The sequence below is a fragment of the Streptomyces sp. NPDC002742 genome, from assembly GCF_042888885.1.
Classification (GTDB): Bacteria; Actinomycetota; Actinomycetes; order Streptomycetales; family Streptomycetaceae; genus Streptomyces.
In genome coordinates this window covers 1-56682 of record NZ_JBIAQF010000013.1, presented here as the reverse complement: position 1 = coordinate 56682, position 56682 = coordinate 1, and the positions used below count along the sequence as shown (strand labels likewise).

The window sequence follows — 56682 nt, the reverse complement described above, 5'->3', positions numbered from 1 at the left end:
GTGCTATGTCCGCGAAGTTGTAGACGCCGGTCTGCAGGCCGGAGACGACGGTGGACGCGTCGGGGGCGGAGCTCAGCTCGACGTTGTCGATGTGGATGTTCTCGGCGTCCCAGTAGTCCGGGTTCTTCTTCAGGACGGCCTTGGTGCCGGGGACGAGCTGGGTGACGACGAACGGGCCGGCGCCGACCGGGTTCTGGTCCAGTTTCTCGGGGGAGGCGGCCGCCTTGGGGCTGGCGATCTGCAGGACGCGCTCACCGAGGAGTTGGGGGATCTGGTAGTCGACCTGGCTGAGGTGGACCACCGCGTCCAGGCCCTGGGCGTCCACCGACTTGATGGAGGTCAGGTCGCCGAACAGAGCCGAGTTCTTCTGCTTCTGCGCCCGTTCGACGGCTGCCTTGACGGCGGTGGCGTCGACCGGCGCTCCGTCGCTGAACTTCAGGTGGGGGCGCAGGTGAAAGGTGATGACATCACCCTTGGCGTTGTACTCCCAGCTCTTGGCCAGGTCCGGAACGGCCTTTCCGTTCTTGTCCGTGCGTGTCAAAGAGGCGTACACCAGGGCGAGTTCACGGAACTGGGCGCCGCTGCCCCCGACCACCGGGTCCCAGTGGGCGGGGAAGTAGGAGGAGGTCCACTTCAGCGCGGCGCCGCCGGTGGACGACGCCGTCTGGCCGCCGCAGGCGCTGAGCGCGGGGACCAGCACGGTGGCGAGCGCGGTCCCGAGGGCGGCGGCGCGCAGTCGGCCCGACCGGCGGTCGGAACGGAGGGTGGCTGCGGAATGACGGAGCGTGAGGCGTCCGGGCATCGGTTTTTCTTTCTGCGAAGGCTCCCGCCCGCATCGGGGCAGCGGAGGGGGCAAGGGCGGCACGCCCCGCCGACGGACGCCGCGCAGCCAGGGAACACGCATGCCTGCGTGGGCTTTTGTGTGCACGTGGGCATGCCGCGCTCAGGGCAGGAGGCGTCGGCGGATCGCGGGGAGAGCCGGGAGGCTGAGGGGGTGGAGGCGACGAAACGCTGAGAGGGCGGCGCGCGATGACGGGGGACCGGCGGCGGAGCGGCGCGTGGCCGGTGCCGGCGGGACGGGCGTCAGGCGCCTGGGGGCCGCTGTGGGCGGGCGGTCAGCGACAGAGAGCGCTGCAGGTGCGCCGCAGGTCCACGTAGCGGCACTCCACGCCGGGGTGCGTCGTGAGCATGGTGCACATCCTGGGGCCGGTTCTCAGTGGCTGTCAATGGACACCAATTGGTGTCTCATTGGGCGGGACGGACCTGACCACCGATCAGAGCACCGACAGGGAAAGGCAGGGACCGTCCGCGCCGCCGCGTCCGTCCTGCGCCGATCGTGAGCCTCAAGGCAGGGCGCGAGCGTCACGGCCACGCGCCGGAACCCCGGAACCCCGGAACCTCAAAATCCTGACCACTGGTCAGAAATCCTTCAGGGAAAGGCGGGAGAGCCTCCGCCGCGGGCAGGGTGCACCGCAGCCTCCTCCGGATGCAGCCACACAGGGCCGTTGCCGGTCTCGACGCGCACGGCGTCCGCGGGAGGCCAGGGCCCATGTGCCAGCAAGTCGCGTTCCGGATCGGTCAGACTCCGGTACCGCGCGAGGGCCTCCGCGGGAGCCGTCCTCACGGACTCGCTCAGCAGCCCGGTGCCCAACTCCTCGATCGCCGACGCGTACTCCTCGTACGGCCGCCAACCGGGCACGACGCGAGACCGCGCGGGAGTGCGGACCAGCAGGGTCGGCAGCGCATAGCAGTACCCGCCGTCGGCGGTCTCCTTGGCTGTGCCGGGATGCGGCGGCCCGCCGCGCACCGACAGCACCTCGCGGACCGGCCGGCGCGCCTCGGCACGGTCCGCGCGCACCGCCTCCAGCACGGCCGCCGACGCCGCGTCGGCGGCCAGCCGCACACGGTCCAGGCCGGCCACGCCCCGTACCGCGGACTCCGCCAGCGCGAGGGTGTCCGCCGGTTCGCCGAGCACGAAGACGCTCTCCCGCAGCCGCCGCAGCACCCGCCCCGCCACCTCGTCGCCCTGCCGCTCGGCCGCCTTCGCGACGAGCGAGGACGGCCATGAACTCGCCGCGACCCGGCTCAGCCGTCGTGCCCGGGGCGCCCGCGTGTGGGCGCAGATGTCCTCGACGTAGCGGGCGTACCAGGCGGTCTCCGCCGCCGGGTCGGGCGGCGGGTCGTCGTCGTGGTCGAAGAGGACGCAGTACACGCGGCGCCAGGAGACCCGGTCCGCCAGCGCGGCGCGAAGGCGTCGGAACACCGGCTCCGATCCCCAGGCCCAGGGGCACAGCGGGTCGGTGTACTCCACCACCTCCATCCTGGGCCGGTCCGGCGGACCGCTCACGCGGCTCCCTTCCGGTGCAACCGCGCGGCCTCCTCGGCGGGCAGCAGCGTGGCCAGGGTCGCCGCGCCCAGTACCGCCGCGGCGTCCGCCTCGATACGGCGCCACACCCCCGGCAGTCCGGAGGCGGGGCCCGGGTACTCGAGCCCGGCCAGCGGCTCGCCCCGCAGGGTGATCAACTCACCGTCCACGGCACGTACGACGTCCAGCAGAGTGATCTCTTCGGCGGGCCGGCCGAGCCAGTACCCGCCCTCGCAGCCCCGCTGGCTGCGGACCAGGCCGGCCCTGCGCAACTCGCCCACCACGGACTTCAGGAACCGGAACGGGACGTGCTGCGAGGAGGCCATTGCTTCGCACGTGAGGGGGCGGGCGGGTTCGCGGGCGAGCTCCAACAGGGCCCGCGTGGCGTAGTCCGCCTTCGCGGAGATATGCATGCGCCCATGATGCCCGACACGGCGTGCGCCGACAGGGCTTCCACCGGTTCCTCACTTACATTGCGGGAACATTGCCGCAGGTGAAGCGCAATGGACACCTCTTGACATCCTTTTCCGGACCGCTCTAGCGTCCCCGTCCATGAGCGAGCCGTTGACGACCCCCGGCGAAGGTTTCCACCCCCATCTCCCGGACGCCGCAGGGCAGTCCGTACGACCCCTGCGCAGCCGCCTGCACCACGTCCGCGCCGACGCCCTCGACGGCGACACGGCGCAGACCGGAGGCATGCGCAGGTTCGCCGCCGTCAGCGGCACCACCGTCGGCTCCGAGAAGCTGTGGATGGGCCAGACCCACGTCGCCCCCTCAACCGCCTCCTCGGACCACCATCACGGAGCGTCCGAGACGGCCATCTACGTGGTGAGCGGACACCCCGAGTTCGTCTTCCTGGACGACTCGGGGGCGCAGCCCGAGGAAGTGCGCCTGCGCACCTCACCCGGTGACTACATCTTCGTACCCCCGTTCGTGCCGCACCGCGAGGAGAACCCGGACCCCGCCGACGAGGCCGTCGTCGTGATCGCCCGCAGCACCCAGGAGGCGATCGTGGTCAACCTGCCGCGGCTGTACGTGCTGCGGCCAGGGGAGGAGGGGCCAGGAGAGGAAGCCTGACGGGCCAGGCCGTTCGGCCGCGCGTCACGGCGAAGCGGCTCACCACCGACCCGGGGTACCCGGTGGCGTACCGCACTCCGCACCCGCACGGGGGCCACGGTCCTCGGTGAGTACGGTGTCGGGAAGATCGTCGTGACCGGCGAATCCGAACGACCCCGGAAGGAACGGACGAGATCATGCGCGTCATCGTGGCCCGCGGCCTGACGGAGGCCCTCGGATGACCGGCGGCGAGGCACCCGGCGCCGAGGAATCCGTCCTGCTGCACACCGACGGACGGGCCGCCCACCTCACTCTGAACCGGCCGAGGGCGCTGAACGCCCTGAACCACGCGATGGTGCGCCGGATCGACCAGGCCCTCACCGCCTGGGAACACGACCCGGCCGTCGAGACCGTCGTCATCACCGGCGCCGGCGAGCGCGGACTGTGCGCGGGCGGCGACATCCGTGTCGTCCACGACGACGCGCGCGACGGGGACGGAACCGCGTCCGCCGCGTTCTGGCGCGACGAGTACCACCTCAACGCCCGCATCGCCCGCTACCCCAAGCCGTACGTGGCGGTCATGGACGGCATCGTCATGGGAGGCGGCGTCGGCGTCTCCGCGCACGGCAGCGTCCGGGTCGTCACCGAACGTTCCCGCATCGCCATGCCCGAGACCGGCATCGGCTTCGTCCCAGACGTGGGCGGCACCCATCTGCTCGCCCTGGCACCCGGCGAGCTGGGCACCCATCTCGCCCTGACGGGTGCCTCGATCGGCGCGGGCGACGCCCTGCTGTGCGGCCTCGCCGACCACTACCTGCAGTCCGCGTCGCTCAGGCAGTTCGTGTCCGACCTCGCGGACCTTCCCGTGCGCGAGGCTCTGGCCCGCCATGCGCGGCCGGCGCCCCGGGGTGAGCTGGCGGAGCGGAGGGAGTGGATCGACGCCTGCTACACGGCCGACACGGTCGAGGAGATCGTCCGACGACTGCTCGCGGTAGGCGACCCGGAGGCGAAGGAGACCGCGGAGATCCTCCTCGGCAACTCGCCCACCGCTCTGAAGGTCACGCTGGCCGCCCTGCGCCGCGTGCGACGGCTCGGTTCACTGGAGCGCGTTCTGGACCAGGAGTACCGCGTGTCCTGCGCCACCCTGTCCGCCCCCGACCTGGTGGAGGGTGTCAGGGCCCAGATCATCGACAAGGACCGCGACCCGCACTGGTCTCCGGCGACCCTCGCCGAGGTCACCGACGTCGATGTCGAGCGCTTCTTCGCCTCCCTGGGTGAGCGTGAACTCGGGCTCGCCGACCCGGGAACGGCGCGGCTCGCCGACCCGGGAACGGCGACGCTGAGCGACTGAAGTCGGCGCGGGGGCGGCCTTGCGTCCACCGGACCCGGCAGCCGTCCGGAAGCCGCCCCTCCGGCCGAGTGCGTGCCGAACTCCGCCGGCGGGAAGTCGAGTTGTGCGTCACGGACGTCGAACCTCCTACGTCCCCCGCGGCCGAACCCGGCGGAGGCACCGGGCACTTCTTCGCGTGTCGTCCGGATCGGAACCGGTGACCCGCCGTTCACAACGGACCCCGCCACCTGGGACGAGAGGAAGATCACCCCAGGTGGCGCGGTCTTGGCCAGGTACTCACCACGCGGTACGGTCGGTCCGATATTGATGACGTCAAGACGGAAGCCGGTGGAAATCCGGCACGGTCGCGCCACTGTGAGCGAGACGCCCAGCCACGCCGGGCGCCGCGTGAGTCAGACCCGTAGGCGTCATCCTGTGCACCACCGAGATGGGACGCGAACTCCCGAGGAGGTCCTGCCATGGCGCAGACCGTCGCCCAGCCGACAGCCACCACCCCCGCACTTCCCGCCAAGCTGCCGCTGACCGCGATAGCTCCCTGGGCGGTCTTCTTCGGCATCCTGATGCTGGTCCTGCTGTACTTCGTCGGCGCCGAACAGGGCGCCACCTCCGTCGTCTCCGGCGAGGACGTCCACGAGTGGGTGCACGACGCCCGCCACCTGCTCGGTTTCCCCTGCCACTGACGCGAGGGACGGCACACACTCATGAACTCCGCAACGGTAAGAAACCTGCTCGTGCGAGGCATGCTCGCCGGCCTCGCGGCGGGTGTACTCGCCCTGGTCGTCGCCTACTTGCTCGGTGAACCGACAGTCGACAGCGCGATCGGCTTCGAGGAGGCCCACGCGCCCGCGCACGGGCACGAGGTCGAACTCGTCTCCCGCAGCCTCCAGTCCACCGCCGGCCTCGCCACCGGTGTCCTGGTCTACGGCATCTCCTTCGGCGGCATCGCCGCGCTCGCCTACTGCTTCGCACTCGGCCGCGTGGGCCGCTTCAGCGCCCGCGCGACCGCGCTCCTGCTGTCCGGGACCGCGCTCCTCGCCGTGTACGTCGTGCCGTTCATGAAGTACCCGGCCAATCCGCCGTCGGTCGGTGACCCCGACACGATCGGCAAGCGGACCACCCTGTACTTCCTGATGATGGTCCTCAGCGTGCTCCTGGCCGTCGGCGCCACCATCCTCGGCAAGCGCCTCGCGCCCAGCCTGGGCACCTGGTACGCCACCGTCGCCGCGGTGGCCGCCTTCGCCGTCCTGATCGGCCTGGCCTACGAGTTCCTGCCCGTGATCAACGAGGTTCCGGGGGACTTCCCGGCCACCCTGCTGTGGCGGTTCCGGCTCTCGGCCCTGGCCATCCAGGCCACCCTGTGGGGCGGATTCGGCCTCGTCTTCGGCGAGTTGGCCGAGCGCATGCTCAACCCCAGGCCCGCGGTGGTCCCGTCCGGGCGGCGATCGGTTCCGGCCGCGAACTGAATCCGTCGGGACACGAGAAAGCCCCCGGACGCTTCCGGGGGCTTTCCGGACGACCATGGTGGCGAGCCGCTCGCGGTCGGCCGGCAGGTGCCCGTTGCTGTCCTCGGTGGTGAAGTCGATACTGCGCTCGATGGCGTCGAGCAGGGCGAGCTGACCGCCGACCACGTTCTCCCAGGTCGGCGCCGTGGCGTCCTAGAAGTCCGCCATCCACACCCGGGTACCGGAGTTGAGGGCGTCGTTCCGCGCCAGGCACTGTCAGTGGTCCCGCATACGGTTGCCCAATGGATCATCAGCGGTCGTTGCCTCGCCAAGAGGACAACTTCACAGTCCGGGAGACCGGCCAACGCCCCCTGCGAGCCTGCGATATGGGTGGGCTTGTTCCACGGAGGTGCGCATCCTGCCTGGGTGGAGATCACACGTGAGCGAAACCCCGATGCACGAGGCGGGAGACGTACGAGAGGCGTGGGGCCGGGTGACCGCCTGGCTTGAACGGAACGACCCTGAAGCCCTCGCTGCGCTCGGCGGCCCGGGAAGCCATGCGGCCATCGGCGAAGCCGAACTGAACATGGGCCTGAAGCTGCCGGGGGACATGTGGCAGTGGCTGCTGGCGAACGACACCGATGCCGGCAGGCAGCCCGATGGCCGATCGTGTCTGGTGGCGCTGGGGTGCGAGGTAGCGGCAATCCCCGTCGGCCATCTCCTTCTTGGTCTGACGGATATCCAGCGGGTCTACCTCAGCCGGATGGGCCTGGAGGAGATGCAGCCGTCCGCGGACCTCGACCATCCGTTCTGGCGTCGTGAGTGGGTGCCGATCGCCGCGGAGCGTGACGGTCTCTACGGGACGTTTCTGGACACGCTCAACGGAACCATCGGAACGTGGGCTGATGCACACGATCCCGAGCAGGGCGTATACGCCTCGTTGTCCGCTTTCTTCCAAGAGGCGGCGGACCGGCTGGAAGGGGTGTCCTCGGGAGACTGGAGAGGCCCCGGCAAGTCTGCTGCAACCCGTAAGCTCGATCCCCGTCCGGAGGACGAACCGATACGCCTCTGGGCACGCACCAACGGCTATCTGGTAAATGATCGTGGACGTATCCCCGCGTCCATCCGCGAGGCTTACGAGGCAGCACAGAGGTGAGCACAGGATCCGGCCTGCGCCGGGTCCGGCCGCGAACGCGAACACGGGCGGTGACCGGGCTCAGCCCGGTCACCGCCCGTGCGGTTCAACTGCCTTCGCCCTGCCACCGTCCCAGCGGCCGGCTCAGTGACCTTAGCCGCCGAACACCTTCAGAATGCGCTCCGCCGCTAGCGTGGCGGTCAACCCGCCCTCCCGCACCTGCCGTTCGAGGTCGGGGGTGACGGCCCGTACGGCCTGGTCGTTGTGCAGGCGGCCGAGGAGTTCGTCGCGGACCATCGTCCAGGTCCAGTCGACCTGCTGGTCGCGGCGCTTGTCGGCGAGACGGCCGGTCGAGTCGAGCAGGGTGCGGTGCTGTTCCAGGCGGTCCCAGACGGTGTCCAGACCGGCCGATTCGCGGGCGCTGCAACTCAGCACCGGAGGCGTCCAGGCCGCGTCCCTGCCGTGCATCAGCCGCAGGGCGCCAGCCAGTTCACGCGCGGCGGACTGGGCGTCGCGCGCGTGCGGGCCGTCCGCCTTGTTGACGGCGATCACGTCGGCCAGCTCCAGGACGCCCTTCTTGATGCCCTGCAACTGGTCCCCGGTGCGCGCCAGCGTCAACAGCAGGAAGGAGTCGACCATGTTGGCCACCGCGGTCTCGGACTGGCCGACCCCGACCGTCTCCACCAGCACCACGTCGTAGCCGGCCGCTTCCATCACCACGATCGACTCGCGGGTCGCCTTGGCCACCCCGCCGAGCGTTCCGGCGGTGGGGGAGGGGCGGATGAAGGCGGCCGGGTCCACGGCCAGGCGCTCCATACGGGTCTTGTCGCCGAGGATCGAGCCACCCGTACGGCTGGAGGACGGGTCGACGGCGAGCACCGCGACCCGGTACCCCAGCGAGGTCAGCATCGTGCCGAACGCGTCGATGAACGTCGACTTGCCCACGCCGGGCACCCCGCTGATGCCGATCCGCCGTGCCTTCCCGCTGTGCGGGAGCAGCTCGGTCAGCAATTCCTGTGCCAGCGCCCGGTGCTGGGGCCGGGTGGACTCGACGAGGGTGATGGCGCGGGCGACGAGCGCCCGCTTCCCGTCGAGTACACCCTTGACATAGGTGTCGAGTTCGATCACAGGTCGTGCCCGAGGTCGGCAGAGAGCCGCTGGACGAGGTCGTAGGCCGCGTCCGGGATCACCGTCCCCGGCGGGAAGACGGCGGCCGCGCCCATCTCCAGCAGGGTCGGCACGTCCTGCGGCGGGATCACCCCGCCGACCACGATCATGATGTCCTCGCGGCCCTCGGCCGCCAGCTCCTCGCGCAGTGCCGGGACGAGGGTGAGGTGTCCCGCGGCCAGCGACGAGACGCCCACGATGTGCACGTCCGCCTCCACCGCCTGACGGGCCACCTCACCCGGCGTCTGGAACAGCGGGCCGACGTCGACGTCGAAGCCGAGGTCGGCGAAGGCGGTCGCGATCACCTTCTGGCCGCGGTCGTGACCGTCCTGGCCCATCTTGGCGACCAGGATGCGCGGGCGACGGCCCTCGGCCTCCTCGAACGCGTCCACCAGCGTACGGGTGCGGTCCACGGACGGGGACTCCCCTGCCTCGTTGCGGTACACCCCGGAGATCGTACGGATCTGGCCCGAGTGGCGCCCGTACACCTTCTCCAGGGCGTCGGAGATCTCCCCGACGGTGGCCATGGCGCGGGCCGCGCGCACCGCCAGCTCCAGCAGGTTGCCCTCACCGCCCGCGGCACGCGTCAGGTCGTCCAGCGCGTCCTGGCACGCCCGCTCGTCACGCTCGGCCCGCAGCCGGCGCAGCTTCTCGATCTGCTGCGTGCGTACGGAGGAGTTGTCGACCTTGAGGACGTCGATCTTCTCGTCGGTCTCGACCCGGTACTTGTTGACGCCGATGACCGGCTGGCGGCCGGAGTCGATGCGGGCCTGGGTGCGCGCCGCGGCCTCCTCGATCCGGAGCTTGGGGATGCCGGCGTCGATGGCCTGCGCCATGCCGCCCGCCGCCTCGACCTCCTCGATGTGCTGCCAGGCCCGGCGGGCGAGGTCGTACGTCAGCTTCTCGATGTACGCACTGCCGCCCCACGGGTCGATGACCCGGGTCGTACCCGACTCCTGCTGGAGCAGCAACTGCGTGTTGCGGGCGATCCGCGCGGAGAAGTCGGTGGGCAGCGCGAGCGCCTCGTCCAGGGCGTTGGTGTGCAGCGACTGGGTGTGGCCCTGGGTGGCGGCCATGGCCTCCACACACGTACGCGTCACGTTGTTGAACACGTCCTGCGCGGTCAGCGACCAGCCGGAGGTCTGCGAATGGGTGCGCAGGGAAAGGGACTTGGCGTTCTGCGGGTCGAACTGCCTCACCAGCTTCGCCCACAGCAGGCGCGCCGCCCGCAGCTTGGCGACCTCCATGAAGAAGTTCATGCCGATCGCCCAGAAGAACGAGAGCCGCGGCGCGAACGCGTCCACGTCCAGGCCCGCCTCGCGGCCCGCCCGGATGTACTCGACGCCGTCCGCGAGCGTGTACGCCAGCTCCAGGTCGGCCGTCGCGCCCGCCTCCTGGATGTGGTACCCGGAGATCGAGATGGAGTTGTAGCGCGGCATCCGCTGCGAGGTGTACGCGAAGATGTCGGAGATGATCCGCATCGACGGCTTCGGCGGATAGATGTAGGTGTTGCGGACCATGAACTCTTTGAGGATGTCGTTCTGGATGGTCCCGGCCAGCTTCTCGGGCGGCACGCCCTGTTCCTCGGCTGCCACGATGTACAGCGCGAGGACGGGCAGCACGGCGCCGTTCATCGTCATCGACACGGTCATCTTGTCCAGCGGGATGCCGTCGAAGAGCTGGCGCATGTCGTAGATGGAGTCGATGGCCACGCCCGCCATACCGACATCGCCCGTCACGCGCGGGTGGTCGCTGTCGTAACCCCGGTGCGTGGGCAGGTCGAAGGCGATCGACAGGCCCTTCTGCCCGGCCGCGAGGTTGCGGCGGTAGAAGGCGTTGGACTCCTCTGCGGTGGAGAAGCCCGCGTACTGGCGGATCGTCCAGGGCTGGTTGACGTACATCGTCGGGTACGGGCCGCGCAGATACGGTGCCACGCCGGGGTACGTGTCGAGGAAGTCCAGGCCTTCCGTGTCACGGCCGGTGTACAGCGGCTTGACCGCGATGCCCTCCGGGGTCTCCCAGACGGCCTCGCTCGCGCCCGTGGCCTTCTCGGCGGCGGCACTCCACTCGTCGGCGCTGCCTTCGGAGGTGGGCGTCCCCAGCTCGATTCCGGAGAAGTCGGGGATTCCCATCAGGACACTCCCATGCGGTCGAGGGTGGCGGAAAGGACGGCGACGGCGTCGCAGCCCGCGAAGACATAGGCGTCCACACCGGGGTACTGCCCGGGACGGCCGGCCAGGAACACATGCCGGGCACCCGCGGCCGTGAGGGCCTCGGCCGTGCTCGCGGCCTGCTCCTCGTACAAGGCGTCACTGGAGCACAGGCACGCCTCGGTGGCGCCGCTTTCCTCGAACGTGCCGGCCGTGACCGGCTCGATGCCGCCGGCCTGGAACAGGTTCGCGACGAACGTCGACCGCGCGGTGTGCGCGGCGGCGGGGCCGATCGTGGCCAGGTAGATCCGCGGACGGGACCCGGTGGCGGCGAGGTGCGCGTCGGAGCGGGCCCGCAGCGCCTCGTACGCCTCGTCGCGCCGTACGCGCGGCAGGCCGCCGGACGGCGCCTCGGGCGCGGGTTCACGCTCCACCGGGCGCTCGGCCAGGTTCGGGAACTCGCTGACGCCGGTGATCGGTTCGCGCCGCTTGGCGAGCTTCGCCGAGCGCGCCGCCCAGGTCTTCGCCAGATCCTGGCCAAGACGCCCCGAGCGAAGTGCGGCGGCCTGGCCACCGCTCTGCTCGATCCCCTGGAAGAACTCCCAGCCCGCGTGGGCGAGTTCGTCGGTGAGCTGCTCCACGTACCAGGAACCGCCCGCCGGGTCGATCACCCGGGACAGGTGCGACTCCTCGATGAGGATCGTCGAGGTGTTGCGGGCGATGCGCCGCGCGAAGGCGTCCGGCAGGCCGAGCTCGTGGTCGAAGGGCAGGACGGTGACGGAGTCGGCGCCGCCGACCCCGGCCGCGAGCGTCGCGATGGTCGTGCGCAGCATGTTCACCCACGGGTCGCGGCGCGACATCATCACCGGCGAGGTCACGGCGTGCTGCACCTGCGCACCCGCGCCCGGCGCCCCGCACACCTCGGCGACCCGGGCCCACAGCCTGCGCGCCGCCCGCAGCTTGGCGATCGTCAGGAACTGGTCGGCGGTCGCGGCGTACCGGAACTCCAGCTGGGCGCAGGCCTGTTCGACGGACAGCCCCGCTTCGGTCAGCTCCCGCAGATAGGCGACACCGGTCGCCAGCGAGGCGCCCAGTTCCTGCGCGGCCGAGCCGCCGGCCTCGTGGTACGGCAGAGCGTCCACGGTCAGGGCCCGCAGCCCGGGGTACTCGTCCACGCACCGGAGGGCGAGCGAGGCGGCCGGAGCGAAGTCCATCGCGGATCCCGAACGGGCCTCATGGCCCAGGGGGTCGGCGCCGAGGTTGCCGCGCACCTCACTCGGCACGACGCCGCGTTCCTCGTACAGCCGGAACAGTTCCTGGGCCGCCGGGGCGACATCGGGTCCCGCGTCGAGGACTACGGGCGCCAGATCGAGGAAGACGCCTGCGAGGACTCCTTCGAGCGAGGGGACCGGAATGCCGCCCTCGCCGACGGCGAGCCACAGCGAGGTGACGCCGTTCTCCAGGTCACCGAGCACCAGGGCGTTGTCGGCCGCCGTGTGCCGCTGCCGTACGTCCCAGCCGCCGGAGGTGTTGCCCTCGGGCCGGCTCCCTCGGACGAAGGGGGCGAATCCGGGGAAACCGGCATCGGTGGTCGTGTCACGCGCGGTGTACAACGGGCGGGTGGCGAGCCCGTCCTCGAGCGAGGAGGACAGCGCGGCTTCGGCTGTCGCGCTCGAGACCTCCTTGCCCGATTTGCGCAGCACGCCTTCTACCAGGAGCTGCCACTGGTCATGGGTCGCGGAAGGGAACTCGGCGGCCAGCGCGAGCCCGTCATTGGGCAGGACTGTCATGCTCGGATGCTAGGTCAGAGTTCTGGAGCGGCAGCAGAGGCCAGGCCTGTGACCTTGGCCTCTTGGCTCCGGTGACCCAGATCTCAGGCACCTGATCGACACCCCCGGGGCGCTCTGGCAGGGTGAACCGATGCGGATACCCAGGCAGGCAGCCCGAGTCGCGATACTGGATCCGGCGGGGGCTGTCTTCATGTTCCGGTACGACAACGACGAAGTCGGCGTCCACTGGGCGCTGCCCGGCGGCGGAATGGATCCGGGTGAGACGCCGCTCCAGGCGGCCGAGCGCGAACTGCGCGAGGAGACCGGGTGGACGGACGTCGAGCTCGGCGGCACGGTGCTGTGTCTGTGGGAGCACGACTTCACCCGGGCCGGTGTGCCCGTGCGGCAGCACGAACACATCTTCCTCGCCTACGGGCCTCGCCGGGAACTGCTTGGCGAGCTGGGCGCGGCGCACACGGCCGACGGGATCCTCCGGGGGAGATGGTGGTCGCCGGACGATCTCTCGAACCCGGCCGAGGCGCTCTGGCCGCCGCAGCTTCCGGACCTGCTGGCCGCCGTACGACGGGACGGCCCACCGGGGACACCGGTCGACCTCGGTCTCGTGCCGATCGGGCCCGGCGGCACCTCGCCCTGACCGTGGGGAGGGCGGCCTGGCAGGGAAGGAATCCGGCCCCCTGCCTCGGCGAACCGCCGGCCCGCGGCCGATCAGTACACGTCGCGGACGTACCGCCTCTCGGCGGCGAGCTGCTTGACGTACGCGGCGGCCCCGTCCGCGCTGTGGCCGCCGTGGGAGACGGCGATGTCCCGCAGGGCCTGGTCGACGTCCTTGGCCATGCGCGAGGCGTCGCCGCACACGTAGAAGTGCGCTCCCTCCTGGAGCCAGGACCACAGCTGGGGGCCGTGCTCGCGCATCCGGTCCTGGACGTAGACCTTGGCACGCTGGTCGCGGGAGAAGGCGGTGTCGAGGCGGGTGAGCGTGCCGTCGGCGAGGAGGGCGGTCAGCTCGTCCTCGTAGTAGAAGTCGGTGGCCCGGTGCTGCTCGCCGAAGAAGAGCCAGTTGGGCGCGCGGTGGCCCAGGACGCGGCGCTCGTCCAGGAAGCCGATGAAGGGGGCGATCCCGGTGCCGGGGCCCACCATGACCATGGGGGTGGCGGGGTCGGCCGGCGGCCGGAACTTCGGGGAGGGCTGGACGAAGACCGGTACGGGCGTGCCGGGGTCCGCGTCGGCGAGAAAGGGCGAGCAGACGCCCTGGCGCGGTCGTCCGTCCGGGTTCTCGTAGCGGACGACGGAGACCGTGAGAGAGACGAGGTGGGGGTCGGTCAGCGGGCTGGACGAAATGGAGTACAGCCGGGGCTGGAGGGGCTTGAGCACCTCGGCCCACTCCTGGGCACCGGCGCGGACGGGGTGTTCGGCGATGACGTCGACTGCCTGGCGGCCCCAGGACCACTTGGCCAGCTCGTCCTTGTTGTCGGGGCGCAGCAGCTTCTTCAGTACCCGGTCACGGGTGCGTTCGGCGACGAAGCGCAGCAGGCCGGGGGTGATCCGGGTGATGTCCAGGTGCCGGTGCAGGGCCTCGTGGAAGGGGATCGCCCCGATGCCCCCGCTTCCGTTCAGGTTCACCGCGCTGTCCGGGGCGAGCCCGGTGGTGGCCAGCCATTCGGTGACGAGGTCCGCCGAGTTGGCGGGGCGTACGCCGAGAGCGTCGCCCGCCCGGTAGACGAGCGGGGTCCCGCTGTCGCGGGTGTCGAAGGTGAAGCGCCGGACCTCCTTGCCCGCTCCGGGCAGGCTGAGCAGTCGGTTGCCGGCCAGGCGGGTGGTGACGGGGGCCGCCTTCCTCGCCGGGGGAGCGGACGGCGGCGTCAGGGGAACGGACGGTTGCCCCGGGGCGGCCGTCGAGGGGGCGGGACCGGGCAGCGAGGCCGTTTCCGAGCCGTCCGTCAGTGAGGTGAGGACCTGGTCGAGCCAGGCCGTGGCCGAGGGCTCGTAGTCGGGCTCGCAGTCCGTACGCGGGGCCAGCCGTACGGCACCCAGTTCGTCGAGGCGCTGGTCGAGGCGGCGGCCGTGGCCGCAGAAGTCGTCGTACGAGGAGTCGCCGAACGCGAGGACCGCGTAGCGGACGCCCTCCAGGCGGGGTGTGTCGGGTGCCGTCAGGGAGTCCCAGAACCCGGAGCCGTTGTCGGGGGCTTCACCGTCGCCGAAGGTGCTGGTGATCAGGAGGATGTCGGCACCGGTGGGCAGTCTCCCCGGGTGGGCGTCGTCCATGCCGACCAGGGTCGCCCTGTGCCCGGTGGTGGTGAGCCGGTCGGCGGCGGCCGTGGCGAACTCCTCCGCGTTGCCGGTCTGCGAGGCCCACAGCACGACGACCTCCCGGACCGGGGTGGCAGGCGCCCCGGCCGGCGGCGGCGTTCCCGGAGCGGCCCGGGAGTACAGGCCGGCCAGCACACCGTTCACCCACAGCGCGTGCTCGGGGCTGAAGGGTGCGCCCGGCGGCAGCACCGGCACGCCCGGAGCGCCCGACGCGAGGCCGGCGAGGAAACCGATCAGGTACTGGCGTTCGTGCTCGGCCAGGACAGGCGGTGGGGCGGGCTCGAGTCCGAAGACGCCCGCGGGACCCGGGGGAAGGGCGCCCGCCGTGCTCGGCCCACCGGACGCGGCGGCCGTCACCTCGCCGGGACGGGCACCGGTCCTCGTCCCGGCCGTGGGCGGTGCCGCCACCGCCACCGGCGTCGCCACCTTCGTCAGGGACACCGCGCAGGCCTTGAACTCCGGCTGGAAGGACAGCGGATCGACGGCGTCGCTGGTCACGGCGTTGATGCTCAGGTATTCGCCGTACACGTCGTTCCAGTGGAAGGGCGCGAAACAGCAGCCGGGCCGGACCCGGTCGCTCACCGCGGCGGGCAGCACCGCCCGGCCACGCCGCGATGCGACCTCCACCGAATCGCCGTCGACGACACCCAGGGCGGCGGCGTCGTCCGGGTGCAGCTCCACGAAGGGCCCTGGGTTGAGCTTGTTCAGCTTGGCGACCCGGCCCGTCTTGGTGAGGGTGTGCCACTGGTGCTGCAGCCGGCCGGTGTTCAGGACGTACGGATAGTCGTCGTCCGGCATCTCGGCGGGTGCGATGTGCGGGCGGGCGTGGAACACGGCCCGGCCGCTCGCCGTGGGGAAGACCGGACCGCCGCCGTCCTGATCCACATAGCGGATCGGGTTGCGGTCGGGACCGTCCTCACGCGCGGAGGGCCACTGCACCGGGGTGGACCGCAGCCGGTCATAGGTGACACCTCGCAGGTCGTAGCCGGTCCTCGGGTTGTGGGCGCGCCTGATCTCCTCGAAGACCTCTTCCGCGCTGTCGTACGAGAAACCCCGCTCGTATCCCATCGCGCGGGCGACAGCGGCGATGATCCGCCAGTCCGCCGTCGCCTCCCCTGGCGGGTCCACCGCGGGCCGGGCCAGCGTGACATTGCGCTCGCTGTTGACGAGGACGCCCTCCGTCTCGGTCCACAGCGCTCCCGGCAGGACGACATCGGCGTAAGCGTTGGTCTCGGTCTCGGCGAACACATCCTGGGTGACGACGAACTCGGCCCGCTCCAGGCCCTCGATGACGATCCTGCGGTTGGCCACGGACGCGACCGGGTTGGTGCAGATGATCCAGCACGCCTTGATGTCCCCGTCGGCCATCTTCCGGAACATCTCGATCGTGCCCCGGCCGACCCCGTCCTCGCGGACGGTGCCGGGGGGCAGCTCCCACAACTCCTCGATGAAGGCGCGCTCCGCGTCGACCAGCACCGACCGCTGGCCGGGCAGACCCGGACCCATGTACCCCATCTCCCGGCCGCCCATCGCGTTGGGCTGACCCGTCAGCGAGAACGGACCGCTGCCGGGCCGGCAGATCGCGCCCGTCGCGAGATGCAGATTGACCAGCGCGTTGGTGTTCCAGGTGCCGTGCGTGGACTGGTTGAGCCCCATGGTCCAGCAGCTCATCCATTCCCCGGCCTCGCCGATGAGCCGGGCCGCCGCCCGGATGTCGTCCTCCGGGACGCCGGTGATGTCGGCGACCGTGGCGGGCGGGTAGCCGGCCAGGAACTCCGGCATCTCCTCCCACCCCTCGGTGTGCGCGGCGATGAACCCGGGGTCGGTGTGCCCGTTCTCGTACAGCAGGTGCAGCAGGCCGTTGAGCAGCGCCAGGTCCGTTCCGGGCCGGACGGGCAGGAAGAGGTCCGCCTTGTCGGCGGTCGCGCTGCGGCGCGGGTCGACGACGATCAGTTTGGCGCCGCCCGACTTGACCCGGTCCATCATCCTGAGGAAGAGGACGGGGTGGCAGTCGGCCATGTTGGAGCCGATCACGAAGAAGACGTCGGCGCGCTCGAAGTCCTGGTACGAGCCGGGCGGGCCGTCCGCGCCCAGCGACAGCTTGTAACCGGTGGCCGCGCCGGCCATGCACAGCCGGGAGTTCGACTCGATCTGGTTCGTCCGTACGAAGCCCTTGGCCAGCTTGTTCGCCAGGTACTGGGCCTCCAGGCTCATCTGCCCGGAGACGTAGAACGCGAAGGCGTCCGGGCCGTGCTCGTCGATCACCGCCCGAAGGCGGCGCGCGGTCTCGGCGATCGCGGCGTCCACCGGGGTGGGCTCGGGCTCCTCCCCCCGTTCCGCGCGCACGAGGGCGGAGGTCAGCCGCCCGGGGGCGGCGAGCATGTCCGCCGTGGTCGCGCCCTTGGTGCACAGGCGGCCGAAGTTCGCGGGGTGGGCCTTGTCGCCGGACGCCTTCAGGACCGTACGCCGCCCGTCGGGGCCCGTCCCGATGTCGAGGACCATCCCGCAGCCGACACCGCAGTACGAGCAGACCGTCCGTACCTGCTGGGTGGTGGTGGTCACGAGCGGCCCTCCGTGTGATCGGTGCCTTCCTCCACCGACGCTACGAAGTGCCCATTACGTGGTTGTCACACCGTCCGATCGCGAGGGGTTACGCGCTCCACACAGCGGTGCTCCTGTGCTTGTGAGGCCCGAGGCCGGACGACGGGCCGCCGCGCCGCACGGACAAGGCAGGCCGGCGGCCGCCGCCCAGGCCTGCCGCCCGGCCGTCGCCTCAGTAGCCGAGGCTCGTCGTGTACGCGCACTCGGTGTAGACGTAGCCGGGCGACAGTTTGGCGGTGTCCGAGGCGGGGGACTTTCCGGTGCCGCTCCGGGACTTGTGCACGAAGTAGGTGGTGCCGACGGGCAGCCGGACGGTCCGCTGGGGGTAGTGCTTGGCGCTGTCACTGCACGGCTTGAAGCCGATCCCCAGCGTGCTGCCGAGGCTGTACGTGCTGCAGCTCCCACAGGCCTTGAGGTCGAAGCTTCCGGTCACCGGTCCCGTGTACAGGACCGTGATGTCGTCGGGGCTGTCGTTCTTGACCGTGACGGCGATGCTGCCGCCCGATGCCGTGGTCGGCAGACGCTTCCCGGCCGCCGGCACCGTCTGCGCGACCTCCGCGGCGATGGCTATCTTCTGGGCGCGCGCCCGGTTCTTGTGGTGCGGGTTGTTCTTGGCGAAGTCGTTCATGGTGGTGACGGCGTCACTGAAGTTCCCGTCCTTGTACTGGTGCACACCGCAGGCGTACGCGCCCGAACGCGCGCTCTGCGAGGCCCGGTCGGCGTCCTTGCCGAGGGCGTCGGACAGGCCTGCCTGCTCCCCGGGCAGTCCGCGGACCTGGGTGTCGAGGCCGTTCAGTTGCTGGACGGCGGCACAGGGGTCGTCGCCGCTCACGGACTTGACCGCCTTGTCGACCGCGGTCCTCACGGCGGGTTCCACCTTCGCGGCCTCTGCGGACTTGGGGAAGGTCGACAGGAGTTCGCCGAACCGCGCGGTCCAGTCCGCGTCGTCGCCGCCGAGAGAGGCGGCCGCGCACTCGTAGAGCGACGTGGCCAGCCGGTCGTCGGGCCAGGTGGCCAGGTCTCCGAGTTTCCCTCTGTCCATCGTGCGCGGGACCGTACGGAGGTACTTCAACGGGGATACGGCGGAGCAGTAGTTCTTCTGCGCGTACGGGGCCCCGACAGTGGCGTAGAAGGTCTTGAGCCGGTCGGGGACACGCTGGGCCGCGCGTGAGGCCGGGTGGTCCTCGCCGAGCGCGCTGTACGCGGCCAGGGCGCGGCGGTAGCCGGCCTCGGCCGTTTCGAACGTCTGCTTCCCGGACTGCTCGACCAGCTTGTCCGCCCGGTCGAGCCGGTCCAGGAGCATCTGCTCCGTGGCTTCGTCGCGCGCCCCGTCGTACAGGACGACTCCACCGGCGGGTACGGCCAGCAGCACGACGGCGAGCGCCGCCGCGATCAAGGCGCTCGGCAGCAACGCCAACCGGGTCCGCAGGCCCACGGACGCCCCGTGTGCCGCAGCGAGCGCCAGGAAGACCAGGTAGAGCACGACCGTCGTGCCGGGGACCCCGTCCGGGTCCGCGGGCAGGGCCACCAGAAGCAGGATCGCCGTCGCGACCAAGCACGCGGCCATCAGCCCCCAGCGGCGCACGACGGCGTAACCGAGCCCGAGCCCGCTGAGGTTCAGCAGGGCCACCGCGAGGGCTCGCCCCGGATCGGCGGGAGCGGGCGGCGGCGCGGTCGGCATCGGTGGAACGACGAAGTCGTCGCGAGCGCCTTGTTGATCCCAGGACATGACGGTTCCCCCCGTCAATCACGCCTGAAGTTCTATGACTTGTCAGCGTACGGTCAGTAGGTGAGCGGCGACAGAGCCCCGAGGCGGACGTCTGCGACCCGCCTGTCCCGCTGGATAACAGACGCCCCGCGCGTATCGCGCAGGCCGACGCCACCAGGGCAACGTTCCCCTGAACAACCATCTCTGGCAAGTGACTTGTTCTTGCAAGTAATATGCAACAAGCTGTGCGGGTCCTTACCGACCGCCGTGTGACATGGAGTCCTGTCGTGCCTCAGCCAATGCCGGATGCCGGACCGCAGCGGGTCCTCGCGGCCTCGAACTTCGTCTACACCGTCGGCAGCGGCCTCTATCTGACCGCAGGGGTCCTGTACTTCACCCAGGCCGTTCGTCTTCCGGCGGAAGAGGTGGGCATCGGGCTCGCCGTCGCGGGCCTTGTCGCGCTGGCCCTCGGAGTGGCGGTCGGGCACCTCGCCGACCGGGCCGGAGCACGCGGTGTCTACGCGGCCACCCTCGTGATCCAGGCCCTGACCACAGCCTCGTTCGTGTTCGCCGACAGTTTCTGGCCGTTCGTGCTCGCCGTCTGCGCCGCCACCGGGGCGAAGGCGGCCGGAACGGCCGCCCGCTCCCCGCTCATCAGGCACTACGGAGGGGAGCGGCCCCAGGAGTTCCGGGCCCGTCTCCGCGCGGTGACCAACCTCGGCATCTCCCTCGGCGCCCTGGGGGCGGGTTGGGTGGTCCAGGTCGGCACGCTGACGGCCTATCAACTCATGCTCATCGGCAACGCGATCGCCTTCCTGGTCTCCGCGGCGCTGCTGGTCCTTCTCCCGCCCGTCGCGCCCGTGCCCGTCACCGGCGGCCCTCGCTGGACGGCGCTCCGAGACCGCCCTTACCTGCTGCTCACCGCGCTGGACGGCGTCATGGCCATCCAGTTCAAGGTGCTCACCGTGGCCATCCCGCTCTGGCTGGTCGGTGCCACCGCCGCCCCCCACTGGCTCATCTCGGCCATCATGATCACGGGCACCGTCATGGTCGTCGTGTTCCAGGTGCGGGTCAGTCGTGGCGTCGCTTCGCCCGCGGCCGGTGGCCACGCCTATCGCCGGGCAGGCATGGCCTTTCTCGTCTCGTGCTCGGTGGTGTCACTGTCCGCGGGGGTCCCGGCGTGGGCAGCCGCGGTCCTGCTCATCACCGCGGTCGTGATCCACACGGTCGGCGAGCTGTGGCACTCCGCCGCGGGCTTCGAGGTGTCCTTCACGCTCGCCCCACCGCACGCGACAGGCCAGTACCTCGGTGTGTTCGGCCTGGGCGCCGGACTGGCCGAGGCCATGGGGCCAGGTCTCCTCATCGCGCTCTGCGTCACCTGGGGCCGCCCCGGCTGGTACGTCCTCGGGGCGCTGTTCGCGCTCACGGGGATGGCGGCCCCCTTCGCGGTCCGCTGGGCGCAGGACCATCGCCAAGGGCGGCAACCACACCTCACCACCCCGCGAACACCGAAGACGAACCGGAAGCACACAACTGCGGCCGACTTCGCCGGCGGGACTCGCCATCAACCGTCGGAACCGGCGGGACGGCTCCGCTCCCGGTCGTTCGGCGAGGCCTGAGCGCGGCATGATCGCCTTCTTGGTCCCGTTTGATGCCATCTTGGCGGGCGGTTTGTGACGGTGAGCCATACGCGGCCCGCTCGTCGACGCCGGTCGGCGGCCGGGTGCGCGCGGGGCGGCGGAGTCGTCACGACACGCATGTGGCGGCGGTACCGGTCCACCTGACGGCCCTTGCTCTCTGGTGAGTGGCGCTCTCGCCGTGTAACGTCGCTGGCAGATGTCGTGGTTCGCAGTACCTGCCCGCGCCGTGGTGCGGGCGTTTTGCTGTGCAGTGCCCGAGGACCAGGACGACTACCTCCGGGTCCGCGCGGTGCGGATCCGTCATCGAGTGAGAGGCACTGGCATGGCCAGCGGAACTGTCAAGTGGTTCAACGCCGAAAAGGGCTTCGGTTTCATCGCGCAGGACGGCGGCGGCCCCGACGTCTTCGCGCACTACTCCAACATCAACGCCAGTGGCTTCCGTGAGCTCCAGGAAGGCCAGGCCGTGACCTTCGACATCACTCAGGGTCAGAAGGGCCCCCAGGCGGAGAACATCACCCCCGCCTGACCTTTGTGTCACGCAGGCACGGTGCCCCAAGGAACACCCACGTTGGGGCACCGTGCACCGCGGCAGATCAGAAGGCTCCGCCGCTTTTCCCCCCCCGGGGTGGCCTGGCCGCGTACCGACGCGGCGGTGATGTGCCACTCGTCCGCGGGGCGGATGCGAACCTCCTTTCCGGCGCCACCGGCGCCGAGGTTCTGACGGCCCAAGTGTGGCCGTCGTCCCTCCTTCACGCCCGACAGCCCCCGCGCAGGGCCTTGGTGAGGCGTGCGCGTTCTTGTGGACTCCGGCCGTCATCGTCTCCAGGCTGTCGGTGTTTCCCGGCTGTCCGTGTCTCCCGGCTGTCAGTGGCCGCCGACGGATGTCGCTCCCTGCGATGCCGAACGGCCCCACATCGATTCCGTGGCCTGCGGCCGTGTTGATGATGTGTGTGATTCCTGACATCGCCCAATACCCCCAACGGTTCGTCGGCTCACCAGCCGCGTAAGCGGCGGTGCCGTGCGACGCGTACGGCGTCGTGGGCCGAAGGCCGTACGCGTCATGGGCCAAGCGGGCGCCGATCACCCGTCCGGCCCGTGCGGCCTCCTGGATCGAGGCGGTGACTGCGGCACCCTGGCCGCGTGGGGCCGCGTCGCAACCCGATGTCCGGCCGCACCGCCACCGGCTGACGGACTGCCAGGAACATGCCGCCGGGGCGCCGCCCATCGGACCGGGACCTCTCACGGTGGCGCGATCGGCGGGGTGACGGTCCCCGCAGGCCTCGGCGGACCGTCGGATCGGAGCGGAGGGACGTTACTCACTTTCGGGTGACGGAAGGGTGCGGCGCGACGATGTGACGGATGCCCGAATATGGACTGGATGCTGTAGGAGTACGGGAGTTGGCGATGACAGGGCATCACTCTTCGGCTTTCAGCAGTTAAAGGACCGATACAGACGTCTGTAACCGACATGTTCGTAATTGGTAACAGGGGTCGGGTGTTGCCCGTCCCGGGCGGCGACGTGGAGCAACTTATGAGTCCTCGGCCACCGGGCCGGGACTCGCACAGGGTCGCACCGTGCGGTTCCCCGTAGTGGGGTGCTCGCACGGGGTGTGCCGGCTCTCGAACCTTGAGGAGCATTCATGTCCGTTTCCACGTCTGTCACGGCCCGCCGTATGGTGGCCGCGGCTCTCGCGGCCGGCGCGATGGTCGGCTCGACCGCCGTTTCCGCCTCCGCCGCGGAGCCGCGCTTCGAGCGCACCCACGTCGCCATCAGCCGGGTTCAGGCCGACGCGCCGGGCTTCAATGACCGCTCCAGCCGTTCGCTGAACGCTGAGTGGGTGGAAATCACCAACACCGCCCGCCGTGACGTGAATCTGAACGGCTGGACGCTGTCGGACAAGGACGGCAACCGCTACACCTTCCGGCACTACACCCTGGCCGGCCGTTCCACCGTCCGGATCCACACGGGCTACGGCCGCGACACCAGCCGTGACCTCTACCAGGACCGCCGCAACGAGGTGTGGGACAACCACTCCGACGTCGCCACGCTGAAGAACGACCGCGGCCGTTTCGTCGACAGTGCTTCCTGGGGCCGGCACCACGATCGTGACCACGGCCGCGATGACAACCGCGGTCACGGCGACAACCGCGGTCACGGCGACAACCGTGGTCACGGCGACAACCGTGGTCACGGCGACAACCGCGGTCACGGTGACGAGCACGGCGGCGGTCACCGCGGCCGCTGAACGGCCCTTGGTGGCAAGCCCGTTCCGGGGCCGGACGGCGAGGTGGCCGGCTGAAGGCCGGGCGCTGTCGGGCCCCGTGATCGCCTGGCCTGCTCGACGGCCTCGCTGAGGAAGACCCGCACCGGACGGTGCGGGTCTTCTGCGTCCGGCGCACGCGGGCCGCACCGGTCGATGGTCCGCTCGGCCGCGGCGATCACCGAAGGCTTCGCAGGGGATCGGCAACTGCGGCCCTTTGACTGCGTGTTCGGCTGTTCTGGCGTGCGCGGTTGCAGGCGTCGCTGCTGGGAGCGGCCGGCGGGGGAGGGGAAGGCGTCCTCGCGCGGTCGGGCGGGCTCAGCGCGGCCCCGCCCCGATCCCGATGCCGTCGAGCAGGAGGATCACATCCACCGCTGCCACGACGATCGCCGTCGCGAACGCCAGCCGTTCCCGGCGGCGTCCCAGTACCGTCCCCGTCACCGCCACCAGGAAGACCACCGACAGGGCCACCACCTCGCGGCCGCCGGGCGGACCCGCGGGCCCCAGCGCCAGCAGCGCGGACGCGATCACCAGGGGCACCGGAAGCAGCAGCCGCGCACGATCGGGGCCCAGCCGCTGCGGCCACCCCCGTACACCTGTCGCCAGATCCCCGCGGATGTCCGGCAGGACATCGCCCAGATGCGCCCCGATCCCCAGGAGCGCCCCGGCGCCGACGACCCACCAGGCCGGCCACGGACGGCCGGGCAGCCCGAGCGCCACGAACGCCGGGAGCGCGGCGAACGCCAGGGCGTAAGGCACCCAGGACCAACGGGTGGCCTTGAGCCGGACGTTGTACGCCCAACCCGCCCCGACCGCGGCCAGGTGAACGGCGCCGGCCCAGAGGCCGCAGAAGAGGGAGAGCGGCACACACAGGGCCAGCGCGGTGTACGCGGCGGCCCAGACCTGTGTCACCGCGATCACGCCGTCCGCGACCGGCTTGCCACGGCGGCCTGACGCCGTGTCCCGCCCCGCGTCGAACGCGTCGTTGCACCAGCCGACCGACAACTGCCCGGTCATGACGGCGGCCCCGACCAGGACACAGCCCCCGGTCCCGCGGCCGGCGATCACGGCCAGCGCCGCCGCCAGCGCGGTGACGGCCACGACGGGCCCCGGGTGGCACGCCCGGCCCAGACCGCCCACCGGCCCGGTCCCGTTCCCCGCGGTGTCACCGGTCGTCGAGTGCTCGGGAGTACCCACCCGGCGATCGTAAGAGCATCCGACCGCCCTGCTCGGGCGCGCCACGGGAGGAACCGCCGGACGGGCGATCCCTGGTGGCGAAGCGCCGGTCCGGGGAAGGCCTGCAGAGCAGCCCAACCCAGTCGGTTTCGGACGGGAGCCCTATGACGCGGATCGCCGCCGTTCACGGTGCCCTCGCGACGCACCGCCATGCCCAGTCCGAGATCACGGACATGGTGGCCCGCACGTGTCTGCCCGAGGGCGCCGACCGCAGTGTGCTGGACCGGCTGCACCGCGGTGCGAAGGTCCGCACCCGCCACACGACGCTGCCACTCGAACAGTACGAGGCACTGGACGGCTTCGGTGCCGCGAACGACGTCTTCATCGCAGCCGCCACGGACATGGGGGCCAAGGCCGTCTGGGAAGCCCTGCGCCTGGCCGGTCTGTCCGCGGCCGACGTGGACCTGCTGGTCTTCACCTCCGTCACGGGCATCGCGGCGCCCTCCATCGACGCCCGGCTCGCGGGGCGCCTCGGACTGCGGCCGGACGTCAGGAGACTGCCGATGTTCGGCCTGGGCTGTGCCGGGGGCGCCGCGGGCCTGTCCCGGATGCACGACTATCTGCTGGGCCGGCCCGACCAGGTGGCGGTGCTGCTGTCGGTCGAGCTGTGTTCGCTCACGTTCCAGCGCGGCGACGCCTCCCTGGCCAACCTGGTCGCCACCGGTCTGTTCGGCGACGGCGCCGCCGCGGTGGTGGCCTGTGGCGGGCGTCGTACGGGCGAAGCCGTCGGCCCCACGATCGTGGACACGCGCAGCCGGCTGTACCCCGACAGCGGCGGCATCATGGGCTGGAAGATCAGGAGTTCGGGCTTCCAGGTCGTCCTGGACCCGGCGATCCCCGACGTGGTGCGCCGACACCTCGCCGCTGACGTCGAGGGGTTCCTGGGCGACCACGGTCTGAAACCGAAGGACGTGAGCGCCTGGGTGTGCCACCCCGGAGGACCGAGGGTCCTGGAAGCCGTCGGCGAAGCCCTCGACCTGCCCGACGGGGCCCTCGACGTGACCTGGCGTCATCTTGCCGAGGTGGGCAACCTCTCCTCGTCGTCCGTGCTCCACGTGCTGCGCGACACACTGGCCACGCGCCGCCCGCCCACCGGGACGCCGGGTGTGCTTCTGGCGATGGGACCCGGCTTCGCCTGCGAACTGGTGCTGCTGCGCTGGTAGGCCGCCCGGCGCACGACATGGAACGGTGGGACACGGACACATGATCTGGTACGGAATGCTGATGGCCGCCGTCGCCGCCGAACGGGTCGGCGAACTCGTCGTGGCCCGCCGCAACGAGCGGTGGAGCCATGCTCGCGGCGCGATCGAGGCGGGCCAGGGCCACTATCCGGCGATGGTCGCCCTGCACACTGCCCTGCTGCTCGGCTGCCCGGTCGAGGTGTGGCTGGCCGACCGGCCCTTCCTCCCGGTCCTCGCCTGGCCGATGGCGGCCGTGCTGGCGGGCGCCCAGGCATTGCGCTGGTGGTGCATCGCCACGCTGGGATCCCGATGGAACACCCGGGTGATCGTCGTGCCCGGCCTGCCGCTGGTGGCCCGTGGCCCCTACCGGGCACTGCGGCACCCCAACTACGTGGCGGTCGTCGCGGAGGGCGTGGCGCTGCCGCTGGTGCACACCGCCTGGGTCACCGCAGCCCTCTTCACCCTGGCTGACGCGGCCGTGCTGACCGTGCGCGTCCGGTGCGAGAACCGCCTGCTGGCCGACGTGACCGCCTCCCTCGCCTCCGCTCCGGCGTGATCGACGTCCTGGTGGCCGGTGGCGGTCCGGCCGGTCTGGCCGCCGCCATTCACAGCGCGCTGGCAGGCTTGGAGGCCGTGGTCGTCGAACCACGGACCGCGCCCGTGGACAAGGCCTGCGGAGAAGGCGTCATGCCCAGCGGCGTCGCCGCACTGCGGGCGCTGGGCGCCGAGGTCACCGGCAGGGAGTTGCGCGGCATCCGCTACGTGGACGGCGCCGCCCGCGCCGAAGCGCTCTTCCGCGGCCACCGTGGGCTCGGAATCCGCCGGACGGCGTTGCACGGCGCCCTGCACCGACGCGCTCTGCGCCTCGGCGTGCGGATCGTGCCCGGCAAGGTGGGGGAGGTGCACCAGTCCACGGACCGCGTCACCGCCGGGGGATTCACGGCGCGTTGGCTGATCGCCGCCGACGGTCTGCACTCCGGCGTCCGCCGCGGTCTGGGGCTGGAACTGCCCGCCGGCGCACACCGGCGCTACGGGCTGCGCCGGCACTACCGTGTCGAGCCCTGGACGGACTTCGTGGAGGTTCACTGGTCAGGGCACGGCGAGGCCTACGTGACGCCGGTCGCCGACGACCTGGTCGGCGTCGCGGTCCTCAGCCGGGTGCGTCGCGGCTACGACGAGCACCTGGACGAGTTCCCGGCCCTCACCGCGGCACTGCGCGGGATCGCCGCGACGGAGGTGCGGGGCGCCGGGCCGCTGCTGCAACGGGTGCGGCGCCGGGTCGCCGGACGCGTCCTGCTCGTCGGTGACGCGGCGGGCTACGTGGATGCCCTCACGGGAGAGGGCATCGCGCTGGGGCTCGCGACGGCCGGAGCCGCCGTCCGCTGTCTCGCGGCGGGGCGCGTGGCGGAGTACGAGCACGCGTGGACGCTGCTGACACGCCGTCACCGACTTCTGACCGGGGCTCTGCTGACCGCGAGCCGCCGTCCCGGCACCGCCCGCCTGATCGTCCCCCTGGCGTCCCGGATCCCTCCGGTGTTCACCGCCGCCGTCCACGCGCTCCAGTAGCGCGTACGGCGGAGCGGTCTCGCGGCCTGTTCGGGCGAACCGTGTTCGGCGTCCTGTCGTCGCGAATCGGTCTCCCGGGCGTCCGGCGCCGGTGTGCGACGCCGCTCAGGAATCAGCCGGGTGTCGCGGGGTGCCCGCGGTGGCCACGGCGGTCGGAGGGCCGTCACCACCGCGGACACGTGCGGTCGCAGGACATGTGCGGTCGCAGGACGCGTGCGGGCGTCGTGGAATCAGCGGTTGCGGATGGCGCTGGTGGTGAAGAATCCGGTTGCCGCGGCGGCGACGAGAGCGCAGACAGACAACAGCATGGTTCGACGCATGGGACGTCCTCTCTGGATGATCTGGGCAGGCACGTTGCACAACGCCGGTCATGCCCTCGGGGGCTCGCCGCTGTCCCATACGCCACCCGCATGGACGCGATGCGCCGCGTTGCCGCGCTCCTGGCCGGGGTCACCCGATCCGCCGCGAACCCGCGGTCACCTGATCAGCCGCGGCTGACCGACCCGGCCCGCTCGTCGAGCCGGCCGCATGTGGGGCGGGCCGGCTCTCGCGCGTGTCAGCTCCTGGGCGCCTCGACTCCCGGTCGGGTGGGGCCGGCTCAGAGAACGCGCGCCACTCCCGCGTAGATACCGCTGTCCTCCGGCTTCGGCCCGTCGGCCGACCTGAACCACTCGGTCGCCGTCACCAGGCCGGGCTCGACGAGATCGAGGCCGTCGAAGAAGCTCCGCACTCCGCTCCGGGTGCGGAAGCCGAGTTCGATGCCACCCTTGGCGTACTCGGCGGTGACCTGTGCGGAGAGCTCCGGAAAGAGGTCTGAGGAGGCGTGCGACAACACCAGGTAGCTGCCCGGGGCCAGGGTGGCGACCAGGTTGCGGACGATGTCGTGGGCATCCTGCTCGTCGGGGATGAAATGCATCAGCGCGATCAACGACAGTGCGATCGGGCGGGTGAAGTCCAGGATGTGCCGGGCGTGTCGGACGATCTCCTCCGGCCGACGCACATCGGCCTGGATGTAGTCCGTGACCCCCTCGGGCCGACTGACCAGCAGCGCTTCGGCATGACGCAGCACGATCGGGTCGTTGTCGGTGTAGACGACCTTGGCCGTCGGCGTGATGTCCTGGACGATCTGGTGGAGGTTGGGCTTGGTGGGGATCCCGGTGCCGATGTCCAGGAACTGGTCGATGCCCTGTTCGGCGAGCCAGGCGGACGCCCGGTGCATGAACTCGCGATTCTGCCGGGCCGCGTCCCGCGCCTCCGGCGGCAGCTTCCCTCCCACCGCCTCGTCGACCGGGTAGTTGTCCTTGCCGCCCAGCAGCCAGTCGTAGACCCGCGCGGGATGCGCCTTGCTGGTGTCGAGCGCCGGAAACGACTGTCGGTCGATCGTCATGGAAGCTCCCATCGCACCACGAAAACGCGGCAGGCCGAATGTTCGATCATCCTACTCGGGGGTGCCATGTGGTAGGTCCGGTAAGGGAGTTGGGCCGTCGATGCCCGGTCCGCTCCCCGCAGTCGAGTCATTCTCCCGGGGCAGCCGGGGCAGCCGGTCCCGGAAACGAGCGGCCGGAGGGAGGACGCCACGGTTGCGGGGGCTCCGCGAGCGCACGCAGGCTGAGGAGAGGCACGTATCAGGGGATGGTCGTCGTGAGCGGATCAGCAGGCCGAAGGCCCGGACTGTTCTCGCGCCGGGCCCGCGCGGTCATCGCCGCCGCCTCGATCTCGATGCCGCTGGTGCGGAACCCCGGGTCTCGGACGTCCGTCGGCGTGCGCCGCGCTGGACCTCCCGTGTCGGGTTTTGAACCGTGCTTTACATATGGACTGCAACCGTGGGCGGGCGTCCGGAGTCCAACAATGCAGTGAGGCAGGCACGATTTGTGAGCCGGGGTAGATGTGAAGCGACGTAGCGGTATATCGATGGCACTCGTCATGGTCGCGGTGCTGGCGGGCACCAGCGCCTGTGGCGGGGGGACACCGAAGGCGAGTTCCGACGACGGGAAGGGCGGGTCGGTGAAACCGACGGCCAGCGCGAAGCCGTCCCCATCGAAGCCCGCGGGGCCACCGATGCTGCTGGAGACGATCACGCCGCAGACCGGTGCCACGGTCGGCGTGGCGATGCCCATCTCGGTGATCTTCACGAATCCGGTGGGTGAGAAGGCCCGCGCCGACGTCGAGAAGCACATGAAGGTGACCAGTTCCCAGCCGATGACGGGCGCGTGGCACTGGTTCGGGGACCGGCGCGCCGACTGGCGGCCCAAGTCGTACTGGGCAGCCGGCACGAAGGTGAAGATCACCGCTGACATGAAGGGAGTGGCCAACGGCAACGGCCGCTACGGCACGCGTTCCTACGTGCACGACTTCACCGTCGGTGACGATGTCCGCGCGGATGTGTCCGTGACCGGGCACACCATGAAGGTGACGAAGAACGGCGCGCCCGTGCGCACCCTGTCGATCAACGCGGGGAGTGCCGAGTACCCCACATGGAACGGCGTCATGGCGGTGATCGACAAGCAGAAGACGGTCCACATGACCTCGTGCAGCGTCGGCATCAGCTGCACCAAGGGCGCGGCCAACTACTACGACCTGACGCTGCCTTGGGATGTTCACCTCACCCAGTCCGGCACGTACGTCCACTACTCGACGGGTGACCCGAACCCGGGCAGTGGCAGTGCCCGGGGCTCGCACGGCTGTGTCCACCTGTCGATGTCCGACGCCGAGTGGTTCTACGGCCAGGTCAAGCAGGGCGACCCGGTGTCCGTGACGGGTTCCCCGCGGGCGAAGGCCTCGGCCGACAACGGCTACGCCGCCTTCAACCTGAGCTGGGACCAGTGGCTGGCGGGCAGCGCGAGCGGGGAATCCACCGCGGGGTGACGTGCGCGTCCGCGACGGGTCCGTCGCGGACGCACACATGCACCGGGTCCGGGACGGTCAGAAGAGCATGGCCAGATCACCCGGCCGCACCCGGACCGTGACGGGGAGGGTGGCCTCGACCTCCCCGTCGGCGCCGTAGGGCAGGGGCCGGTCGGCCTCGATACGGATCTCCCGGCCCCGCAGGATCACCACTTCGGGCCGCTCGGTGTGGGCGCCGGTCTTCAGCTCGTTCATCAGGGTGAAGAACAGGCGCCGCGGGGCCGCCCGGATCATCACGACGTCCAGCAGGCCGTCGTCCGTCCGGGCGGACGGGGCGATGACGCGTCCGGAGCCGTAGTAGGCGGAGTTGGCGGCCACGACGGTGTAGCCGCGGTGGAGGTGCTCGTCTCCGTCGACGGTGACGCGGTACGACGCCGGGCGCCAGCCGGTGACCGCGCGCAGACCGCCCGCGTAGTACGAAGCGGCCCCGCGCAGCAGGCGCGCGTGGTTGGCGTGCCGATTGGCGAGCGCGTCGACGCCCGCGTACACACTGCCCAGGACCACGGTGCGCGAGTGCACCGCCGATTCCACCTCGATGGTGTCCACGCGGCGCGGCTCGTGACGGAGCAGGACGCGGGCCAGGTCCGGGGCGGCGGTGGGCAGTTGGAGCGCCCGGGCGAAGTCGTTGCCACGGCCCGCCGGTATCAGGCCCAGTACGGTGTCCGTCCCGCTGAGGGCACCGCCGATGCCCCCGGCGATCCCGTCACCGCCGACGGCGAGGACGACCCGGCCCTGCTCCCCGGCGCGGAGTGCGAGCTCCTGCGCGTGGGCCAGGCTGCGGCTGTACTCGGTCTCCAGTCCGGCTCCGGCCTCCCGCAGCAGGCGGGCGACCGGGAGCAGTGCCGCCGCCCCGGTGGAGCCGCCCGCAGTGGGGTTGACGACGGCGGTGAACTGTCGCATCGGGTGTGCCTCCGGGCGGTGTCGGGTGGGACGAAGCTGGCAGGGATGGCGGGAGTCAGTCGATCGGCAGCAGGATTCCGGGGTTGAGGAGGCCGTCGGGGTCCAGCCGCCCCTTGACGGCCCGCAGGGCCTCGATGCCCAGCGGCCCCGCCTCCCGGAGATACCAGTCGCGGTGGTCCGTACCCACTCCGTGGTGGTGGCTGATGGTGCCGCCCGCGCTCAGGACGGCCTCGTTGGCGGCTCGTTTGGCCGAAGCCCAGTGGGCGAGGGCGTCCTCACCCTGCGCGGAGACCACGGTGAAGTAGAGCGACGCGCCGTTCTCGTAGACGTGCGAGATGTGGCACATGACCAGGGGCGGGGTTCCCGCGGCCGAGAGTGTCTCGGTGAGCGCGGTACGCACGGCCGCGTACAGCTCGGGAACGCGGGCCCAGAAGGTCGCGGTCTCCAGGGTTTCCACGAAGGCCCCGGCGTCGAGCAGCGAGTCGCGCAGATAGGGCGCCGAGTAGCGGCCGTGCGCCCAGCGCTCACCGGGCTCGGCGCCCAGGCAGGTGCCTCCGGCCGCGCGCAGGACCGCGGCGGCCCGCTCGCGACGGTACGCCGTGTCGTCCTCGGTCCCCTCGTACCCGGCGATCGCGGTGCATCCGGCGTCCGGCGGCGCCCCGGCCGACCCGATGGCGTCGGGCTGGGCGAGACCGACGAAGGTCTCGGTCTCGTCGGACAGCCGCAGCACCGTCGGGCGCGGTCCGTCCTGGGCGAGCCGGCGCAGGGCGGTGGCGCCCTCCTCGAAGGACGCGAACCGCCACCCTTCGTAGATACGGGTCTGCGGCAGGGGCCTGATCCGTACGGTGACGGAGGTGATGACCCCGAACGCGCCCTCGGAGCCGAGGATCAGCTGCCGCAGGTCGGGGCCGGCCGCCGAGCGGGGCGCGCGGCCCGCGTCCAGGGTGCCTTCCGGGGTCGCCAGCGTGAGACCGAGGACCATCTCGTCGAAGCGGCCGTATCCGGCGGAGGCCTGTCCGCTGGAACGGGCGGCGGCGAATCCGCCGATGGTGGCCCACTCGTAGGACTGGGGGAAGTGCCCGAGGGTGAACCCGTACTCGGCGAGGAGCGCCTCCGCGTCGGGTGCGCGCAGGCCCGGCTGGAGCGTGGCGGTGCGGGAGACGGGGTCGACGTCGAGCATGCCGTTCATGCGGCGCAGGTCGAGGGCGACGAAGGTGCTCCGCTCGGGGGCGAGGCCGCCGACGACGGAGGTGCCGCCGCCGAACGGGACGACGGCGAGACCGTGTTCGGCGCACGCGCGCAGCACGGCGAGCACCTCGTCGTGGGTTGCGGGCAGGACGACGGCCGCGGGGGCGTCCCCGGCGTCGCCCGCCCGGATCTTCAGCAGATCGGGCGTGGACTTTCCGCGGGTGTGCCTGATCCGGCTCTCCGTGTCGGTGAGTACGTGGGCCGCACCGCCGACGGCGTCCGCCAGGGCGCTCAGGGCGGGGGCCGGCGGGGGTTCGGGGACGGAGATCTCCCGGAGATCGCGTACGTCGGTGTCCCGCGGCTTGACGCCGAGCAGATCCCGCAGCAGGCCGGTCACCGAGTCGGGCAGCGGCGCCGCCTTGGCCGGGTCGCCCCAGCCGTTCCACAGCATGTCCATGAACGTAGTCCTCATCGGTCGGTTCGCGACGCGCCGTCTCCCGCACGGCCGCACAGGGCGTTACACTGTTACACATGGCGCCTATTCGTCACAACCACTCGGAACACCCGGACAGTGATCCCGTCCTCGACGCCGTACGCGACTGCGTCCTGGCGGTCGGAGTCCGGCGCACCACCCTGACCGACGTGGCCCGCCGCGCCGGCGTCTCGCGCATGACGCTCTACCGGCGCTGGCCCGATGTCCGGTCGCTGGTCGGCGACCTGATGACCCGTGAATGGGTCGACGCGGCGACCGGTGCCATGCCGGAGCGGCGGCCGGGCCAGGAGACGCGCTCCCTGATCGTGGACGGGCTGGTGGCCGGGGTGGAGGCATTTCGTGCCCACCCGCTCTTCCGCAAGATCATCGATGTCGACCCCGAACTGCTGCTCCCCTACGTTCTGGACCGCCGCGGAGCCAGCCAGGAAGCACTCCTGGGCCTCCTCGCCGACTCCCTGGCGGAGGGCCACGCCGACGGGTCGGTGCGGCTCGCCCCCACGAGACGGCAGGCACGGGCCGTGCTGCTCGTGGTCCAGTCCTTCACCCTGTCGCTGCGGACCATGACCGACGAGGACGACCCCGAACTGACCGGCGCCGCCTTTCTCGACGAGCTGCGCATCCTTCTGGAGAGGACCCTCACGCCATGAGCCCCACCAGCAGTCCGTCCGGCCCGGCGGCCCCGGCCCCCGGATCGTCGCTCTCCGCCGCCCGCCGCCGCCGTGAACTGACCGAGGCCGTGGGCGGCGACGCGGTGGACGTCCTGGTCGTCGGCCTCGGCGCCACCGGCGCCGGGGTCGCCCTCGACGCGGCCGCGCGCGGTCTGAGCGTCGTCGCCGTGGACGCCCACGACCTCGCCTTCGGCACCTCGCGCTGGAGTTCCAAGCTCATCCACGGAGGGCTGCGCTACCTTGCCTCCGGGCAGCTCGACGTCGCCCACGAGAGCGCGGTCGAACGCGGTGTCCTCATGGAGCGCACCGCCCCCCATCTGGTGCGCGCCCAGCCCTTCGTGCTGCCTCTGACGCCGTTGGTGTCGCGCGGTCAGGCCTCCCTGGCCTGGGCCGGCTTCCGCGCCGGGGACACCCTGCGGCTGGCGGCCCGCACGTCCCGCGCCACCCTGCCCGCGCCGCGCCGCCTCTCCGCGGTGGAGGCCCGCCACCTGGCACCGTCCGTGCGCCCCGGCGGCCTGCGCGGCGGCCTGCTGTCCTGGGACGGCAAGGTGACCGACGACGCCCGGCTCGTGACCGCGCTCGCCCGCAGTGCCGCCGCCCGCGGCGCGAAGATCCTCACCCGGGTCCGGGCGCTGGAGATCGGCGGGACCGGCGCCCGCGTCCGCGACGAACTCACCGGGGAACAGGGCGAGATCAGGGCCCGCGCGGTCATCAACGCCTCCGGCGTGTGGGCGGGCGACCTGGTCGACGGCATCCGCATCCGCCCCTCCCGCGGAACTCATCTGGTCCTGCGCGCCGACCTGTTCGGCCCGCTGCCCACGGGCCTGCACATCCCGATCCCGGGCGAGGCCAACAGGTTCGTCCTCGTCCTGCCGCAGGACGACGGCCGGGTGTACGTCGGCCTGACCGACGAGCCAGTCGACGGTGACATACCGGACGTGCCGCAGGTGCCCGAGTCGGACATCGGCTTCCTGCTGGACGTCCTGGGCTCCGCCCTGGACACGCCGGTGAGGCGCTCCGACGTCGTCGGCGCCTTCGCGGGACTGCGCCCGCTTCTGGACACCGCGCCCACGCGATCGGGGGAGACCGCCCGCACCTCCGACATCTCCCGCCGGCATGCCGTACTCACCTCCGGCGAAGGAGTGATCACGGTGGTGGGCGGCAAGCTCACGACCTACCGGCGCATGGCGCAGGACGCCGTCGACGCGGCGGTCGAGGCCCGGGGCCTGCGCGCCGGTCCCTCGACGACCGCCTCCCTGCCGCTGGTCGGAGCCGCGGCCCCGCACCGGCTCGGCGCACTGGCCGCCCCCGGCCCACTGATCCGTCGCTACGGCGCCGAAGCCCCCGCGGTGCACGCGCTCGGCGCCCACGACCCCGAGCTGAACGAGCCCGTGATCCCCGGACACCCCGTCACGCGGGCCGCGCTGCTGTGGGCCGTGCTGCACGAAGGCGCCCTCGACGAGGCCGACCTCCTGGACCGGCGTACCCGCATCGGCCTGGTTCCGCAGGACCGGGCAGCCGCGGTGCCCGCCGCCAGGGAAGCCCTCGACGCGGCCGCCACCCGGCCCGCCTGACACCGTCACGGACCGCCCCCGCGGGCGGGCCCGCCCGCACACCCGCAACTCACTCCGGACCCGGCGGGGGCAGCGGGCCCGACGACGGGCCTCGCCGCACCGTCCATTGGCGGCACGCACATCGCGTGTCGGCCCGGCCACCACGGCTGTGGAGTCCGGGTTCCCGAGACTGAGCCCCATGAGTGATGAAGCCGGACCAACGGAGTCCGCCGCACGGCGCGAACGTCAGCAAACCGTCGTCATGGCGACTCTCACCGTCCTGGCGGGCGCGGTCGACGCGGTCAGCTTCCTGACCATGGGACACGTCTTCACCGCGCTGGCCACGGGCAACCTGCTCTTCCTGTCCTTCGGTGTCGCCGGCGAGGGACAGGTGCCGGTGGCCCGTCCCGCCATCGCGCTCATCGCCTTCGTGCTGGGGGCCGCGGCCGGAGCCCTGGCCACCAGCGGCCTCGTCGCACGGCACCGGCACTGGTTCGCGGCCGCCCTGGCCGTGGAAGGGGTGCTCCTGGCGCTCGCGGGAGCGACAGCTCTGTGGCGCCACGGTTCCGGTTCACTCGCCGACCACCCGGACAACCTGGTCATCGCCATGGTCGGCTTCGCCATGGGGCTGCGCGCGGACACCGCCCTGCGCGCGGCTGTTCCCGGCATGCCGACCCTGCTGGTCCAGGTCTCTCTGGTGCGCCTCATCCACGGCCTCACCGGGGCCGTTCCCGCGACCCCGCAACGGCGCACGAACCGGGTCCGGCTCGTCGCGACCGTCCTCGGCATCTTCGCGGGCGGTGCCCTGGGCACCCTCATCACCCCGTGGGGGACGGGCCACGCGCTGCTCGCCATCGCGGCCGCGGTGCTGCTCATCGCCGCACTCAACGTGCTTCTCGCGCGGTACCGCCTGCTGTCTCCGGAGCTCATCGGCTGACTCGCGTCCCCAACCGCTCCGCCCCACGACGGCGGCCGCCGGCGTCAACGCTCTCGAGGCTGCGCCCGTTGCTTCAACGTCCTTGCCGGGTCGGACAGTTCCTCATGTGCCAGTCGCCCCAGCAACGCGCCGGCGAAGACGACGACGCCCACCCCGACCAGCCAGGACTGGACGACCAGGACGGTACCGAACGGGCCGTAGGTGACAGCGCTGGAGGCGATCAGCGGTGAGAAGACCAGACGGGAGAAGACCCGGAGTCCGAACAGGCCCAGGGTCGTCAGGGCCGCGCCGGGCAACAGGGCCCCGAGCGCGATCCGGCCGCCGAGCAGCATCCACTGCGACCACCAGAAGAAGAGGACGGCGGTCAGTGCCGCGGCCAGCGTGCCGACGGCGGAGTGGCGCCACAGTGTGGTGGTCGCGGACACGTAGAGGGATCCGATGAGCACGGCGAGCCACAGGACTTGGCGCCATCTCGCGTACCAGCGGGCCGGGGGCAGGTCCCAGACCTTCTCATAGCCCGTCTGCACCGCCGCCCCGAAGCTCAGACCGAAGACGGCGAGGGCCGCGAGGCCGAACGCGGTCGTGGTCCGCAGTACCTGCGCGGGCCCCGCGAACAGCCGCGCGACCTGGACCCTGGCGGCCCTCGACACACCGAGCCCGTCCCCCAGCCACTGCGCGAACCCCCGCCCGTGCGCCGGGTCGGCGGCCGAGACGACGATCAGGAGGGGCACCAGGGTGAGGAAGCCGAGCGCCGCGAAGCCCAGTGATCTCTGCCCCAGCTCGATCTCTCCGCTCCGCCGCCATCCCCGGCCGGCCGGGGAATCACGCAGCACCCGGTACAGCCGTGTCCGCGCGGTCGGTCGGTCGTGGTGGCCGGCGGCAGGGGGAACCTTCTTCGACATGCAGGTCGATTACCACAGACCGCGACCGTCCCGACAGCTCTGGGAGAGCGCTGTACCGGTCCCGCCCCGGACAGCGGATCCCGTGGAAGGCGAGTGTCGGTGGGCCACCCGCGGCGTCCTGGGTGAGCCCGGCCGGAACGCGAGCCGTCCGGCCGGGCCGAGGGGCGGTGCGGCGGGGTCAGCCCAGTGCGAACTTCTGGGCGGCCGCTCCGTTGCAGTCCCAGATCCGCAGCCGGGTGCCGTTGGCCGTGGCGCCGTCGGGGGAGTCCAGGCAGCGGCCCGACTGCGGGTTGAGCAGTGAGCCGTCGCCCTGTTGCTGCCAGACCTGGCCCCCGGCCGTTCCGCAGTCCCACAGCTGGACCTGGGTGCCGTTGGCCGTGCCGTTGCCGATGATGTCCAGGCAGCGGCCCAGCGTGCGCAGCCGGCCGTCCGAGCTGTGGAACCAGTGCTGGTCGACCGCGTACGACTGGCAGCCCCACAACTGTACGGCGGTGGCGTTGGCGCCGTTGTCGTCGCCGGCCACGTCGGCGCAGGTGCCGCCCGGTCCCATGACGGGCGCGCCCGCGTTGACGGCGAACCTCTGGGCCGCGGAGCCGTTGCAGTCCCAGATCCGCAGGCGCGTGCCGTTGGCCGTGGCGCCGTCGGGGGAGTCCAGGCAGCGGCCCGACTGGGGGTTGAACAGCGAACCGTCGGCGCGCTGCACCCACTTCTGGCCGCCGACCCCGTTGCAGTCCCACAGTTCGACCTGGGTGCCGTTGGCGGTGCCGTTGCCGATGATGTCCAGGCAGCGGCCGATGGTGGCCAGGGACCCGTTGGCGTTGTGCGTCCAGTACTGGTCCTCGGCATAGGACTGGCAGTTCCACAGCTGTACGGCGGTGCCGTTCACCCCGGTGTCGTCGGCGGCCACGTCGACGCACTGGTTCCCGGGGCCGGTGATGGTGGCCTGCGGACCGTTCGGGATGTTGGTCTGGCCCGCGTAGCCGACGGAGACGATGTTCGCCTGCACGGAGTTCTCGGCCGCGTCGGTCGGATAGCCGGAGACCATGACGCCCTCGAAGAACGTCCCCATGTTCCAGTTGCTGTTGTCGCCGCCCGTGCCCAGGATGATGCCGCCCTCCTGCTGCATCGGCCGGTAGCCGCCCCGGGTGGGCAGCGCCCCGTCCCACCAGGTCGACAGGCCGCCGGATTGCGCGTTGCCGCCCTTCAGCGCGTAGGTGGTCTGCCCGTTGTTCTTCAGGACGGCGGTCACGTATGTGCTGTTGTTGCCCTTGTTCGCGGTGTTGGAGCCGTTGTCACCCTGGAACATGCCGTTCTCCAGGTCGGCTTCGATCCAGGGTCCGGAGCCGCTGCAGGGCGCGAAGTAGCAGGTGGTGGCGATGGACACGGCGTCCATGTGGCCGTTGCCGGTGTCGGCCGGGGTGGACTCCGCGTTGCCGTAGTCGAAGCAGCAGGCGGAGCCGACGTGGGTGCCGCTGGCGACCATGTAGGCCCCCTCCGGCCGGCCGTTCACCGCGACGCCCGACGCGGCGCCGTGCGAGCGGTAGCCGACGCCGGGTGAGATCCAGATCCCGTACACCTTGTGGCCGCCCGCCGTGACCGCCAGCTCACTCGCGTCCGCACCCCGGTCGGCACCCATTCCGGCCGTGCCCGCGGGGCCGGGGAACAGGTCGTTGTGGCGCGACGTCTGGTCGTACACCTTGGAGATGCTGCACGTGGTGTTCGCGCAGAAGCCGTCCTGCTGGGCGGCGTTCGCGTAGCCGCCGGCCGAGAGCAGCCCGATGTCGGAGGTCGCGCCGTCCGAGGCGCGGGTGACTTGGTAGAGCGGGCCGTTGTACGCCGAGAAGAGCGCGCGCGTCGTGCTGTGGGCGGCGACGCAGGGGGTACCAGCGCCGGCGTAGATGTCGCAGGGCTGTGATCCCGCCGCCTGGGCGACACCGGGCATCGCGACCAGCGCGGTCACCAGGAGGCCGAGTGCGGCGGCGACGGACAGCAGGGCGCGACGCAGTCGAAGCGGTCGGGGCACCGGCCCGTCCGCCGGAGAGGGGAAGAGACGCGAGGAGGCAGATCTTCTTCTGCGCATGTGTGCTCCCAAGGTGGAGGGTGGAGCTACAACTCGCCCTCGGAACAGCCGAGTTCAGGCTGCCTGACGACTGAGTCGGAAGTTACGCGCGTTGGTCGATTGCGTCAATATTTGTTGCTTTCCTTTCCGGTCGACTCTTCCCTGTGTCCGAACGTGTGGCTTTGTGGCGATCAAGGGTGGTGCGGCGGCCTACCCGGCCGGGCCCTTTCTCGCCGTATCGGAAGGCCGGTGCCGAACCGGGCGTACGCGGTGCTGCCGCCCCCTGACGCCGCCGCGCCCCCGGGGCGCCTCTGCAGCGGGGCGACCTACTTCGGCCGGATCGTCCCGTAAGTCGTCGGAGCCCGGGCGGGTGCCCTGAACAGCGGTGTGCGACCAGGAAATTGAAAAGCCTACGACGACCGAAAAGCGCCTACGGCGGCTTGCCGGAGTTCTTTTGACCGGCTCTGCTGTGCAACATTCGGGCGACGTCGAGTAACACCCTTGGAGGGGAAACGCGTTGTCGCCCACCGCGGGATCCGAACACCGGTCCCTGCATGTCCTCACATCATCCAGTGACGAATCCCTTACCACCGAATGGGCCGGTGGAAAAGGGAAGAACCTGCACACCCTGACCGCGTCAGGATTTCAAGTACCGCGCTGGTCGGTCATCGGCCTGGACGTATTCGCGGAATTCTGCCGCGGCGGCGGACTGGACAAGCAGCTGGTACGGCTGCTCGCCGATGGCCGGGAGTCGAGCGCCGCCCGGATCGCCGCGGAGATCGCCCGCCTGATCGAGGCCGCACCGCTCGACGACCGTGTCACGGACGCCGTAGGACTGGCCTACGGGCTGGCCGGCGGCGGCGCGGTGGCCGTCCGCTCGTCCGGCGCGCAGGAGGACGGCGCACGCCACTCCTTCGCCGGCCAGTTCGACAGCTTCCTCAACGTCCGAGGCCTCGGCGAGGTCATCGCCCACGTCCGCCGCTGCTGGGCCTCCGCGTTCTGCGAGCGCTCCCTGCGCTACCGGGCGCAGCACCGGCTGCCGCCGGACGCCGGCGGCGTCGCCGTCATCGTTCAGCGCATGGTCGCGGCCGAGCGCAGCGGTGTGCTGTTCACCACCGATCCGACGGCCGGACGGGCCGACCGGTATGTCGTCAGCGCCGTCCACGGGCTGGGGGAGGGGCTGGTCTCGGGTGCGGTCGACGCCGACACCGTCGTCCTCGACGCCGCCACCGGCGAGCCGCTCACCACGGTGATCGGCGACAAGCGGGAGCGCTACGACGCCGGATCCGGAGCCGGCTGCCGGGTGTCACCCGTCGCCGAGGAGGACCGCGTCGCGCCGGCCCTGACCGCCGCCGACCTCGTCCGGCTGCACGAGGCCGGGGTCCGCGTCACCGCTCACTACGGCGCTCCCCAGGACATCGAATGGGCCATCGCCGAGGACACCCTGTGGATCCTGCAGAGCCGGCCGGTCACCGGCCTCGCCCCGGCCGCCCGCCCCGCGCCGGAGCCCGGGGGAGACCTGCGGATCTGGGACAACTCCAACATCATCGAGAGCTTCGGCGGCGTCGTGTCCCCGCTCACCTACAGTTTCGCCGCCGACACCTACGCGAAGGTATACGACAGCTACGCCCGTGCCCTCGGGGTCCGCGGCGACCAACTGCGCGAGGTGCAGGAGTGGACCCCGCACCTGCTCGGCTATGTCCACGGACGGGTCTACTACAACCTCTTCCACTGGTACCGCATGGTGCGTCTCGCCCCGCTGTACCCGCTCAACCGGCGCGTCCTGGAGAAATCCCTCGGTGTCGCCGAGAGCGTTTCCGACGAAGTCGCCGACACGCTCCATCCGTTCACGCCCCGGACCGGACTGCGCGGCCGGGTCTCACGCCTGACACGTACGATCATCTTCGCCGCCAGATTTCTCACCATCCGGAAATCGGTGGAGACGTTTCGCCGAGATTTCTATCGCGCGTACACGGAATTCAACAACGTCGACTACGACGCACTGCCCGGAGACGAGACCTACCGTCGTTTCCGGCGCCTGCAACGGGAACTCATCGAGAAATGGGGCCCGATGCAGACCCTGGACGCGACGATCCTGCTCTCCATGGGACTGCTCGCCCTGCTCACCCGCAGATGGCTGCCCGCGGCGCCCGCATGGTTCACCTGGGCCGCGGCGGCTCCCGGCGGCGCGGTGGAGTCCGCCGAACCGGTGTGGGCACTGCGCGAGTTGGCCGCCCAGGCACGCGCCGACACCGGGATCCTGCACCTGCTGGAACACGCCCCCGACTCCGACCTGTACAGGGCGCTGCGCGACGCGGGGCACACCCGGTTCCTGGCCGCCGTCGACGCGTACATCGCCGACTACGGCTACCGCAGCCCCGACGAACTCAAGCTGGAGGTCCCCGACCTGTCCGAGAAACCGGCAGGGCTGTTCGCACTGCTGCGCGACGCGCTGCCGGAGACCGGCGACGACGGCGCGCCGGACCGCGGCGGCGAGGCCGACGCCTACCTCGACGAGCATCTGCGCGGCCCGCGCCGCCTGTTGTACGAACGGGTGCGGGGCAAGGCCCGCGCGGCGCTCGCCGACCGGGAACGGCTCAGGTTCTGCCGCACCCGCGCCTTCGGAGCGGCCAAGCGCATGCTGCGCGCGCTGGGCCGAGACTTGGCGCGCGCCGGGGCCATCGACGTCTGGGACGACGTCTTCCTGCTGCGCCTGGAGGAGATCCGGGGTGCCTACGAGGGCATGATCGCCCACACCGAACTGCGGGACCTGATCGTGCTGCGCCGCAGGCAACTCGCCGCCGACACCGCGCTGCACGCCCCTTCCCGCTTCACCACTCGCGGCGCCCCGTACTGGTCGGGCAACCTGGAACGCGCAGGCTGGAGCAGTGGCCCGGCCGCCCCCAGCGGTGCCCGCGAGCTGACCGGTGTCCCCTGCTGCCCCGGCGTCGCCGAAGGGCCCGCCGTGGTCACCGACACCCCGCGCGACATCGGCGGCGGCATCCTGCTCACGTACCGCACCGACCCAGGGTGGGTGACCGCGCTGTCCTCGGCCGCCGCCCTCGTCATCGAACGCGGCAGCCCGCTCACCCATGTCGCCGTCGTGGCACGGGAGTTGGGTATTCCCACGGTGGTTCAGGTGAAGGGCGCCACCGCCGAGATCCGCACCGGCACCCGGCTGCGGGTCGACGGCGCCGCCGGGACGGTCACCGTCCTCGCCGACCCGCCCGGCGACAGGACGAACCACGCGTCGGACAGCACGACCGACGCCCCGGACAGCCCCCGAAGGGAGACACACCAGTGATTCTCAGCGAGGACCGGCTGCAGGACCTGCTCGACAAGTCCCTCGCCGAACTGCCCCCCGGCACCGACTGGGCGGTGACCCTGGAGGGCTCCATCGCCGAAGGATTCGGCAACCCTTCGTCCGACATCGACTTCCTGCTCGTCGGCCGCCTCGACGACGATCTGCCGACCATGCCGTCGGTGCTGTTCGTGGACGGCCGACGGGTGGAGATCCGCACCCGGTCGGTGCGCCAACTCGCCGACCAGCTGCGGGCGGTGGAGGAGGGCGCCAACCGGCCCGGCCGGCTCTCCGAGGATCTCCTCAACCGCTGCCAGCGGGTGCTGCACAGCCACCCGCTGCGCGGCCACGCCCTGGTCGAGGAGGTGAAGGCGAAGCTGCCCGTGGAGCGGTTCCGCCGGATCGCCGCCGACTGGTGGGGGCACCGGGCGCGTCAGTCCCTGCGGCACGCGATGGCGCTGCTGTGCCTCGGCGAGAGCGACGAGGCCGTCGACTGGACCCGGGCCGCACTCGTGCAGAGCGTCAAGTCCTGGGCGGCCGGCCTGGGCGAGACCTATCTCGAACCCAAATGGCTGTCCATGCAGCTGGACCGGGCCGGCCGGGCGGACGTACGCGACCGCTACTGGGCACTGGAAGCGGCCGCTCTCCACCTCGGCGCCACCGACGCCGAGACCGGCACCGGCACCGGCACCGGAACCCACGCTGCCCAGGCCCATCTGACCGCCTGTCTCGACTTCGCGGAGGACCTCGGACTCACCGGTGTTCCCCGGCAGCCCGAGCGGCTCACCGTCCGACGCGCGGCCGCGGTGACCACCTGGCAGACCGGTGAACGCGTCCACGTCGTCCGCGGCCGGCGCGATGTGTTCGCCCTCGGCCCCGACGCCGGAGCCGTCTGGCGCTCCCTCGTCCTCGGCAGGGCGCTGCCCCGCGTGCTGGCCCAGGCCGCCGGCACCGGCGTCAACGACCCCGGCGCCCTGCTCGCCACCTTCCTGCGCTACGGACTGATCCGCCTCGTCTGGAAGGGCGGCGGCACCGTCACCCCCTCCCTGCCGCTCGCAGCCCCGCCCGGACCCGTGACCCCGCCGCCCTCCACCGCGCAGCCGCTGCTCTCGGTGCGCGGCGCCGCCGTCGCAGGACCCCGCGCCGTCGACCTGATGCCCATGCCGGCCGACCGGTTCGCCGCCGCGGCCATGGCTCTGGTGTGGTCCAACGTCGTCGTAGAGAACGCCGTCGAGGATGTGACCGGGGCCCTGCGACGCGGCCAGTGGCGGGTCGCCGAGCTCACCGCCCGTCGCGCCGTGCACGCCGCGCTGCGCGGACTGCTCAGCGCCCACGGCGTCAACCCGCTGCCCGCCGACTCCGACCTCGTGCGCCGCCTGGACCTGCTCCCGTCCGCCACCCGGCCGATCGGGGTCCGCGCCGGGGAACTGCTGCTGTGCGCCGTGGACTCGGCGAAGGACGGCGACGCTCTCCTCGGGGAGCTGCGGTTCTTCATCGCCCTGGTACGCGGCGCCGTGGGCGCCGATTCCTTCCCGCACTCCTTCGACTCCGCGGACACCTGGCGGGCGACCCTGCAACTCGGCCACGACTGGCTGCGGATCGGCGCCCATCTCGGCGCGGAGCTGCCCATCGAAGAGGCCCGCGACCTGCTGGCCGGCAACGGGGCCCAGCCCCACCAGGCCCTGTGACGGCACCGGGCTCCCGGCCGGCACCCGACCCCACGTTCCGCGCGGAGGATCCTCCGATGTCCCATCCGCAGATGTCCGATCCGCAGATGTCCCATCCGCAGTTGTCCGATCCGATGACGGTGCTGTTGACCGGTGCCGGCGGCTTCGTGGGCGCCGAGGTGGCCGCCCGGCTCACCGCCGCGGGCCACACCGTGCTGGCGCTGGTGCACCGCAACGGCGACCTCGTCCGCAACAACGGCAGAAGACTCACCGCCGGTCCGGACACCCTCATCCGGATCACCGGCGACATCACCCGCCCCGGCCTCGGGCTGAGCGACGACGACCGGCGGCTCGCCATCACCGCCGACCGGGTCGTGCACTGCGCCGCCGTCACCGACTTCGGACTTCCGAAGGACCGGTACGAACGCGTCAACGTCGAGGGCACCCGGCACGTCCTGGCCCTCGCGTCGGCGGGCCGTACCCCGCTGGTGCACGTCAGTACCGCCTACGTCTGCGGGGAACGCGACGGTATCGCCCGCGAGGACGAGCTCGACCTCGGCCAACGCTCCGGCAACGACTACGAGAAGAGCAAACTGGCCGCCGAGACGCTGGTCCGCAAGGCAGCGGCGGACGGCCTGCCCGTGACCGTGGTCCGCCCGAGCATCGTCACCGGCGCCACCCGCACCGGCCGCGTCCGCGACCTCAAGACCATCTACCCCGTCCTCCGGGTCCTCACCAGGGGCCTGGTGCGCACCGTGCCCGGCCACCACGACGCCGTCCTCGACCTGGTCCCGGTCGACCGCGTCGCCGACCTGGTGACCGCCGCCGTCACCCGGTTCCAGGACGCCGAGGGCCGCACCCTGCACGCCGTCGGCCACGAGCTGACGCTGCGGGACATGTCCGACGTCCTCGCCGAGTACCCGTCGTTCCACGTGCCCCGGTTCGTCCCCCCGTCCGCGTTCTCCGCAGAGGCCCTGCCCGGCCGTGAACGCCCCTACTACGACCGCGTCGTCTCCCTCTACGACCCCTACTTCCGGCGCCGTGTCCGCTTCGACGCCACCCACGCCGAGGCCTTCGGCCACCGTCCGGCGCCGTCCGGCGCACGGTCGTATCTGCGTCGCCTCCTCGACCACTGTCTCGCGACCGGTTACCTCGGCCCGCCCCCGCGCAGGAGGCCGGCCGCCGCCCGACCCGACGGGAGCACCCACCGATGACCTCCGCCCACCTCGCCGAGCCTTCGTACGGCATACCCGTGTCCCCCCTGCTGACCTGTCACCCCGACAAGCAACGGCTCTACGGCGCCGACACCTACTACCAGGAGAGCCACGAACAGCTCGCCGCCCTCACGGGCGACTTGACCGGCTTCGCCCACCGGCACGCCGTGCTGCTGCTGAAGCCGGACGCCGTCGTGACCCGCAGGCTGGACGCGGCCGTGGACTGGCTGTCCGCTCAAGGCCTCAGGATCGTCGGCGCGGCCGTCACCCGGCTGACCCGCACCATGATCCGTTCCCTGTGGTACTTCCAGTGGAATCTCGCCACCCCCTACCGCAGGCGGCTGGCCGCACTCTTCCTGGAGGACGCCGACGCCCTCGTCCTGCTCGTCCGCCCCGAGTACGACCTGGACGTGCCCGCGTCGGTCGAACTCACCCGGCTCAAGGGGCCCACGGACCCGGACGCTCGCCGGCCCGGCCAGTTGCGCCATCTCCTCGGCCGCTACAGCTACTTGCTGAACCTGGCGCACACGGCTGACGAACCCGCGGACGTCCTTCGCGAGTTGGCCGTCCACTTCGACGCCACCGCGCGCGACCGGCTGTTCCGCTCCGCCCTCGCCGACGAGGACCGCACCGCGGAGGCCCTGGAGTTGACCGGCCGCCTGTACTCCGCGACCAAGCCCCGGGACCTCGACTTCGACCCCGCTCTCGCACGGCTGCGCGACGCCGTGCGCCGGCACGGGGGCGCCGCGCCCGCCACCAATGCCCGCGCGCTGCTGGAGTCCGCCTGGGCGGAGGGGATCGACCTCGACCCGTGGGACACCGTCATCGTCGGCTCGAAGGTGCTCCCCATGCGGCAGCCCGGCCGAGCGCCCGTGCTGGACGGCGCCGACGCGGACACCTGGCGCCGCCACCTGGACGCCGTCCACGCCACCGCGAACTGAGGAGCGGCCCATGCGGTTCACCCGGACACTTCCCAAGGAACTGGTGCACCGCTCCGCGGTCGCGGAGGTGTTCCTGACCGGCGCCGAGTGCCACGGCGAGGACGAAATACTGCTGGCAGCGCGGTTCCCCCGCCGCCACGCGTTCTACGACGACACCCTCGGCCCCGGCAACCGCCTTGATCCCTTCCTGCTCCTTGAGGCCTGCCGACAGGGCATCTTCGTGGTGGCCCACCGCTGCCTCGGCGTCCCGCTCGGGCACAAGTTCCTGCTGCGAGCGGCCGAGTTCGAGGTGCCGGACCCGGCAGCCCTCGCCCGCGGCGAGGGCCCCACCGAGGCGGTCATCACCACCCGGGTCGAGCAGCGGTTCCGCTCCCGGGCCGGAGTGAGGGGGCTGCGGCTGCGCTTCACGCTGGCCATCGGCGTCCGAGTGGCGCTGCTGGCCCGCATCGACTACTCCTGGATGCCGCCCGGGGACTGGACCAGCCTGCGTGCCGGACAGCGCGGCGCGCTCGGTCTTCCCGCCGTGCCCGTCGCCCTGCACGGACCACGCGTCGACCCCGGCCTCGTCGGCCGGCGCGTCCCGGCCAACACGGTCATCTCCCCGCCGCGCACCGCGAACGACGGCACCCACGCCGCGTACGTGTTCGCCGAGACCACCCACCCGACCCTGTACGACCACTGGGTGGACCACGTGCCCGGCATGCTGGAGCTGGAGGCCTTCCGCCAACTCGCCCTGCGCGCGGCCGTGGCAGCCGGAACCGTCCGCGCGTCCGGAGCCCTGCCGGTCGCCCTGGCCGCGCGGTTCCGCCGCTTCGCCGAGATGGACCTGCCGCTGGAGTGCCGGACCGCTCCCGTGCTGCCCGGCGCCGACATCGACTGCACCCTGCGCCAGCCCGGCGCCCTGACCGCAGAAGCCCGGATCAGGCTCGCGGATCCGGACACCGCCGGACCGGTGCGTGCCCTCGCGGCGCCGACAGCCCACGTTGCCGCATGAGCCCGGCAGCCCCCACCCGGGGCCGAGCCGGCACGCGCGCGACTTCCACCAGACCGGAGGGTCCCGCAGTGACCACCGTCGCCGCCCCACAAGTTCCCGCCAGACTGGGCCGGTTCGTGCTGCGCATGTTCCGGCCGCAGGTCTACGTCACCTACGGACTGCTGTGGGTCCTCGCGCTGGAGGGTTCGGCGGTGGCCGTGACCGGTACGGCCTGGCGTCCGTCCGGCGCCACCTGGGTTCGGGTCGTCAGCGTCGTACTGGCGCTGCTGTTCCTGCGGATGCTGGACGAGCAGAAGGACCTCGCCCACGACCGTGTCCACCATCCTGACCGGCCGCTCGTCACCGGCGCGATCACCGCGACCGAACTGCGCGGCGCGATGGCGGTGATCGCCGTGGTGGTGACGGGCCTGAACGCGGCCCGGTCGGCCACCGACGCCCTGCTGATCCTGGCGGCTTTCGCGTACGGGCTGTTCCTCGCCGCACTGGAGAACCTGTCACCCGCGGTACGCGACCGGCAGCTGCTCAACCTGGCGGTGACCTACCCGGTGCAACTGCTGCTCGGCGGTTATGTCTACGGCTCGCTCGTCGCCGCGGGGACCGTCACCGCGAACTGGCGCGGAGCCGCACTGCTCGCCCTGTGCGCCTGCGTCTTCCTGCACTTCGAGTTCGCCCGCAAGGCTGCCTGGGAGGCACCGCCCGGGGCCCGCCTGTACTCGGCCGGCCTCGGCCCGCGCCGTGCCGCCGCGGTCACCGCGGGCTTCGCGGCCGGGGCGGTCGGCTGCCAGGTCCTGCTGTTCGCGGCGCAGGGCAGCCCGCTCGGGCTGCTGCCCTGCCTGGCCGCCGCGCTGCCCGCCCTGGCCACCCGCCGGTTCCTGGCAGCCGGGCGCGGTCCGTGGCCGTCGGTTGCCGCGACGGGCTTCGTCGTGGCCACGTACCTCGCGCTGGCCGTCCGGGCGGTGCTGCTGCCGTGAGCAACGAACTTCCTTTGTCCTGCGAGGAGTTGCTGACCACCACGCGATGCGTGCGCTACGGCCTGGACCTGGACCGGGCGGTGGACGAGGACATGGTCAAGGACTGTCTGCGCATCGCCCTGCAGGCACCCAACGGCAACAACCGGCAGAACTGGCGCTGGATCCTGCTCACCGACCCACGGATCCGCGCGGACGTCGCCGAGGTGTACCGGAGCGCGTTCTACGACCGCAACTCCGCCGAACTGGAACGGCTGGCGGAGCGGCCCGAGGCCCCCCGTTCCGTGCTCACCGCCGCCCGTGCGCTGGCCGACCGGCTGCACCGGGTGCCGGTCCTGGTCATCCCCTGTCTCGAAGTGGCCGACGGACGGCTTCCGCCCGGCAACCAGGCAGGTCTGTGGTCGTCGTTGCTGCCCGCCGCCTGGAGCTACGCGCTGGCCGCCCGCAGCCGCGGACTGGTCACCGCCTGGACGGCGGTCCACCTCGACCGTGAGCGGGAGGTGGCCGACCTGCTGGGGCTGCCGCCCACCGTCCGGCAGGGCGTGCTGCTGCCGACGGCCCACCCGCTGCGCGGCACGTTCCGGCCCGGACCGCGGCTGCCGCTGGAGCGGGTCCTGCACCACGACGGCTGGCAGGGCGCCCGCCCGGCGTGAAGGCCCGGGCATCGGTGACCACGGCGCCGGGGTCGAGGGCGCGGCCGACGAGGTGCTGGGCGATGGCCCGTCGTCACCCCGGCCGCGTCCGCTGCTGCGAAGTCCGCGCAACACGCGACGAGCCCGTCCGGCAGGACCGCGGTGTCCTCGTCGGCCGTACCGGCGCCGCGCTGTCCCGTGAGCAGCGCGCCCGGGACTGCGGCGCCGAGCTTGTGGACGAATCCGCCAAGTGGATTAAAGATGCGGAGATCGGGCGAGTTCAAGGTGTACTTCGTCCGCGCAAGGGCAGAGAGCAGGTGCCTTGCGGGCCATTCGAGCCGCGCCACACTCATACAACTCGATCATATGGCGACGGATATGACCCCTTCCTCCGGCGGGCACCCGACGGTCCCCATGCTGTTGAACCTGGCCGACGCTCCCGTCCGTGAGGAGAACCGCGAGACCGTCCTTCGGCGACTCGCCGACACCGCCGCCCGGCTGCCCGGCGTGGAGTCTGCCGGATGCGTTCTCACGGCCGCCGACGGAGCCGTCGTCACGAGTGCGGCAAGCGGCGACCTGGGGCACCGGCTGACCTCCGTCCAGGTCGAGTTGGGCGAAGGGCCCGCCCTGGACACCTGCCGCATCGGCAAGCCGCTGGCCAACGTGTCCATGGGGCATCCGCACACCCGCGCGCGCTGGCCCCGTTTCGCCGCGAAGGCGGTGGCCGTGGGTGTCCCCGCTGCCACCGTGCTGCCCCTGCGGTACGCCGACCGCGTCCTCGGCGCCCTCAACCTCTACCACGGGCGCGGCGCCCAGCCGCCGGCGGACGTGGACACGGGCCAACTGCTCGCCGACGCCGCCGCGATCGGCCTCGCCCACCGTGCCATGCTCGACGATCTCCGGTCCCGGGAAAGGGAGTTGCGCACCGCACTCAACAGCCGCGTCATCATCGAACAGGCCAAGGGCCTGCTCGCCGGACGTCTCGACTGCACCGTCGACGACGCCTTCGACCTGCTGCGCCGGCACGCTCGAAGCCGCCAGATCAAAATCGCCGATGTCGCCCGCGCCGTCGTTCACGACCCGGCCTACGGACCCTTCCCGGCACCCCGACCCTGACCGGGGCCGACCGGCTCCCGCGCCGGCCGAGGGCCGCCCGGTTCCGGCCGACGCGGCGCGGCCGGAGGCCCGGTTCGCACGGTGACCCGCCGTCGGGTGGGGCGAGTGTGGGAGGGTGGAGGGGACTGACCAGCCTGGTCCCTCGGCTTGAGACGTCGGTGACCCGCCATCCACACGGGCTGACTCGCGGCACGCGTCGTGCCCGTCGCTTTGAACGCCGGACTTCGCACGGCACCCGCTGTGCGCCTGGCATCAGGAGACAATCCTCCGGTGTCCCGGGCTGCCACCCCGAAGTATTGGGGGAGCCCATGAACAAGCCGTTCGATCTACGTGTTCTCGGCAGCACCGTGCTGCTCACGATCTGTACTGGTTCCGATCGTTCCCACGTCGCCCAACTGAGCCTGGCGCTGGCTGCGGTCCTCTCCCGGGACACCGAAGTGATCGTCCTGGATCTGGGAAGGATGTCCGGACGGCGGGGGGAGTTCGGACGGCGGGGCGACGCCGACCGGTTCATCGGCATGGCGCGTTCCCGAGCCGACGCGAACACCGCGCTGCTGGTCGTGGTGGGCCGTAGTGGACTGCGAGGCCGGCTCCTGGTCTTCGCCCAGCCCCGGACCGAGGCGGCCGGCGGCCGGGAGCGGGAACTCACGGAGACGCGTCGCCTCCTCTACGTCCGTCAGCTCGAACACCGTGCTCGCGGTATGGCGATGGCGGCTGGGCGGCGTGACCCTTGCTGAGAGCGAGGGCACGTCACGAACGGGCCTCGCGAACACGTCGCCGATCGCGCGGTGTCCGTGGGGGAGAATGGGAGGAAGCGGCCCTCGGAGGTGACAGTGGTGGAGCCGGATCCCCCCGAAAAGCCGGCTGAAGGCACGCAGGGCGCCTGGACGCCGATGGACACCGTGGCCCTGGGGCGTCTGGCCGAGGTGCTGCTGTCCGCCGTGGAGGGGGAGCGGAAGAGTGATGTACCGGCCCGGCTGTGCCAGGCATGCGTCGACCTCCTCGACATCACCGGGGCGTCGATCTCGCTCAGTGGTGGCCCGGACACACGCGCCACCTGGTGGTCGAGCGACACGGTCGCGGCGCGCTTGGCCGAGGCCCAGTACAGCCTGGGAGACGGTCCGTGCCGCAGCGCGCTGAACGCGGTCGCCCCGGTACTGGCGGCCGATCTCGCCAGTGGACAGGACGCGCGGCGCTGGCCGGTCTTCGCGCAGCAGGCGGTCGAACTCGGTGTCCGGGCGGTCTTCTCTCTGCCGTTGGGCAGCAGCGCCGTCGCGATCGGCACACTGGACCTCTACCGCCGGACGCCGGGTGCCCTGTCCGAACGGGACCAGTCGTTCGTCTTCCCGGCGGCGGACGCCATCACCACCGCGCTGCTCGCCCTGCAGGTCTCGTCGTCGATCGCGGGCGAGGATTCCGCCTGGCTCGACGCGGCTGAGGCCGACCACGACGAAGTCCACCAGGCAACTGGCATGATCATGGTCTTTCTCGATCTCGACGCGCCGCACGCACTGGCCCGGCTGCGCGCCCACGCCTTCACCCGCGGCCAGAGTGTGACCGAAGCAGCTCGCGACGTCATCGCCGGGAGAATCAGTTTTCATGACTAGGCCCGTCCCTCCGGCAGCCCGGAGCGGGAGAACGGTGACATCCGTATGAGCCGCGAGCAGCAGATCACCGAGGCCTTCGTCGGTCTCACCGACATCGTCGCCGACGATGTCGATCCCACCGTTCTTCTGCACCGCCTTGTCGGCCACTGTGTCACCCTCACCGCGGTGGACGCCGCTGGCGTCATGCTCGCCACCGCCCGGGGCGGCCTGCGCACCATCGCCGTCACCGACGACCGTGCCGCGATGATCGAGCTTTTCCAGGTCCAGACCGGCCAGGGCCCGTGCATCGACTCCTGGCGTACCGCTCAGGCGGTCAGCGCACCCGACCTGTCGGTCTTCACCGGCCGGTGGCCGGTCTTCGTCCCGTTCGCCCACACCGCCGGATACGTCGGCGCCTACGCGTTTCCCCTGCGGGTCAGGAACCAGGCCGTCGGCGCCCTCAATCTCCTGACCAGGACCACCGGAGCCCTGACCGGGCAGGACACCGGGCTTCTGCAGGCCCTGGCCGATGTCGCGGCCATCGCTGTCGTGCAGTGGACGGTCGAACCGCTCCGTCCGGCGGACATCGTCACCCGGGTCCAGGCGACGGTGTCCTCGAAGGCCGCCACCGACACGGCCGTCGGCATGCTGGCCGCCGCCGGATCCCTCACCGTGCAGGAGGCCGCCCGGGCTCTGCGCCACTACAGCGGAATCCGTCACCAGCGCTCCACCGAGGTGGCCCAGGCACTGATCCGCCGCGAGCTGAGCCCGGCGACGGTCCTTGAGGAGAGCCGCTGAATCGCCTGACGGCCGGCGTCAGCCGACGGTGACGCCGGCCGCGTGGTCGGGATCGGCCGCGCGGACGGCCGGACGGGAAGCGGTCGGCCCGCGCTGATCAGCCGACCTGCGGGCTGGGGGTCGGGGAGGCGGTGTTCACGTTCAGGTCGGGCCGCGGGGTGAGGACGACGATCGGGGCACCCGGCTGCGGCGGGGGCGGCGTGAGCTGGTCCTTGGGGAGCGTCGGCGGGGCGCTCTGCTGGGCGAGGACCTGGGCGAAGTCGATGGTGCCGGTCTTCTCCATGACGGTGATGTGGTCGAGGACCGTGTCGTTCGCGAGGTTCGCGAGCGCGCGCACGAGCGAGTTCTCGGTGGTGGCGCGGACCTTGGCGATGACCGTGAAGATACTGCCGTGGGTGACGCGCAGGATGTTGGCGGCGGTCGAGTCGAACTGCTTGCCGTTCTGGGCGACCGAGGTCGCCACGAACTGCTGCTGCTGCGGAGACGCCTGGTTCGGCAGTGTGATGTTCAGTTGCAGGGCGATCTTGCGGTCCAGGTCGTCGAGGCGGGCGTGTCCCACGATCAGATGTTTGCCGGCCTCTCGCATCGCTGGTGTCGAGCCCTTCTTCAGCGCGATCTCACCCAGGGGGTACTCCCACAGCCCGGCCGCGCGGACCTTGACGACGAAGTCGCGGTCGGCCTCGGTGAGTGGGCCCCACTGGGTGTTCGCGATGACGCGGGTCTGGGCGCTGGACGTGGTCTGGAAGCCGAGCATGGTGGGGTAGGCGAGCGCGGTGAGAGTCAGGGCCACCGCACCGCCCACGAAGACCGTTCCTGCCAAGTTGCGTGAGACGGGCATGGTGCCTCCTGACGTGATGAGCAGATTTCGCAGGTGGTACGGCTGCCGCGGCCTCAGTGATCATCGCGGCGGGTAAAAATCCGCACCACGCTCTGTGATGTGCGTCACGGTCGGGTGGGGCTCTGTCGAAGTCGGCCAGGAGGCGTGGTTCGGCGGAGGTTTTCGGACGGGACGCGAGAGACCGGGCGAGATCGTCGAGACTCTCTCCATCAATCGATTGATCGACGCCCTCCGGCGACGTATTCTCCCCGCCATGCCCGACTCGCCACCCGCCTCACCGGCACCCGCCCCACCGCCCGCCGATGCCAGTCGTGAACGCATCATCGCGGCCGCCACCTCCCTCTTCGCCGACCACGGCTACGACGGCACGAGCACCCGCCGGATCGCCGCCGAGGCGGGGCTGAACATGGCCACCGTCGCCTACCACGTCGGCGGGAAGCCGGATCTCTACCGGGAGGTCATGCTCCGCGCCCACCTCGCCGAGCAGCGGGTGCTCACGGACGCGCTGGTCGCGTTCCGGGCGCTCGCGCCCACGGATCCGGCCGCGGCCGTCACCGGCCTGGTCGACCGGTACCTCGACTTCTGTCTCGACCAGCCGCACATCCCGGCCCTGTGGATGCGCCGCTGGCTCTCGGACGCCGCCGAGTTCGCGGATCTGGAGGCCGCCTACGCCCGCCCGCTGATCGAATCGGTCCGCGACGCCGTGCGCGAGGTCGTCCCGGCCGTGGCGCCGGCCGGGTCCGACGCGCCCGCCGACATCGAGATGACCGTCTGGACGGTGCTGTGGAGCACCCACGGCTTCTGCCGCTCGGGCATCCGCGCCGAGGTCCCGCGCTTCCGCGCCCACCTGCGCGCCCTCGTCCTGCGCGATCTCGGGCTCGCTGCCCAGGAAGCGTCCGACCAGGAACCGCGCGACCAGGAACCGCGCGACCAGGAAGCGTCCGACCAGGAAGCGTCCGACCAGGAAGCGTCCGACCAGGAACCGCGCGATCGGGAGCACGGATGACCACCACCCTGGTCCCCCCGACCACCGACGACGAACTCACCCGACGCCGCCTTTTCGTCTACGGCCTCGGCTCGGTCGGCACCGGCGTCTTCTCCACCGTCCCCGGCCTGCTGCTTCTCTACTTCATGACCGAAGCGCTGGGCGTCCCCGCCGGCATCGCCGGACTAGTCGTCGCCCTGCCCAAGGCATGGGACGCCGTCTTCAACCCCCTGGTCGGCGCCGCCAGCGACCGTGAGGCCGTCCGGACCGGCCGACGGACCCGGCTGCTCGTCGCGGGCGCGCTCGCGCTGCCCGCCGCGTTCGCGGCGATGTTCCTGTCCCCGATGACCGGCACAGGCGCGGCCGTCTGGGTGACCGTCACCTTCGTTCTGGCCGCGAGCGCCTTCTCGTTGTTCCAGGTGCCCTACGTGGCCCTGCCCGCCGAGATGTCGTCCGTACCGGCCGTCCGCACCCGGATCATGGTCTGGCGGATCGTCTTCCTGACCCTGGGCATCCTCGTCGCCGGCGGCGCGGCCCCCCTCGTGGTCAGCGCCGCCGGCGGCGGCCGCACGGGATACGGAGCGATGGGCCTGACCGTGGGCCTGGTCATCGCGGCCGTCCTGCTGGTGCCCGCCCTCGGTACCCGCTGGGTGCGCTCACGCCCCGGCCCCGAACCGCTCGGCCTGGTCGTGGCCTTCCGCACCGCACGCGGCAACCGCGCGTTCTTCGCGCTGCTCGCCTCCTTCGTGCTGCAGGCCGCCGCCGTCGCGATCATGCTCGCCGCCGCACCGTACGTCGCCACCTACCGCCTCGGCGGCTACGGCCTGACCTCGATGCTCTTCGTCTGCCTGGTCGCACCCAGCGCCGTCGCCGTCCCGCTCTGGGCCAAGGCCGCCGGACGCTGGGGGAGACTGCGCTGCCTCACGTTCGCGACCTGCGGATACGCCGTCGGCGCGGTGGCCCTGTTCCCGGCCGCGGGCAGTGGCAGCGGCACCGCGGCGATCGCCCTGACGCTCGCGCTCTGCGGGCTGCTGGGCGTCTGCTACGCGGCCCTGCAGGTCCTCCCGCTCGCCCTGCTGCCCGACACGGTGCACGCCGACAGGGCCAGGACCGGCCAGGTCCAGTCCGGCGCGTTCACCGGACTGTGGACGGCCGGTGAGACCGTCGGCCTCGCGGCCGGACCCGGCGCGTACTCGATCGCCCTGGCCGCCACCGGCTTCGTCTCCTCGACCCTGAACCATCCGGTCGCCCAGACCGCCACCGCGCGGACCGGCATCCTTCTCGGCTTCAGCCTCGTCCCCGCCCTGCTCATGCTGCTCTCGCTGCCCGCCCTGCGCGCCTACGGCCGTCGCCGCGCCGCGCAAGAAACGGAAACCACCCGATGACGACTCCTCAGCAGGCCACCGCCCCCGCCCCGGCCGCCCACCCCGGGCTGCCCGAGACCGGCCGCTCCGGCACCGACCTTCTCGCCGAACTCGCCGTCCTCACCGCCGCCGACCTGCCCACCCGAGGCGGACACACCACCGCCTACGTCTACGACAGTGGCCGGCCCGAGGTACGCGAAGCCGCCGAGCGGGCCTACCTGACGATGATGGAGGTCAACGGCCTGGACCCGACCGCCTTCCCCAGCATCGTCGCCCTCGAACGCCAGGTCGTCGGCGCGACCGCCGCCCGCCTCGGCGGCGATGACGCCACCCCCGGCATCTTCACCAGCGGCGGAACCGAGTCGATCATTCTCGCGGTGAAGGCAGCCCGGGACGCCCGGCCGGACGTCCCGGCCCCGGAGATCGTCGTCCCGGTCACCGCCCACGCCGCGTTCCACAAGGCCGGCAGCTACCTGCGGGTCACCGTACGCAGCGCACCCGTCGACCCCGAGACCTACCGGGCGGACCCGGCCGCGATGGCCGCGCTCTGCAACGAGAACACCGTCCTCGTCGTCGCCTCCGCCCCTTCCTACGCCCACGGCGTCATCGACCCCGTCGCGGAGATAGCCGCCGAGGCCGCCGCCCGCGGCATCCCCTGCCACGTCGACGCCTGCGTCGGCGGCTGGCTTCTGCCGTGGCTCGCCGAGGCCGGTGCCCCGGTTCCGCCCTTCGACCTCTCCGTCCCCGGCGTCACCTCGCTCTCCTGCGATCTGCACAAGTTCGGCTACGCCCCCAAGGGCGCCTCCGTGCTCCTGTTCCGTGACGAGGCCCTGCGCCTCAACGCCTACTACGCCTGCGCCGCCTGGCCCGGCTACAGCGTCGTCAACTCCACGATCCAGAGCAGCAAGGGAGCCGGACCCCTCGCCGGGGCGTGGGCCACGCTGCAGGCCCTCGGCGCCGACGGCTACCGCGAACTCGGCCGCGCCGCCCTGTCCGCGACCAGGGCACTGATCAGCGGCGTCGAGGAGATCGACGGCCTCACCGTTCTCGGCACCCCCGAAGCCACCCTCGTCGCCATCGGTACCGACCCGACGGCGAAGACCCCGCTCGACCTCTTCGCCCTCGCCGACGAGACCCGCGCCCGTGGCTTCTTCCTCCAGCCCCAGCTCAGCCTCGACGGCCTCCCGGCGAACCTGCACCTGACCCTCACCGGGGTCAGCGAGCACGGCGTCGAGGAGCTGCTCGCCGTGCTGCGCGCCTGCGTCGACATCGTCCGTCCGCTGGGTCCTCCGACGCCCCCCGCGGACATCGTCGACCTGCTCGTGCAGGTGGACCTGACCGAACTGGACAACGCCTCCTTCGCGGCGCTGCTCCCCGCCGCGGGCGTAGACCTGACCGGCGACAACGCGGCCCGCATGGCCCCGGTCAACCGTCTCCTGGACGCCCTCCCGGCTGCGACCCGCGAGGTCATCGTCACCCGCTTCCTGTCCGCGCTCTACAGCCCGTACCTGGGCGGGTGAGGACAGCCCCCTCGCGCGGTGACGATTTCGGTCCATGAGCCGCCAGGACCACGACGGCCGTGGCCGGGTACGACGAGGACGTACCCGGCCACGATCGCTTTCACCCCGTTATCTTCTTCGCGGTTCCGCAACGGGACCGCTGGCCTCCGGGCCCGGCATGACTGTGTCCCCCTGTCGAAAGCATGACCTGGGGGGTGG

45 protein-coding genes, 1 pseudogene and 1 riboswitch (1 of these 47 only partly in view) are annotated in these 56682 nt (G+C 71.7%); of the genes and pseudogenes, 30 read left to right on the top strand and 16 right to left on the bottom strand.

Annotated elements, in window-relative coordinates:
- The 3 genes from ACFYW8_RS23885 to ACFYW8_RS23875 form a co-directional block, all read right to left on the bottom strand.
- On the bottom strand, positions 1-802 hold the 5' portion of the coding sequence (locus ACFYW8_RS23885; RefSeq protein WP_389079581.1) for an ABC transporter substrate-binding protein. The gene continues 773 nt to the left of window position 1, outside the view; only the first 802 of its 1575 coding nucleotides appear in the window; the start codon lies at positions 800-802; its stop codon lies beyond the left edge, outside the window.
- A gap of 627 nt (positions 803-1429) precedes the next feature.
- On the bottom strand, positions 1430-2320 hold the full coding sequence (locus ACFYW8_RS23880; RefSeq protein ID WP_389080070.1) for a DsbA family protein: 891 nt from the start codon (positions 2318-2320) through the stop codon (positions 1430-1432).
- Positions 2321-2343: 23 nt separating this feature from the next.
- A complete protein-coding gene (locus ACFYW8_RS23875; RefSeq protein WP_365877214.1) occupies positions 2344-2778 on the bottom strand; it encodes an Rrf2 family transcriptional regulator in 435 nt (144 codons plus the stop codon).
- Positions 2779-2917: 139 nt separating this feature from the next.
- Between ACFYW8_RS23875 and ACFYW8_RS23870 the strand changes: the two genes are divergently transcribed.
- From ACFYW8_RS23870 to ACFYW8_RS23855, 4 genes are all read left to right on the top strand, one after another.
- The gene (locus tag ACFYW8_RS23870; RefSeq protein WP_365877216.1) at positions 2918-3442 is read left to right on the top strand and encodes a cupin domain-containing protein; all 525 of its coding nucleotides are present in this window, start codon (positions 2918-2920) and stop codon (positions 3440-3442) included.
- A 217-nt stretch (positions 3443-3659) separates the two neighbouring features.
- Entirely contained in the window at positions 3660-4772 is a 1113-nt protein-coding gene (locus tag ACFYW8_RS23865; RefSeq protein ID WP_389079575.1) for an enoyl-CoA hydratase/isomerase family protein, read from the top strand.
- 272 nt (positions 4773-5044) lie between these two features.
- Positions 5045-5190, top strand: a riboswitch (cobalamin riboswitch).
- A gap of 40 nt (positions 5191-5230) precedes the next feature.
- Positions 5231-5452, top strand: coding sequence for a CbtB-domain containing protein (locus ACFYW8_RS23860; RefSeq protein WP_365877220.1), 222 nt, complete (start codon positions 5231-5233; stop codon positions 5450-5452).
- A 21-nt stretch (positions 5453-5473) separates the two neighbouring features.
- A complete protein-coding gene (locus ACFYW8_RS23855) occupies positions 5474-6235 on the top strand; it encodes a CbtA family protein (protein ID WP_389079571.1) in 762 nt (253 codons plus the stop codon).
- A gap of 45 nt (positions 6236-6280) precedes the next feature.
- Here ACFYW8_RS23855 and ACFYW8_RS23850 read toward each other — a convergent pair.
- Positions 6281-6472 (bottom strand): annotated as a pseudogene (locus ACFYW8_RS23850) (malate synthase A); the annotation flags it as partial.
- Positions 6473-6653: 181 nt separating this feature from the next.
- Here ACFYW8_RS23850 and ACFYW8_RS23845 point away from each other — a divergent pair.
- Positions 6654-7370: a histone-like nucleoid-structuring protein Lsr2 gene (locus ACFYW8_RS23845; protein ID WP_389079567.1), complete on the top strand. Its 717-nt coding sequence runs from the start codon at positions 6654-6656 to the stop codon at positions 7368-7370.
- 132 nt (positions 7371-7502) lie between these two features.
- Here ACFYW8_RS23845 and meaB read toward each other — a convergent pair whose 3' ends face one another.
- Genes meaB through ACFYW8_RS23830 form a run of 3 tightly spaced genes read right to left on the bottom strand, consistent with a single transcriptional unit; the run spans position 7503 to position 12456 of the window.
- Entirely contained in the window at positions 7503-8477 is a 975-nt protein-coding gene (gene meaB / locus ACFYW8_RS23840; protein WP_389079564.1) for a methylmalonyl Co-A mutase-associated GTPase MeaB, read from the bottom strand.
- On the bottom strand, positions 8474-10648 hold the full coding sequence (gene scpA / locus ACFYW8_RS23835) for a methylmalonyl-CoA mutase (protein WP_389079560.1): 2175 nt from the start codon (positions 10646-10648) through the stop codon (positions 8474-8476). The genes meaB and scpA overlap by 4 nt, the downstream gene beginning before the upstream one ends.
- On the bottom strand, positions 10648-12456 hold the full coding sequence (locus tag ACFYW8_RS23830) for a methylmalonyl-CoA mutase family protein (protein WP_389079557.1): 1809 nt from the start codon (positions 12454-12456) through the stop codon (positions 10648-10650). The genes scpA and ACFYW8_RS23830 overlap by 1 nt, the downstream gene beginning before the upstream one ends.
- Positions 12457-12586: 130 nt before the next feature.
- Between ACFYW8_RS23830 and ACFYW8_RS23825 the strand changes: the two genes are divergently transcribed.
- Positions 12587-13090 (top strand): NUDIX hydrolase, encoded by a 504-nt coding sequence (locus ACFYW8_RS23825; RefSeq protein ID WP_389079554.1) that lies wholly within the window; start codon positions 12587-12589, stop codon positions 13088-13090.
- Positions 13091-13161: 71 nt separating this feature from the next.
- On the opposite strand, the gene ACFYW8_RS23820 is transcribed toward ACFYW8_RS23825, so the two are convergent.
- Together ACFYW8_RS23820 and ACFYW8_RS23815 are read right to left on the bottom strand one after the other, a co-directional pair.
- Complete coding sequence (locus tag ACFYW8_RS23820) at positions 13162-17265, bottom strand: molybdopterin-dependent oxidoreductase (RefSeq protein WP_389080067.1); 4104 nt, start codon at positions 17263-17265, stop codon at positions 13162-13164.
- Between the two features lie 271 nt (positions 17266-17536).
- Positions 17537-19093 (bottom strand): hypothetical protein, encoded by a 1557-nt coding sequence (locus ACFYW8_RS23815; protein ID WP_389079551.1) that lies wholly within the window; start codon positions 19091-19093, stop codon positions 17537-17539.
- A gap of 266 nt (positions 19094-19359) precedes the next feature.
- On the opposite strand from ACFYW8_RS23815, the gene ACFYW8_RS23810 reads away from it, so the two are divergent.
- The 3 genes from ACFYW8_RS23810 to ACFYW8_RS23800 all read left to right on the top strand — a co-directional run bounded on the left by ACFYW8_RS23810 (position 19360) and on the right by ACFYW8_RS23800 (position 22958).
- On the top strand, positions 19360-20691 hold the full coding sequence (locus tag ACFYW8_RS23810; protein WP_389079549.1) for an MFS transporter: 1332 nt from the start codon (positions 19360-19362) through the stop codon (positions 20689-20691).
- Positions 20692-21034: 343 nt separating this feature from the next.
- Positions 21035-21238, top strand: a complete 204-nt coding sequence (locus ACFYW8_RS23805) for a cold-shock protein (protein ID WP_037751662.1) — start codon at positions 21035-21037, stop codon at positions 21236-21238.
- 1114 nt (positions 21239-22352) lie between these two features.
- Positions 22353-22958: a lamin tail domain-containing protein gene (locus tag ACFYW8_RS23800; protein WP_389079545.1), complete on the top strand. Its 606-nt coding sequence runs from the start codon at positions 22353-22355 to the stop codon at positions 22956-22958.
- A gap of 333 nt (positions 22959-23291) precedes the next feature.
- Here the strand turns inward: ACFYW8_RS23800 and ACFYW8_RS23795 are convergent, their stop codons facing one another.
- Complete coding sequence (locus ACFYW8_RS23795; RefSeq protein ID WP_389079542.1) at positions 23292-24170, bottom strand: UbiA family prenyltransferase; 879 nt, start codon at positions 24168-24170, stop codon at positions 23292-23294.
- Between the two features lie 143 nt (positions 24171-24313).
- Between ACFYW8_RS23795 and ACFYW8_RS23790 the strand changes: the two genes are divergently transcribed.
- Genes ACFYW8_RS23790 through ACFYW8_RS23780 form a run of 3 tightly spaced genes read left to right on the top strand, consistent with a single transcriptional unit; the run spans position 24314 to position 26956 of the window.
- Positions 24314-25372: a type III polyketide synthase gene (locus ACFYW8_RS23790; RefSeq protein WP_389079539.1), complete on the top strand. Its 1059-nt coding sequence runs from the start codon at positions 24314-24316 to the stop codon at positions 25370-25372.
- 40 nt (positions 25373-25412) lie between these two features.
- Positions 25413-25946 carry an isoprenylcysteine carboxyl methyltransferase family protein gene (locus tag ACFYW8_RS23785; RefSeq protein ID WP_389079536.1) on the top strand — a complete coding sequence of 178 codons (534 nt, stop codon included), beginning with the start codon at positions 25413-25415 and terminating at the stop codon, positions 25944-25946.
- The gene (locus tag ACFYW8_RS23780) at positions 25943-26956 is read left to right on the top strand and encodes an NAD(P)/FAD-dependent oxidoreductase (protein ID WP_389079533.1); all 1014 of its coding nucleotides are present in this window, start codon (positions 25943-25945) and stop codon (positions 26954-26956) included. Before ACFYW8_RS23785 ends, ACFYW8_RS23780 begins: the two co-directional genes overlap by 4 nt.
- A gap of 598 nt (positions 26957-27554) precedes the next feature.
- On the opposite strand, the gene ACFYW8_RS23775 is transcribed toward ACFYW8_RS23780, so the two are convergent.
- Positions 27555-28343, bottom strand: a complete 789-nt coding sequence (locus ACFYW8_RS23775; RefSeq protein ID WP_365878526.1) for an SAM-dependent methyltransferase — start codon at positions 28341-28343, stop codon at positions 27555-27557.
- A gap of 524 nt (positions 28344-28867) precedes the next feature.
- Between ACFYW8_RS23775 and ACFYW8_RS23770 the strand changes: the two genes are divergently transcribed.
- A complete protein-coding gene (locus tag ACFYW8_RS23770) occupies positions 28868-29821 on the top strand; it encodes a L,D-transpeptidase (protein WP_365878528.1) in 954 nt (317 codons plus the stop codon).
- A 57-nt stretch (positions 29822-29878) separates the two neighbouring features.
- Here ACFYW8_RS23770 and ACFYW8_RS23765 read toward each other — a convergent pair whose 3' ends face one another.
- On the bottom strand, positions 29879-30760 hold the full coding sequence (locus ACFYW8_RS23765; RefSeq protein ID WP_365878530.1) for a diacylglycerol kinase family protein: 882 nt from the start codon (positions 30758-30760) through the stop codon (positions 29879-29881).
- A 55-nt stretch (positions 30761-30815) separates the two neighbouring features.
- Positions 30816-32405 (bottom strand): FAD-binding oxidoreductase, encoded by a 1590-nt coding sequence (locus tag ACFYW8_RS23760; protein WP_389079526.1) that lies wholly within the window; start codon positions 32403-32405, stop codon positions 30816-30818.
- Positions 32406-32479: 74 nt separating this feature from the next.
- Between ACFYW8_RS23760 and ACFYW8_RS23755 the strand changes: the two genes are divergently transcribed.
- The 3 genes from ACFYW8_RS23755 (at position 32480) to ACFYW8_RS23745 (ending at position 35599) form a co-directional block, all read left to right on the top strand.
- Positions 32480-33088 carry a TetR/AcrR family transcriptional regulator gene (locus tag ACFYW8_RS23755; RefSeq protein ID WP_389079522.1) on the top strand — a complete coding sequence of 203 codons (609 nt, stop codon included), beginning with the start codon at positions 32480-32482 and terminating at the stop codon, positions 33086-33088.
- On the top strand, positions 33085-34683 hold the full coding sequence (locus ACFYW8_RS23750; protein WP_389079519.1) for an FAD-dependent oxidoreductase: 1599 nt from the start codon (positions 33085-33087) through the stop codon (positions 34681-34683). The genes ACFYW8_RS23755 and ACFYW8_RS23750 overlap by 4 nt, the downstream gene beginning before the upstream one ends.
- 178 nt (positions 34684-34861) lie before the next feature.
- Positions 34862-35599 carry a YoaK family protein gene (locus ACFYW8_RS23745; RefSeq protein ID WP_389079516.1) on the top strand — a complete coding sequence of 246 codons (738 nt, stop codon included), beginning with the start codon at positions 34862-34864 and terminating at the stop codon, positions 35597-35599.
- 44 nt (positions 35600-35643) lie between these two features.
- Here the strand turns inward: ACFYW8_RS23745 and ACFYW8_RS23740 are convergent, their stop codons facing one another.
- Positions 35644-36501, bottom strand: a complete 858-nt coding sequence (locus ACFYW8_RS23740; protein ID WP_389079512.1) for a ribonuclease BN — start codon at positions 36499-36501, stop codon at positions 35644-35646.
- Positions 36502-36679: 178 nt separating this feature from the next.
- The gene (locus ACFYW8_RS23735; protein ID WP_389079508.1) at positions 36680-38581 is read right to left on the bottom strand and encodes an arabinofuranosidase catalytic domain-containing protein; all 1902 of its coding nucleotides are present in this window, start codon (positions 38579-38581) and stop codon (positions 36680-36682) included.
- Between the two features lie 496 nt (positions 38582-39077).
- Here ACFYW8_RS23735 and ACFYW8_RS23730 point away from each other — a divergent pair, with 496 nt between their 5' ends.
- The 11 genes from ACFYW8_RS23730 to ACFYW8_RS23680 all read left to right on the top strand — a co-directional run bounded on the left by ACFYW8_RS23730 (position 39078) and on the right by ACFYW8_RS23680 (position 51777).
- The gene (locus tag ACFYW8_RS23730; protein ID WP_389079503.1) at positions 39078-41864 is read left to right on the top strand and encodes a phosphoenolpyruvate synthase; all 2787 of its coding nucleotides are present in this window, start codon (positions 39078-39080) and stop codon (positions 41862-41864) included.
- On the top strand, positions 41861-43549 hold the full coding sequence (locus ACFYW8_RS23725; protein ID WP_389079499.1) for a hypothetical protein: 1689 nt from the start codon (positions 41861-41863) through the stop codon (positions 43547-43549). Before ACFYW8_RS23730 ends, ACFYW8_RS23725 begins: the two co-directional genes overlap by 4 nt.
- A gap of 56 nt (positions 43550-43605) precedes the next feature.
- Positions 43606-44742, top strand: a complete 1137-nt coding sequence (locus ACFYW8_RS23720; protein WP_389079494.1) for an SDR family oxidoreductase — start codon at positions 43606-43608, stop codon at positions 44740-44742.
- A complete protein-coding gene (locus ACFYW8_RS23715; RefSeq protein WP_389079488.1) occupies positions 44739-45683 on the top strand; it encodes a nucleoside-diphosphate kinase in 945 nt (314 codons plus the stop codon). The genes ACFYW8_RS23720 and ACFYW8_RS23715 overlap by 4 nt, the downstream gene beginning before the upstream one ends.
- Before the next feature lie 10 nt (positions 45684-45693).
- On the top strand, positions 45694-46677 hold the full coding sequence (locus ACFYW8_RS23710; protein WP_389079483.1) for a ScbA/BarX family gamma-butyrolactone biosynthesis protein: 984 nt from the start codon (positions 45694-45696) through the stop codon (positions 46675-46677).
- Between the two features lie 68 nt (positions 46678-46745).
- Entirely contained in the window at positions 46746-47648 is a 903-nt protein-coding gene (locus ACFYW8_RS23705; protein ID WP_389079478.1) for a hypothetical protein, read from the top strand.
- The gene (locus tag ACFYW8_RS23700; protein WP_389079475.1) at positions 47645-48298 is read left to right on the top strand and encodes a nitroreductase family protein; all 654 of its coding nucleotides are present in this window, start codon (positions 47645-47647) and stop codon (positions 48296-48298) included. The genes ACFYW8_RS23705 and ACFYW8_RS23700 overlap by 4 nt, the downstream gene beginning before the upstream one ends.
- 357 nt (positions 48299-48655) lie before the next feature.
- Positions 48656-49393 (top strand): ANTAR domain-containing protein, encoded by a 738-nt coding sequence (locus tag ACFYW8_RS23695; protein ID WP_389079470.1) that lies wholly within the window; start codon positions 48656-48658, stop codon positions 49391-49393.
- Between the two features lie 308 nt (positions 49394-49701).
- A complete protein-coding gene (locus tag ACFYW8_RS23690; RefSeq protein WP_389079466.1) occupies positions 49702-50130 on the top strand; it encodes a hypothetical protein in 429 nt (142 codons plus the stop codon).
- Positions 50131-50229: 99 nt separating this feature from the next.
- Positions 50230-51000, top strand: a complete 771-nt coding sequence (locus tag ACFYW8_RS23685) for a GAF and ANTAR domain-containing protein (protein WP_389079461.1) — start codon at positions 50230-50232, stop codon at positions 50998-51000.
- A 45-nt stretch (positions 51001-51045) separates the two neighbouring features.
- Positions 51046-51777, top strand: a complete 732-nt coding sequence (locus tag ACFYW8_RS23680; protein ID WP_389079458.1) for a GAF and ANTAR domain-containing protein — start codon at positions 51046-51048, stop codon at positions 51775-51777.
- 97 nt (positions 51778-51874) lie between these two features.
- On the opposite strand, the gene ACFYW8_RS23675 is transcribed toward ACFYW8_RS23680, so the two are convergent.
- Positions 51875-52615 (bottom strand): DUF4142 domain-containing protein, encoded by a 741-nt coding sequence (locus ACFYW8_RS23675; RefSeq protein ID WP_389079454.1) that lies wholly within the window; start codon positions 52613-52615, stop codon positions 51875-51877.
- Between the two features lie 253 nt (positions 52616-52868).
- Here ACFYW8_RS23675 and ACFYW8_RS23670 point away from each other — a divergent pair, with 253 nt between their 5' ends.
- The 3 genes from ACFYW8_RS23670 to ACFYW8_RS23660 are packed head-to-tail and all read left to right on the top strand — an operon-like array spanning position 52869 to position 56484.
- Positions 52869-53621, top strand: coding sequence for a TetR/AcrR family transcriptional regulator (locus ACFYW8_RS23670; RefSeq protein WP_389079451.1), 753 nt, complete (start codon positions 52869-52871; stop codon positions 53619-53621).
- On the top strand, positions 53618-54985 hold the full coding sequence (locus ACFYW8_RS23665; protein ID WP_389079446.1) for an MFS transporter: 1368 nt from the start codon (positions 53618-53620) through the stop codon (positions 54983-54985). The genes ACFYW8_RS23670 and ACFYW8_RS23665 overlap by 4 nt, the downstream gene beginning before the upstream one ends.
- Positions 54982-56484 carry a pyridoxal phosphate-dependent decarboxylase family protein gene (locus tag ACFYW8_RS23660; RefSeq protein ID WP_389079441.1) on the top strand — a complete coding sequence of 501 codons (1503 nt, stop codon included), beginning with the start codon at positions 54982-54984 and terminating at the stop codon, positions 56482-56484. The genes ACFYW8_RS23665 and ACFYW8_RS23660 overlap by 4 nt, the downstream gene beginning before the upstream one ends.
- Positions 56485-56682 lie beyond the last annotated feature (198 nt).

What these genes read in the sequence shown, in the direction of transcription:
- ACFYW8_RS23720 (WP_389079494.1), top strand. Translation starts at nt 43,606, where the DNA reads ATGTCCCATCCGCAGATGTCCGATCCGCAGATGTCCCATCCGCAGTTG.
- ACFYW8_RS23760 (WP_389079526.1), bottom strand. Translation starts at nt 32,405, where the DNA reads ATGGACATGCTGTGGAACGGCTGGGGCGACCCGGCCAAGGCGGCGCCG.
- ACFYW8_RS23855 (WP_389079571.1), top strand. Translation starts at nt 5,474, where the DNA reads ATGAACTCCGCAACGGTAAGAAACCTGCTCGTGCGAGGCATGCTCGCC.
- ACFYW8_RS23820 (WP_389080067.1), bottom strand. Translation starts at nt 17,265, where the DNA reads ATGGTCCTCGACATCGGGACGGGCCCCGACGGGCGGCGTACGGTCCTG.
- ACFYW8_RS23690 (WP_389079466.1), top strand. Translation starts at nt 49,702, where the DNA reads ATGAACAAGCCGTTCGATCTACGTGTTCTCGGCAGCACCGTGCTGCTC.
- ACFYW8_RS23695 (WP_389079470.1), top strand. Translation starts at nt 48,656, where the DNA reads ATGACCCCTTCCTCCGGCGGGCACCCGACGGTCCCCATGCTGTTGAAC.
- ACFYW8_RS23770 (WP_365878528.1), top strand. Translation starts at nt 28,868, where the DNA reads ATGGCACTCGTCATGGTCGCGGTGCTGGCGGGCACCAGCGCCTGTGGC.
- ACFYW8_RS23875 (WP_365877214.1), bottom strand. Translation starts at nt 2,778, where the DNA reads ATGCATATCTCCGCGAAGGCGGACTACGCCACGCGGGCCCTGTTGGAG.
- ACFYW8_RS23660 (WP_389079441.1), top strand. Translation starts at nt 54,982, where the DNA reads ATGACGACTCCTCAGCAGGCCACCGCCCCCGCCCCGGCCGCCCACCCC.
- ACFYW8_RS23805 (WP_037751662.1), top strand. Translation starts at nt 21,035, where the DNA reads ATGGCCAGCGGAACTGTCAAGTGGTTCAACGCCGAAAAGGGCTTCGGT.
- ACFYW8_RS23800 (WP_389079545.1), top strand. Translation starts at nt 22,353, where the DNA reads ATGTCCGTTTCCACGTCTGTCACGGCCCGCCGTATGGTGGCCGCGGCT.
- ACFYW8_RS23830 (WP_389079557.1), bottom strand. Translation starts at nt 12,456, where the DNA reads ATGACAGTCCTGCCCAATGACGGGCTCGCGCTGGCCGCCGAGTTCCCT.
- ACFYW8_RS23815 (WP_389079551.1), bottom strand. Translation starts at nt 19,093, where the DNA reads ATGTCCTGGGATCAACAAGGCGCTCGCGACGACTTCGTCGTTCCACCG.
- ACFYW8_RS23775 (WP_365878526.1), bottom strand. Translation starts at nt 28,343, where the DNA reads ATGACGATCGACCGACAGTCGTTTCCGGCGCTCGACACCAGCAAGGCG.
- ACFYW8_RS23825 (WP_389079554.1), top strand. Translation starts at nt 12,587, where the DNA reads ATGCGGATACCCAGGCAGGCAGCCCGAGTCGCGATACTGGATCCGGCG.
- ACFYW8_RS23880 (WP_389080070.1), bottom strand. Translation starts at nt 2,320, where the DNA reads ATGGAGGTGGTGGAGTACACCGACCCGCTGTGCCCCTGGGCCTGGGGA.
- ACFYW8_RS23860 (WP_365877220.1), top strand. Translation starts at nt 5,231, where the DNA reads ATGGCGCAGACCGTCGCCCAGCCGACAGCCACCACCCCCGCACTTCCC.
- ACFYW8_RS23865 (WP_389079575.1), top strand. Translation starts at nt 3,660, where the DNA reads ATGACCGGCGGCGAGGCACCCGGCGCCGAGGAATCCGTCCTGCTGCAC.
- ACFYW8_RS23785 (WP_389079536.1), top strand. Translation starts at nt 25,413, where the DNA reads ATGATCTGGTACGGAATGCTGATGGCCGCCGTCGCCGCCGAACGGGTC.
- ACFYW8_RS23670 (WP_389079451.1), top strand. Translation starts at nt 52,869, where the DNA reads ATGCCCGACTCGCCACCCGCCTCACCGGCACCCGCCCCACCGCCCGCC.
- ACFYW8_RS23665 (WP_389079446.1), top strand. Translation starts at nt 53,618, where the DNA reads ATGACCACCACCCTGGTCCCCCCGACCACCGACGACGAACTCACCCGA.
- ACFYW8_RS23710 (WP_389079483.1), top strand. Translation starts at nt 45,694, where the DNA reads ATGCGGTTCACCCGGACACTTCCCAAGGAACTGGTGCACCGCTCCGCG.
- ACFYW8_RS23750 (WP_389079519.1), top strand. Translation starts at nt 33,085, where the DNA reads ATGAGCCCCACCAGCAGTCCGTCCGGCCCGGCGGCCCCGGCCCCCGGA.
- ACFYW8_RS23740 (WP_389079512.1), bottom strand. Translation starts at nt 36,501, where the DNA reads ATGTCGAAGAAGGTTCCCCCTGCCGCCGGCCACCACGACCGACCGACC.
- ACFYW8_RS23755 (WP_389079522.1), top strand. Translation starts at nt 32,480, where the DNA reads ATGGCGCCTATTCGTCACAACCACTCGGAACACCCGGACAGTGATCCC.
- ACFYW8_RS23735 (WP_389079508.1), bottom strand. Translation starts at nt 38,581, where the DNA reads ATGCGCAGAAGAAGATCTGCCTCCTCGCGTCTCTTCCCCTCTCCGGCG.
- ACFYW8_RS23680 (WP_389079458.1), top strand. Translation starts at nt 51,046, where the DNA reads ATGAGCCGCGAGCAGCAGATCACCGAGGCCTTCGTCGGTCTCACCGAC.
- ACFYW8_RS23790 (WP_389079539.1), top strand. Translation starts at nt 24,314, where the DNA reads ATGACGCGGATCGCCGCCGTTCACGGTGCCCTCGCGACGCACCGCCAT.
- ACFYW8_RS23765 (WP_365878530.1), bottom strand. Translation starts at nt 30,760, where the DNA reads ATGCGACAGTTCACCGCCGTCGTCAACCCCACTGCGGGCGGCTCCACC.
- scpA (WP_389079560.1), bottom strand. Translation starts at nt 10,648, where the DNA reads ATGGGAATCCCCGACTTCTCCGGAATCGAGCTGGGGACGCCCACCTCC.
- ACFYW8_RS23715 (WP_389079488.1), top strand. Translation starts at nt 44,739, where the DNA reads ATGACCTCCGCCCACCTCGCCGAGCCTTCGTACGGCATACCCGTGTCC.
- ACFYW8_RS23745 (WP_389079516.1), top strand. Translation starts at nt 34,862, where the DNA reads ATGAGTGATGAAGCCGGACCAACGGAGTCCGCCGCACGGCGCGAACGT.
- ACFYW8_RS23870 (WP_365877216.1), top strand. Translation starts at nt 2,918, where the DNA reads ATGAGCGAGCCGTTGACGACCCCCGGCGAAGGTTTCCACCCCCATCTC.
- ACFYW8_RS23675 (WP_389079454.1), bottom strand. Translation starts at nt 52,615, where the DNA reads ATGCCCGTCTCACGCAACTTGGCAGGAACGGTCTTCGTGGGCGGTGCG.